The organism is Streptomyces sp. NPDC060198 (genome assembly GCF_042728415.1).
In the GTDB taxonomy this organism is placed as follows: Bacteria; Actinomycetota; Actinomycetes; order Streptomycetales; family Streptomycetaceae; genus Streptomyces.
On record NZ_JBHWZJ010000002.1, the window covers coordinates 1 to 57671 of the forward strand.

The 57671-nt window shown below is 69.5% G+C and carries 31 protein-coding genes and 1 pseudogene (1 of these 32 running past the window's edge); 8 read left to right on the top strand and 24 right to left on the bottom strand.

Features of this window, described 5'->3' with window-relative positions; translation table 11 throughout:
• Positions 1–143 precede the first annotated feature (143 nt).
• The gene (locus ACFWEP_RS00450) at positions 144–965 is read right to left on the bottom strand and encodes a phytanoyl-CoA dioxygenase family protein (protein ID WP_387363403.1); all 822 of its coding nucleotides are present in this window, start codon (positions 963–965) and stop codon (positions 144–146) included.
• Positions 966–1095: 130 nt separating this feature from the next.
• Between ACFWEP_RS00450 and ACFWEP_RS00455 the strand changes: the two genes are divergently transcribed.
• Positions 1096–2199: a LacI family DNA-binding transcriptional regulator gene (locus tag ACFWEP_RS00455; RefSeq protein WP_387363185.1), complete on the top strand. Its 1104-nt coding sequence runs from the start codon at positions 1096–1098 to the stop codon at positions 2197–2199.
• A gap of 158 nt (positions 2200–2357) precedes the next feature.
• Here ACFWEP_RS00455 and ACFWEP_RS00460 read toward each other — a convergent pair whose 3' ends face one another.
• The gene (locus tag ACFWEP_RS00460) at positions 2358–3038 is read right to left on the bottom strand and encodes a potassium channel family protein (protein ID WP_387363188.1); all 681 of its coding nucleotides are present in this window, start codon (positions 3036–3038) and stop codon (positions 2358–2360) included.
• Complete coding sequence (locus ACFWEP_RS00465) at positions 3038–3706, bottom strand: potassium channel family protein (RefSeq protein ID WP_387363191.1); 669 nt, start codon at positions 3704–3706, stop codon at positions 3038–3040. The genes ACFWEP_RS00460 and ACFWEP_RS00465 overlap by 1 nt, the downstream gene beginning before the upstream one ends.
• 491 nt (positions 3707–4197) lie before the next feature.
• On the opposite strand from ACFWEP_RS00465, the gene ACFWEP_RS00470 reads away from it, so the two are divergent.
• Together ACFWEP_RS00470 and ACFWEP_RS00475 are read left to right on the top strand one after the other, a co-directional pair.
• The gene (locus tag ACFWEP_RS00470; RefSeq protein WP_387363194.1) at positions 4198–6246 is read left to right on the top strand and encodes an APC family permease; all 2049 of its coding nucleotides are present in this window, start codon (positions 4198–4200) and stop codon (positions 6244–6246) included.
• Positions 6247–6515: 269 nt separating this feature from the next.
• Positions 6516–7844: a class I SAM-dependent RNA methyltransferase gene (locus ACFWEP_RS00475; protein ID WP_387363197.1), complete on the top strand. Its 1329-nt coding sequence runs from the start codon at positions 6516–6518 to the stop codon at positions 7842–7844.
• Between the two features lie 514 nt (positions 7845–8358).
• Here the strand turns inward: ACFWEP_RS00475 and ACFWEP_RS00480 are convergent.
• On the bottom strand, positions 8359–10029 hold the full coding sequence (locus tag ACFWEP_RS00480) for a TIGR04141 family sporadically distributed protein (protein ID WP_387363200.1): 1671 nt from the start codon (positions 10027–10029) through the stop codon (positions 8359–8361).
• A 148-nt stretch (positions 10030–10177) separates the two neighbouring features.
• On the opposite strand from ACFWEP_RS00480, the gene ACFWEP_RS00485 reads away from it, so the two are divergent.
• A complete protein-coding gene (locus ACFWEP_RS00485) occupies positions 10178–11842 on the top strand; it encodes an N-6 DNA methylase (RefSeq protein ID WP_387363203.1) in 1665 nt (554 codons plus the stop codon).
• Between the two features lie 74 nt (positions 11843–11916).
• On the opposite strand, the gene ACFWEP_RS00490 is transcribed toward ACFWEP_RS00485, so the two are convergent.
• The 11 genes from ACFWEP_RS00490 to ACFWEP_RS00540 all read right to left on the bottom strand — a co-directional run bounded on the left by ACFWEP_RS00490 (position 11917) and on the right by ACFWEP_RS00540 (position 37983).
• Positions 11917–14052 carry a UvrD-helicase domain-containing protein gene (locus tag ACFWEP_RS00490; RefSeq protein ID WP_387363206.1) on the bottom strand — a complete coding sequence of 712 codons (2136 nt, stop codon included), beginning with the start codon at positions 14050–14052 and terminating at the stop codon, positions 11917–11919.
• Between the two features lie 27 nt (positions 14053–14079).
• A complete protein-coding gene (locus ACFWEP_RS00495) occupies positions 14080–15399 on the bottom strand; it encodes an McrC family protein (protein ID WP_387363209.1) in 1320 nt (439 codons plus the stop codon).
• On the bottom strand, positions 15396–17195 hold the full coding sequence (locus tag ACFWEP_RS00500) for a DUF4357 domain-containing protein (protein ID WP_387363213.1): 1800 nt from the start codon (positions 17193–17195) through the stop codon (positions 15396–15398). Before ACFWEP_RS00500 ends, ACFWEP_RS00495 begins: the two co-directional genes overlap by 4 nt.
• Before the next feature lie 112 nt (positions 17196–17307).
• Complete coding sequence (locus tag ACFWEP_RS00505) at positions 17308–19818, bottom strand: Hsp70 family protein (RefSeq protein ID WP_387363215.1); 2511 nt, start codon at positions 19816–19818, stop codon at positions 17308–17310.
• Positions 19819–19866: 48 nt separating this feature from the next.
• Positions 19867–20454 (bottom strand): nucleotide exchange factor GrpE, encoded by a 588-nt coding sequence (grpE, locus tag ACFWEP_RS00510; protein ID WP_387363218.1) that lies wholly within the window; start codon positions 20452–20454, stop codon positions 19867–19869.
• The gene (locus ACFWEP_RS00515; protein ID WP_387363221.1) at positions 20451–20723 is read right to left on the bottom strand and encodes a hypothetical protein; all 273 of its coding nucleotides are present in this window, start codon (positions 20721–20723) and stop codon (positions 20451–20453) included. The genes grpE and ACFWEP_RS00515 overlap by 4 nt, the downstream gene beginning before the upstream one ends.
• Positions 20720–22951, bottom strand: a complete 2232-nt coding sequence (locus tag ACFWEP_RS00520; RefSeq protein ID WP_387363224.1) for a hypothetical protein — start codon at positions 22949–22951, stop codon at positions 20720–20722. The genes ACFWEP_RS00515 and ACFWEP_RS00520 overlap by 4 nt, the downstream gene beginning before the upstream one ends.
• A gap of 446 nt (positions 22952–23397) precedes the next feature.
• Positions 23398–27468: an Eco57I restriction-modification methylase domain-containing protein gene (locus tag ACFWEP_RS00525; protein WP_387363227.1), complete on the bottom strand. Its 4071-nt coding sequence runs from the start codon at positions 27466–27468 to the stop codon at positions 23398–23400.
• Positions 27468–30428: a DEAD/DEAH box helicase gene (locus ACFWEP_RS00530; RefSeq protein WP_387363230.1), complete on the bottom strand. Its 2961-nt coding sequence runs from the start codon at positions 30426–30428 to the stop codon at positions 27468–27470. The genes ACFWEP_RS00525 and ACFWEP_RS00530 overlap by 1 nt, the downstream gene beginning before the upstream one ends.
• A 92-nt stretch (positions 30429–30520) precedes the next feature.
• Positions 30521–36901, bottom strand: coding sequence for a protein kinase (locus ACFWEP_RS00535; protein WP_387363233.1), 6381 nt, complete (start codon positions 36899–36901; stop codon positions 30521–30523).
• A 308-nt stretch (positions 36902–37209) separates the two neighbouring features.
• The gene (locus ACFWEP_RS00540; RefSeq protein ID WP_387363236.1) at positions 37210–37983 is read right to left on the bottom strand and encodes an ATP-binding protein; all 774 of its coding nucleotides are present in this window, start codon (positions 37981–37983) and stop codon (positions 37210–37212) included.
• Positions 37984–38041: 58 nt separating this feature from the next.
• On the opposite strand from ACFWEP_RS00540, the gene ACFWEP_RS00545 reads away from it, so the two are divergent.
• On the top strand, positions 38042–38323 hold the full coding sequence (locus ACFWEP_RS00545) for a hypothetical protein (RefSeq protein ID WP_387363406.1): 282 nt from the start codon (positions 38042–38044) through the stop codon (positions 38321–38323).
• Here the strand turns inward: ACFWEP_RS00545 and ACFWEP_RS00550 are convergent.
• The 6 genes from ACFWEP_RS00550 to ACFWEP_RS00575 form a co-directional block, all read right to left on the bottom strand.
• Positions 38291–38839 carry a hypothetical protein gene (locus ACFWEP_RS00550; RefSeq protein WP_387363239.1) on the bottom strand — a complete coding sequence of 183 codons (549 nt, stop codon included), beginning with the start codon at positions 38837–38839 and terminating at the stop codon, positions 38291–38293. The two genes, ACFWEP_RS00545 and ACFWEP_RS00550, sit on opposite strands and share 33 nt — an antisense overlap.
• Positions 38840–38908: 69 nt before the next feature.
• Entirely contained in the window at positions 38909–43972 is a 5064-nt protein-coding gene (locus tag ACFWEP_RS00555; RefSeq protein WP_387363242.1) for a hypothetical protein, read from the bottom strand.
• A gap of 42 nt (positions 43973–44014) precedes the next feature.
• Complete coding sequence (locus ACFWEP_RS00560) at positions 44015–47107, bottom strand: caspase family protein (RefSeq protein WP_387363245.1); 3093 nt, start codon at positions 47105–47107, stop codon at positions 44015–44017.
• Positions 47088–47930: a hypothetical protein gene (locus ACFWEP_RS00565; RefSeq protein ID WP_387363248.1), complete on the bottom strand. Its 843-nt coding sequence runs from the start codon at positions 47928–47930 to the stop codon at positions 47088–47090. Before ACFWEP_RS00565 ends, ACFWEP_RS00560 begins: the two co-directional genes overlap by 20 nt.
• Positions 47931–48284: 354 nt before the next feature.
• Positions 48285–51119, bottom strand: a complete 2835-nt coding sequence (locus ACFWEP_RS00570) for an FtsX-like permease family protein (RefSeq protein WP_387363251.1) — start codon at positions 51117–51119, stop codon at positions 48285–48287.
• Complete coding sequence (locus tag ACFWEP_RS00575; RefSeq protein ID WP_387363254.1) at positions 51116–51820, bottom strand: ABC transporter ATP-binding protein; 705 nt, start codon at positions 51818–51820, stop codon at positions 51116–51118. The genes ACFWEP_RS00570 and ACFWEP_RS00575 overlap by 4 nt, the downstream gene beginning before the upstream one ends.
• A 110-nt stretch (positions 51821–51930) precedes the next feature.
• Between ACFWEP_RS00575 and ACFWEP_RS00580 the strand changes: the two genes are divergently transcribed.
• A complete protein-coding gene (locus ACFWEP_RS00580) occupies positions 51931–52560 on the top strand; it encodes a helix-turn-helix transcriptional regulator (RefSeq protein ID WP_387363257.1) in 630 nt (209 codons plus the stop codon).
• Between the two features lie 116 nt (positions 52561–52676).
• Here the strand turns inward: ACFWEP_RS00580 and ACFWEP_RS00585 are convergent, their stop codons facing one another.
• On the bottom strand, positions 52677–54560 hold the full coding sequence (locus tag ACFWEP_RS00585) for a serine/threonine-protein kinase (RefSeq protein WP_387363260.1): 1884 nt from the start codon (positions 54558–54560) through the stop codon (positions 52677–52679).
• 538 nt (positions 54561–55098) lie between these two features.
• On the bottom strand, positions 55099–55677 hold the full coding sequence (locus ACFWEP_RS00590; RefSeq protein WP_387363263.1) for a TetR/AcrR family transcriptional regulator: 579 nt from the start codon (positions 55675–55677) through the stop codon (positions 55099–55101).
• Positions 55678–55769: 92 nt separating this feature from the next.
• On the opposite strand from ACFWEP_RS00590, the gene ACFWEP_RS00595 reads away from it, so the two are divergent.
• Complete coding sequence (locus tag ACFWEP_RS00595; RefSeq protein WP_387363266.1) at positions 55770–56216, top strand: anthrone oxygenase family protein; 447 nt, start codon at positions 55770–55772, stop codon at positions 56214–56216.
• 26 nt (positions 56217–56242) lie between these two features.
• The gene (locus ACFWEP_RS00600) at positions 56243–56680 is read left to right on the top strand and encodes a DUF4267 domain-containing protein (protein ID WP_387363269.1); all 438 of its coding nucleotides are present in this window, start codon (positions 56243–56245) and stop codon (positions 56678–56680) included.
• A 7-nt stretch (positions 56681–56687) separates the two neighbouring features.
• Here the strand turns inward: ACFWEP_RS00600 and ACFWEP_RS00605 are convergent.
• Positions 56688–57671: pseudogene (locus ACFWEP_RS00605) on the bottom strand (IS5 family transposase); it runs 14 nt beyond the window's last position.

A 57671-nucleotide genomic window follows, 5' to 3' on the forward strand; every position in this document is an offset into this window, starting at 1 on the left:
GCCTGCGGCGGCCCGCTGGGGGGCGCGGGGGGGGGCCCCAAAATCCCCGGCGTCCGGCCCCCCGCCTCGCGCGCTCCCCCGGGGCGCCTCACTTTTTGTTGTGCCCCCCGCCGCTGCGTGCCGCCGCTGCGTTCCGGCACCCCTCAGGCGTCGCCCATGACGAGACCTTCGATGGTGTGCTTCTGCGTCACGGGCACCAGCGTGTCGACGACCGCGCAGTCGAGGTGGCGGCGGACCCGCTCGGGCAGGCCCTCCCAGTACGACCGGGTCGCGGCGGTGTCGTGCCGGTCGCCGTTCATGGCCTCCGGGCCGTCGACCCCCAGAACCAGCACGGGCCGTGGCTTCGCCGAGTGGTTCGTGGTGCCGCGGTGGACGGTCAGCGCGCTGCGGGCGGAGACGTCGCCCCGCCGCGGGTACTTGCGTACGGCCCTCTCCGCGTAACGCGGGTAGTGGGTGCGCGGCGGGAACATGCCGTGGCCGAACTCCGGGCCGTCGTCCCACTGGGTGCCCGGCGCTATCTCGAAGGGGCCCATGTCCTCCTCGGTGTCGACGGCCGTCACGTTGAAGGCGAGCGAAGTCAGGCGCCGCTCGGCGCGGGTCTCCTGCGGCATCGGGAAGTCCCGGTGCCACGGCTGGTCGACCGCGCCTTCGAGCGGGACGTCGAAGCCCAGCTCGACGATCCGGTAGTCCGGGCCGAGCACCGCCTCGCAGACGGACCGCACCCACGGGTGCTCGACCAGCTCGACGAAACCGCGCAGCTGCTCGGGGTGGATCTCGACGTAGTAGCGGTTCGGGCCGCGCCCGACCGCGCCGCCGGGCCGCGCGAGCGCCTCCTCGAAGGCCACCTCGATGTCCTCGCGGAGGCGGTCGGTCCACTGCGGGGTGAACGCGCCCTTCCGCGCGGTGATGCCGTCCGTGTACAGGGCGTCCACGTCGGGCGTCACGTCGACGTCGAGACCGGCCAGAGCGGTCCGGGGATGGGCGTACCGGCTCACAGGTGCCTCCTGAGGGTTGCGCGGGGTGGTCTGGCGGTAGTTTTACATCGTTGATTGCAACGTGGCAATGGGGTGGATGCGCGTGTGCCACGATGTGGGGGTGAGCAGCAGCCTGAAAGACGTGGCCCTCCGTGCGGGAGTCTCCCCACGCACGGTGTCGAACGTGGTCAACGGCTCCGCGGCGGTCGCGGAGCAGACCCGCCTGCGCGTGCAGGAGGCGATCGACGAGCTGGGCTACCGGCCCAACCTCGCCGCTCGCAGCCTGCGCGCCGGCCGTACCGGCATCATCGGACTCGCCATCCCCGAACTGCACTCGCCCTATTTCGCCGAACTCGCCGGGCTGCTGGTGGACGAGGCCCGGCGCCGGTCGTGGACCGTGATCATCGACCAGACCCTCGGGGACGCGGAGGCGGAACGCCGCCTGCTCACCGGAGACGGGGGCCGCGTGATGGACGGGCTCGTCATCAGCCCCTGGGCGCTGAGAGCCCAGGACCTCACGGCCACCCCCCGCGCGCTGCCGGTCGTCCTCCTCGGCGAGCGGAGCCCCGACGGGCTGGCGGACCGGGTGGCGGTGGACAACGTCGCCGCCGCCGACGAGGCCACCACCCACCTGCTGGAGTGCGGACGCCGCCGCATCGCCGCCATCGGCCTCCAGCCGCACCTGGGGAACGGTACGGCCGACCAGCGGGCGGAAGGCTACCGGCGGGCGTTGCGCCGGGCCGGCGTCGAACCCCGCCCCGCGTGGGAGCGCCCCGTGACCTCGCTGCACCGGAGCGACGGGGCCCGCGCCATGGCGGACCTGCTCGACGGCGACCGGACCGGAGGCGGTGGCGGCGACGGCGGCCCGGGGGAGGGAAACGGGACCGGAAGTGGTGGCGGCGGCCTGGGAGAAGGTGACCACGCCGTCCCCGACGCGGTGTTCGCGTTCAGCGACGAACTGGCTCTCGGCGCCCTGCACACGGCCCGTGCGCGGGGAGTACGGGTGCCCGAGGATCTGGCGATCGTCGGATTCGACGACATCGAGGACGGCCGTTTCAGCTTCCCCGGCCTCACCACGGTCTCGCCCGACAAGCACCAGATCGCCGCGCGGGCCCTGCAGTGCCTGGCCGACCGCATCTACAGCCCCCGCAACGAGCTGCCCGCCCACGACCTGACGATCCCGCACCGGCTGATCGTCCGGGGGAGCACCGTCCCCGGGGCGTGACCCCGGCGGGGAACGGGGCCCGTGGACTCGGGGCGTGACCCCGGCGGGGAACGGGGCCCGTGGACTCGGGAAACCCGGGCGTGGAAGAGGGCCGGGACCGAGTGCGTACCACCTGGTCCCGGCCCTCTTCGCCGTCCCGCCGCCGTGTTCCGGCCGACTCAGTCCTCGGCCGGCACGTCCCGGCGTACCGACAGGAGGTCCTCCAGCTGCTCCTCGCGGGCCTGCGCGGCCACGAACAGCAGCTCGTCACCGGCCTCCAGCGTCTCCTCGGGGCTCGGGGTCAGCACCCGCGTACCCCGGATGATGGTGACCAGGGAGGTGTCCTCGGGCCACTCCACCTCGCCCACCTGAGTACCGGCCACGGCCGACTCGGGGGGCAGGGTCAGCTCGACCAGGTTGGCGTCGCCGTGGCTGAAGCGCAGCAGCCGGACCAGGTCGCCGACGCTCACCGCCTCTTCCACCAGTGCCGACATCAGACGCGGCGTGGAGACCGCGACGTCGACGCCCCAGGACTCGTTGAAGAGCCACTCGTTCTTGGGGTTGTTGACGCGGGCCACGACCCTCGGCACCCCGTACTCGGTCTTCGCGAGCAGGGAGACGACCAGGTTGACCTTGTCGTCACCGGTCGCCGCGATCACGACGTTGCACCGCTGGAGCGCCGCCTCGTCGAGCGAGGTGATCTCGCAGGCGTCCGCGAGGAGCCACTCGGCCATCGGGACCCGCTCCACCGAGATGGCGGTGGGGGCCTTGTCGACGAGCAGGACCTCGTGCCCGTTCTCCAGCAGCTCGGCCGCGATGGAGCGGCCCACCGCGCCGGCTCCGGCAATCGCCACGCGCATCAGTGACCGCCTTCCTCGGGGCCCTCGGCGAAGGCCGCCTCGACCTTCGCGACCTCGTCGGTACGCATCATCACGTGGACCAGGTCACCCTCCTGCAGCACCGTCTGGGACGAGGGCAGGATCGCTTCGCCCAGGCGGGTGAGGAAAGCCACACGCACCCCGGTCTCCTCCTGGAGCGTGCTGATCTTGTGACCGATCCAGGCGGGGGTGGTGTGCACCTCGGCGAGCTGCACACCACCGCTCGGATCGCGCCACAGCGGCTCGGCGCCGGACGGCAGCAGCCGCCGCAGCATCTGGTCCGCCGTCCAGCGGACCGTGGCCACGGTGGGGATGCCGAGGCGCTGGTAGACCTCCGCGCGGCGGGGGTCGTAGATGCGGGCCGCGACGTTCTCGATGCCGAACATCTCGCGGGCCACCCGTGCGGCGATGATGTTCGAGTTGTCGCCGCTGCTGACGGCGGCGAAGGCACCGGCTTCCTCGATACCCGCCTCGCGGAGGGTGTCCTGGTCGAAGCCGACCCCGGTGACACGACGGCCACCGAACCCGGAACCGAGGCGTCGGAACGCCGTGGGGTCCTGATCGATCACGGCGACCGTGTGCCCCTGCTGTTCCAAGGTCTGCGCGAGAGCTGCTCCGACTCGCCCGCAGCCCATGATGACGATATGCACCCTGTGCCTACCTCGCAGTCCTGGTCGTCCGGCTGACCTGCGAAAACACTGTGCTCACAACTCTCTCTCGGCTTTCCGGGCAAAGAAACGGGGCAACCACGTCCGTCGTTGCCCGGGGATGAGCTTAAGCGGCATCCCCGTGCCCGCCTCACCCGAGTGTGCGTTCGGCCGTGCACCTCGGCAAAGGCGGAGCGCGCGCCGGTGCAAGACGAGCGAAAGCGGCGGCAAAGGCGGAGTAAAGAGGGAAGGCGCCAGGTGCCGCCGCAGGCCCCGGAGCGCCGCTCGGGGCCGCGAGGCCCACGGGAGCGGGCGGAACCGTCACTCGCGGGTGACCTCTGGTGCCTGAATGGACGCGCGGTGTCACACCTGGCCGCCCGGGCGCAAGGATTCCGTTAAGGTTTGCGACTCCTTTTCCGCTGATCGCAGGAGATTGGGGTGGAACGGGGTAGCGGAGGGCGCCGGGCCCCCGGGCAACGCTTACGATCCTCTGCGTGTCCAAACTGACCGACGTGCCCAAGCGGATCCTGATCGGACGGGCGCTGCGCAGCGACAAGCTGGGAGAAACCCTTCTCCCCAAGCGCATCGCCCTCCCCGTCTTCGCATCCGACCCGCTGTCCTCGGTGGCGTACGCCCCGGGAGAAGTTCTCCTGGTGCTCTCCATCGCGGGCGTGTCGGCGTACCACTTCAGCCCGTGGATCGCGGTCGCCGTCGTGGTCCTGATGTTCACGGTCGTCGCCTCGTACCGGCAGAACGTCCACGCCTACCCGAGCGGCGGCGGCGACTACGAGGTCGCCACCACCAACCTCGGACCCAAGGCCGGACTCACCGTCGCCAGTGCGCTGCTCGTCGACTACGTCCTCACCGTCGCCGTGTCGATCTCCTCCGGCGTGGAGAACCTCGGCTCCGCGATCCCCTTCGTCATCGAGCACAAGACGCTCGCCGCCATCGCGGCGATCGTGCTGCTGACGCTGATGAACCTGCGCGGAGTGAAGGAGTCGGGGAAGCTCTTCGCCATCCCCACCTACCTCTTCGTGGTGGGCGTCTTCATCATGATCGTCTGGGGTGCCTTCCGCGGGCTGATCCTCGGTGACGACATGCACGCCCCGACCGCGGACTTCACGATCAAGCCGGAGCACGGGGGGCTGGCCGGTTTCGCCCTGGTCTTCCTGCTGCTGCGCGCCTTCTCCTCCGGATGTGCCGCGCTCACCGGTGTCGAGGCGATCAGCAACGGCGTACCCGCCTTCCGCAAGCCGAAGAGCAAGAACGCCGCGAACACCCTCGCGATGATGGGCCTGCTGGCCGTCACCATGTTCTGCGGGATCATCGCGCTGGCCATGGTCACCGACGTGAAGATGGCCGAGAACCCGGCGAAGGACCTGTTCCACAACGGCGCCTCGGTCGGCTCCGGCTTCACCCAGGACCCGGTGATCTCACAGGTCGCCGCCGCGGTCTTCGGAGACGGTTCGTTCCTCTTCATCGTCCTCGCCGCGGCCACCGCCCTGGTGCTCTTCCTCGCGGCCAACACCGCGTACAACGGCTTCCCGCTGCTCGGCTCGATCCTCGCCCAGGACCGCTACCTGCCGCGCCAGCTGCACACCCGCGGCGACCGGCTCGCCTTCTCCAACGGCATCGTGCTGCTGGCCGGCGCGGCCATCCTGCTGGTCTGGGTCTACGGGGCGGACTCCACCCGCCTGATCCAGCTCTACATCGTCGGCGTCTTCGTCTCGTTCACCCTCAGCCAGACCGGGATGGTCCGGCACTGGAACCGCCACCTGCGCACCGAGACGGACCCCGCCAAGCGCCGCCACATGGTCCGCTCGCGCGCCATCAACACCTTCGGCGCGTTCTTCACCGGCCTGGTGCTGGTCGTCGTCCTCGCCACCAAGTTCACCCACGGCGCCTGGGTCGCGCTGCTCGGCATGGTGATCTTCTACGGAACGATGACCGCGATCCGCAAGCACTACGACCGGGTCGCCCGCGAGATCGCCGCCGACGAGACCCCCTCCGACGAGACCGTCCGGCCCTCGCGGGTCCACGCCATCGTCCTGGTCTCCAAGCTCCACCGCCCCACCCTGCGCGCCCTCGCCTACGCCAAGCTGATCCGCACGGACCACTTGGAGGCGCTCTCCATCAGCGTCGACCCGCAGGAGACCAAGGCGCTGCGCGAGGACTGGGAGCGGCGCGGCATCAACGTCCCGCTCAAGATCCTCGACTCCCCGTACCGCGAGGTGACCCGCCCGGTCATCGAGTACGTCAAGGGGCTGCGCCGGGAGAGCCCGCGCGACGTGGTGAGCGTGTACATCCCCGAGTACGTCGTCGGGCACTGGTACGAGCACCTGCTGCACAACCAGAGCGCGCTCCGGCTGAAGGGGCGGCTGCTCTTCACCCCGGGGGTCATGGTCACCTCGGTGCCGTACCAGCTGGAGTCCTCCGAGGTCGCGAAGAAGCGGGCCCGCAGGCGCGCGGAGTGGACCGCCCCGGGCTCCGTCCGGCGCGGACCGGTCGAGCGCCGGCCCAAGGAGCAGGTGAAGAAGCCCTGAGGCTGAGGTCGGGCCGGTGAGGTTGGGGCCGGTGAGGTCGGGCCGGTGAGGTTGGGCCGGCCCCACGTCCCCGGACGGGGTCGGGCCGGCCCCCGTCCCTCGGGCGCTCCGTGGTGAACGGCCGGGCGACTCCCACGTAGACTGGTGGGCTGTTGTCCGGCCGTGTGCGTCGGACCGCCGTCCGGCAGGGGCCGCGGGAGTCCGTCCGCGTCCGCCGGCCCGCTGCCCGCCTTCTGTTCGTCACCCCCCGATCTCTGGAGCCTCCCCTCATGCAGAACGAATCCACGTCGTCGCTGGTCGGGGAGGAGTACGAGGTCGAGGTCGGGCCCGTCGCGCACGGAGGCCACTGCATCGCCCGTACGGCCGAGGGCCGGGTGCTCTTCGTACGCCACACGCTCCCCGGCGAGAAGATCGTCGCCCGCGTCACGGACGGCGACACCGACTCCCGCTTCCTGCGCGCCGACGCCGTCACCGTCATCGAGGCGTCCAAGGACCGCGTGCCGGCCCCGTGCCCGTACGCCGGTCCCGGGATGTGCGGCGGCTGCGACTGGCAGCACGCCAAGCCGGGTGCCCAGCGCCGGCTGAAGGGCGAGGTCATCGCCGAGCAGCTCCAGCGCCTCGCGGGCCTGACCCCGGAAGAGGCCGGCTGGGACGGCACCGTCATGCCCGCCGAGGGCGACAAGCTCCCCGCCGGCGAGGTGCCCGCCTGGCGCACCCGTGTTCAGTACGCCATCGACGACGAGGGCCGCGCCGGACTGCGCAAGCACCGCTCCCATGACGTCCAGCCGATCGACCACTGCATGATCGCCGCCCCCGGCGTCACCGAGCTGGGCGTCGAGAAGCGCTCCTGGCCCACCCTGGCGGGCGTCGAGGCCATCTCCGCCACCGGCTCCCACGACCGCCAGGTCGTCCTCACCCCGAAGCCCGGCGGCCGACTGCCCCTGGTCGAGCTCGACAAGCCGGTCTCCGTCCTGCGCGTCGAGGAGCACGACGGCGGCGTCCACCGCGTCCACGGCCGCGCCTTCGTCCGCGAGGTCGCCGACGACCGCACCTACCGCGTCGGCTCCGGCGGCTTCTGGCAGGTCCACCCGCAGGCCGCCACCACCCTGGTCCGCGCCGTCATGCAGGGCCTGCTGCCCCGCAAGAACGACACCGCCCTCGACCTCTACTGCGGCGTCGGCCTCTTCGCCGGCGCCATCGGCCAGCGCATCGGCGAGAAGGGCGCGGTCCTCGGCATCGAGTCGGGCAAGCGCGCCGTCGAGGACGCCCGCCACAACCTGAAGGACCTCGACCGGGTCCGCATCGAGCACGGCAAGGTCGACCAGATCCTGCCCCGCACCGGCATCACCGAGTGCGACCTCATCGTCCTCGACCCGCCCCGCGCCGGCGCCGGCAAGCAGGTCGTCAAGCACCTCTCGGGGCTGGGCGCCCGCAAGATCGCCTACGTCGCCTGCGACCCGGCGGCGCTGGCGCGGGACATCGCGTACTTCCGGGAGGGCGGGTACAAGGTGCGCACGCTGCGGGCGTTCGACCTGTTCCCGATGACGCACCACGTGGAGTGCGTGGCGATCCTGGAGCCGGTGAAGAAGGACGACTGACCTGGGGTTTTGTGGGGTCGGGCGCAGTTTCGACCTCTCTCCATGCTGGAAAGAGGTCGAGGCGTTATGGCCTGCTCATTCGGTTTCTGACCTGGGATTTTTCGTCGCAGTGGCTGGTTGCCCGGTCTACGGACGGGGCTTTCCGGAAGTGCTGACGCTGGATGGCGCTTGTTCTGTCGGTTTGTCGGGCGAGTTCTACCGGGCGCGGGCAGCTGTCCGTGCAGCCCCGAGGCGAGTGTTTTCCGTCAGATCTTGATCACGGTGGCTCGTGTTCCAGCAGACTGACTTCGAGGACTCTGCCGTGGGCCCGGGAGTATAGCCGGGGGCTGTTCGACTTGGCGGCCGGTCAAGGCGCTCAGGGGGTAAGCGCCGTGCAGTCCTCACCGTCGACGATCCCTGTTCTCGGAGGGCTGCCGACGATTCGTACCACGGGTGAGCCCGGCGAGCAGATTTCGGCATGCAGCGCACGCCTGCCTCGGCGGGCAACCGATGGACGGTTGGTGCGGGGGTGCCGTTACGCCGCGGCGGTCCGAGCGATCTCGGCTGCCGTCGGCACGGGAACGACCTCGATACTCACCCCGCGTGTGGCGAGCTCCCTTGCCGTTTGGTGGAGCGTGATTTGAGAGAAGGCGAAAAGCGAGTCGGGGGTGAATGTGGCTCCGGACTTGTGCCGGATCACAAAGACCAGTCGGCGAGGTGTGAAGTCCTGGGCCAGTCTGATTCTCCTGTTGCTGTCCCGTGCGACCCGGCGGACGAACTGGCTGCGCGCCTCGGGTGAGTTGATGAGAAGTTCGACGGCGACCTGTGCTTGTCCGAGGAGGTGGCTGAAGGAGCCCGAGGAGCCGGACTGTTTGACCAGAACAAGGGTTCCATCCGGAGTCAGCAGGTCGCAAATTTCGACCCGGTCGGTGCGCTTGAGGGGGTTGTTGATGAATTCGCCGTCGAGAAAAAGCCATTCGGGCCGGGCTTTCGAGACCGTTCGGTTGTAGGTGCGTTCGTTGGCGCCCTCGGGCCAGTGCGGCAGGCCGTACACGGCGGCATTGGTGAACATCTGTCGCAGGTTGTCTCGGACGGATTCGATGTAGTGGGCGCCGAGCTCGAACCAGTCTCCGTCCAGAAGGCAGTACGTCCGTGGCCCGAGAGAGACATCGGCCTGAATCCATTCCAGGGCGTGGGTGGTTGCCAACGGGATGGAAGATCTGGGCGACGGGTCGCGGTGCAGGGTCACCGTGCCGTCACGCAGAGCGGCGATACGGGTGCCGGGGCGGTGGATCCTGGCCCGGGTGAGGACGTACTCCAGGTCGAAGCCGTCGCAGAGGTAGGCCTCGGTGCTGCCGATGCAGGTCCGGTAAGCGGTGGCCTCGGCGTACGTCTCGTGCAGATCGAGGGGTACGGAGAACGAGATCCGTCCGTCGACGGGGGCGCCGAGCAGACGGTCGAGGGCGGCCTCTAGCGCGGTGCGGGTGACCGTGTCGGTGACCGGGACGATGTGGTCGACGAATTCCAGCTCGGGGTGTGGGACGTCGTCCTGGCGGACCCGGGTGATCGTGCGCAGGTCTTCGACCAGGTCGGCCGGCTCGATGCCGAGCGGGAGCCGCAGGCCGACGCCGCCATGGGCGGTGAAGGCCCGGCCGTTTGCATGGCGACTTCGGGTGAGCGGGACGTCGTCGAGGTGGCCGCCGAGGTGGCGGACCACCCGCGCTTGGTCGCGGATACCGAGTGCCGGGACCGAGGTGCCTGCGGCTACCAGGGAGATGTCGGTGCGCGGACGGCCGAGCGCTTTGGTGACGGCTCCGCTGATGTGCCTGGGGTCGATCACGCGGATGGCGAAGGAGAGGCCGAACCGCTTGTCCTTGAGGGCATCGGGAACCAGGCGATACCCGTTGCCGCAAGTCACGGCGTAGACCTGACCGTCGACGGCGAGGAGCAGCAGGGCTCCGGTGCGGCGGACGGGTTCGAAGACAGTGATCCCGGTGGTACGGGCGTTGGGGGCGCACCAGGTGTCGGCGGCCTCCTCCTTGCCGTACGTGAGGTAGATCGCGGGCACGCCGAGGACCACGGGGTCGTGCAGTTCGGCTCCCAGCCGGTCGAGCTGTTCATGGTCGAGGGCCTCGAACATCGCCTCGGGTGTCGGAGAGACGGTGGGAAGTCGATAGACGGTGCGGACTGCGGTGTTGGTGGCCATGCGAAGTTCTCCGAGCGTCTGCGGGGGCGATGCGGGAAGGCTGGTCGAAGCCTCACCCGTATGCACAGAACGATGACAGTAGGTTGTGTACGTTGTCAACGCAATGTTGGTGTTCTCGTGGTCGTGCTGCTGCGTGTACGGTGGCCGCATGTCGGACCAAGCTGCCCCCGCCACCGGCCCCCTCGTCACCGGATCAGAGATCGCGAGGCTGGCCGGCGTCACCCGCGCCGCCGTGTCCAACTGGCGACGCCGCTACGAGGACTTCCCCCCGCCCTCGGGAGGTGGGGCGAGCAGCCCTCTTTTCGCGCTTGCCGAAGTCCAGGCGTGGCTGGAGAAGCAGCGGAAAGGGCAGGAGGTCTCGGTCGAGGTCCAGCTCTGGCAGGAGCTGCGAGCCGCCTACGGAGAGGACATGATCGCTGGACTCGCCGATGTGGCCGAGCTGCTCTCCGAAGCGCACGGTCGACGGCTGCCGGAGCTGCGCCTGCCGCGAGAAGCTGTGGCCCGTGTCCGCTCACTCGCCGAAACCGAGCGGCCCGTTGACGTCGTGAACGCACTGACCGAACGTTTCGCCGACGCAGTACGACGCGCCGGGTCGGATCAGGTGACGTCCCCCCGCCTGGCCCTTGCCGTACGACACTTCGCTCCGCCGCTGCCGCCCGGGGCGACGGTCTTCGATCCTGCCTGCGGTATCGGTCTGTTGCTCTTCTCCGTCGCTGGGCAGACCGGGGTGCTCTGCCGCGGGCAGGAGGCCGATAGCGACTCCGCGCGGCTCGCCAGGCTCCGTGCCGCCCTGTCCTCGATGCCCGACACCCAGGTCGAGGGGGGCGACTCGCTCCGCGACGACCGATGGTCCGACCTCCGGGCCGAACTCGTGGTCTGTGATCCTCCGGTAGGTGTCACCGGATGGGGCCGCGAGGAACTCCTTCTCGATCCACGCTGGGAACTCGGCACCCCGTCCAAGGCGGAGGGCGAACTTGCCTGGCTGCAGCACGCCTACGCACACACTGCGCCGGGCGGGCATGTTGTGATCGTGCTGCCCGCCTCGGTCGCGTACCGCAAAGCCGGGCGAAGGATCAGGGCCGAGCTGGTCCGCAGGGGCATCCTCACCCAGGTTGTCGCCCTGCCGCCGGGCACGGCCTCCTCGCACGCCCTCCCCGTTCACCTCTGGACTCTGCGTCGTCCTGGGCCGGCCGACGTCTCTCCGGCCACGGTGCGAATGGTGGACCTCACCGCCAACGACCCCGACGGTAGCCTCGCCCCCCGCCCCGAGCAGATCGTGGACGTCCCTTCGATCAGTCTCCTCGACGACATGGTCGATCTCACCCCGGGCAGCCACCTCCAGGCCGTGCACCGCGACTACTCCGGCGAGTTCACGGCCCTCCGTGGCGATCTGGAGGAGCAGCTGCACCGGCTGGCCGCGCTGCTGCCTCAGCTGCGGCCCGGTACGGGGGCAGGCTCGCTCGACGGTGCCACGGCGGGCGTCGCCGAACTCCTCCGGGCCGGCCTCGTGACCTACGAAGGCCCGGAGCCGGTCTCCGCCAGCGACCAGCTCGACACCGATTACCTCCAGGGCTTCCTGCGCAGCCCGGCCAACACCCGCCGTGCCACCAGTGCCTCCGGCACCTACCGGCTGGAGGCCAAGGGCGCAAGGATTCCGCAGCTGGCCATCGAGGAACAGCGCCGCTACGGTGCGGCCTTCCGGGAGCTCACCGAATTCGAGGTGACGATGCGGGCCGTGTCCGAGCTCAGCCGCCGGCTTGCCGAGCTGGCTCGCGACGGACTTTCCAACGGCGCTCTGGCCCCGGAGGACTGAGGACATCCGGCGGGGCGGCTCCGGGAGGCGGAGCTGCCGCAATGCCGGGGCCCCGCAGCCCCGGAGCCACCCGTTCACACCTGGGTCGGCAAGAACTCGCTCGGTCTTCCGGTCCAGCTCACGTTCAGTGCCTCGCGCGCCCTGGTGCAGGCGACGAAGAGCAGGCAACGTTCGCGCAGAAGGTCGGCTTCGTGCTGCGGTGCGTCCGCCTCCAGCGGGGTGATCTCGCGGGCGAAGGGCACCGTTCCCTTCGTGACCCCGAGCACGGAGACCGCCCTGAACTCCAGCCCCTTCATGGCATGCATCGTGGCCAGCCGTACCCCTGGCGTCTCCGCGGCGACCTGCCCCTTCACCCGCACCACCGGGATCCCGGCGTCGTTCAGCCGAGACTCCGCCGCGTCCAGTGCCAGGTTGAACCGGGCGCACACTCCGATCTCGTGAGGTGCGAGCCCTTCACCGATCCAGGCCTGAACCCGATTCACGAGGGCGGCGTACTCCTCCTGCTGGGAGGCGTACCCGCCGGCCTCGGGCTGGCGGCCGCGCAGCAGCGAGCGGTATCCGGCCAAGGAGTCGGTTCCTTCGCCTTCCAGTGCGTCGACGCTGACCGGTGCGAGCAGCCGCGCCGACCAGACCAGGATTTCCTCGGTGGAGCGGTAGTTGAGACGCAGCCGGAAGCTGCGGCCGGCGGTGGCGATCCCCAGCGAGCCGAGCGACACCCGTGAGTCGTAGATCCGCTGGTGGGGGTCGCCGGTGAGGAACAGATCGTCGGGGCCGGGGGAGACGGCGGCCCGGAGCACCCGCCACTGTGCGGGGTGCAGGTCCTGTGCCTCGTCCACCACGACATGGTCGTACGGGGCCGGGCCGACGGCGAGCAGGTCAGCCGCCCGGGCACAGACCCGCAGGTGGGTGGTGGCACCGCGCTCGAGCAGCAGCTTCTCGAACCACTCGACGCCGTTCCATACGAGCCCGCGCCTGGCCGCTCCGAGGCCGGTGCCGCGTCCGCGCCGGCTCGCCGCGAGATAGCCGTCCAGATCACGGATGTCCTGGCCGAGCACCACGTGACGGTACTCCTGCGCCAGGAAACGGGCCTGGAACGGCAGGTCCAGCTGCTTGGCCGTCTTCTCCCAGAGCTGCCGCTGGTCGCGGTCGCCCACCGGCTTCGGGATGACGCCGGTGTGCTGCCGCACCACGCCGTTGGCATAAGCGTCGACGGTCGTGACATCGACCCGTGAGAGGAGGAGTTCGTCGCCTTGGAGGAGAAGACCGAGCATGTCGCGCAGTCCGGCGGCCAGCGCGTTGGTGTACGTCGTCAGCAGGATCCGGCTGTCCGGCGACCGTTCCAGCAGGTGCCGGACCCGGTGGAGCGCGGCCACGGTCTTCCCCGTCCCCGGGCCGCCGGTAACCTGCACCGGACCGCCGTACGAGGTGCGGTGGGCGACCCGCCGCTGGGAAGGGTGCAGGAAGACCCGCCAGGCCGCGAACGGTTTCGCCAGGATCTCCTCCAGCTCTTGCGGACCGGTGACGAGGCGAATCCGTGCGGTGGTGTTGCTGATGACGGTGGCCAGGTCCTCGTCCGGCTCGGGCGGCGCGTTCGCCGGGCGGCGCACAGCCACCACGTCCCGGTAGACCTCCTCCGGCGAGAATCCTTCCGTGAGGTACTGGAGGACCTCCAGCTGGTCCTCGGGCAGCAGCGTAGCGAACGCCTCCAGCTGCGCCTTGTCCGCCATCGAGCGCGCCGCGCGCAACACCTGCGCGTCGATGCCCAGTTCGCGCAAGACTCCGTCGGAGACCCCGGAGAACAGCAGCTTCGGCGCCTTGCGGGAGGCCGTCTCGTACAGCGGTGTCAGCTCGTCCAGTGCGACCGCGTCGCGTACCTCCAGGCCGCGGGTGGCGCTGTTCGTGCTGTACAGGCGCTTCGCCGCCCAGGTGTACGCGTCGTCGTGCGGCAGCACATGGACGAGGAGGAAGAGATCGCTGCCGTCGTCCGGCGCGAGGACCACGCCGCGCCAGAAGTCGGTGATCCGTATGGTGCGCATCCGCCGGTCACGGGTGTTCTCCACGGACTCCAGATGCAGACCTTTGTCAGCGTTGAGCTCGGCCACGGTCAGAGCCTGAAACTTCGTCATGGCCTTGCGGACACCGGCTCTGACCGGCTTCTCCAGGGTGTCGAATCCGTCCCAGAAGCTCTGGGCGAAGGCGAGTCGGGGCATGGGCCGTTGGCCCCCTCTCCGTGAGTGTCAGGCGATGGGCCCGGCCAGGCGGGCGGCGAGGTCCCGGAAGGTTTGCAGCAGTCCCGCGGGTTCCGAGGTGAGGTCGAGACTGTGCTGGTGGAGTCGGAGACCGCCGGTGCCGCGCACCTCGGTCGTCCGCTTGGGCAAGCGGCCCGCCGCGTACACGAGATGCGCCTCGCGCAGGCCGAGCACGGTGGCGTAGGCGAGCGCTTGGTACAGGTCGGAGTTCGGGTAGCCGTGGGCCCGGCGAGACTTCTCGGTCTTGTACTTGGCGTCGACGACGGCGACAGGTGTACGGCTGTCCACGCCGTACACCACCAGATCTGGCTTCATCCGAATCTGGCCGTCCGGGTCGAGAGCGTGTACGTCCTGCAGCCGCGCCGTCAGGCCGTACTCCCGGAGGGCTTCGCGCAGAGCGACCGTCACGAAGTCCTCGAAGAGCTGGTTCATGTCGAGCAGGAAGCCGTCCAGGGCAAGCGGGCCGGCCCGGTGCTCCGGCGAAGTGGAGCGCAGTACGGCCTCGGCGAGCCGCAGGGCGGGCTGATAGCGGGAGTTGAGACGGGACGGCCGCCAGCGTGGCAGGCCCTGGCCGCTGACCAGCGAACCGGCGTCCGCGAGGCGGATTCGCTGGTGGGCGAGACGGCGCCGAACCGGCCCAGGCACGGAGGGCAGCCGCAGCAGCCGTTCCACCGCGGCGCGCAGTATGCGGTTCTCGGCGATGTCGGCGGTGTACGCGTCGTAGGCGATCTCGGCGGGCGGCATGCGGCCGAAGTGGAGCCGGATCTGCTCGGCCTCCCGCAGTCGGCCCCGTACCACCATCGCGGACTCCGCCACCTCCCGGTAGCCCTGGAGGACCCCCTGCCGCAGCGCGACGTTGATCTGCCGTTCCACCGCGTACGCGAGCGCGGGTACCACCTCGTCGTGCGCGCCGGTGCTGACTGTGCCCTCACGGCTGTCGCGCCAGGCGCTGCCCGGGTCGAGGCTGAAACCGAGCAGGAAGAACAGCCGCCCCACTGGTGTCTTGGGCGCGATCCGCAGGACCGTCCCGCCCGGCAGCCGGACCGCGCCGATGTGGTGGCCCGCACGCAGTCTCCAGTGTCCGGGTCGCTCGGGGTCCGGCGCGGCGGTGTCGAGGAACCGCGCCGCGACCAGGGCCCGCCCGGTGGCCGCTTCCAGCGGTACGGACAAGGCGGCGCCGTACTCCCGCAGTGTGATCTCGCCCGGGATGTAACTGCATGCTGGGCCCGCGCCGTCAGGCGCATTGCCGTCAGCGGTCGGGACGTCGCCGTGCGTCAGGGCGGTGGGGCCCGCCGCGCTCCCGCTCATGACCGCCGGTTCCGCTCGCGTAGCGCGTTCAGGCCGTAGCGGGCATCGACGTCGATGCCCTCGCCGTAGTGGTGCTCCTCAAGCAGGGGGAGGATCTTGGTACGCCAGGTCCGGTCGAGGCCGCCCTCACGGTATACGCCGGGCTTCATCAGGTAGGACGGGCCGATGGCGAACTCGGGATCGTCGATCGCCGTGTTGAGGGCATCGAGCAGGCGGGCCGGCTCGGGGTCCTTGCCCTCGCGCTTCAGCCAGCGGCTGAGGAGACCGGCAGTGGGCTCCACGCGGGGGGAGAGCTCCACGAAGGCGAAACGACGCCGCATCGCCGCGTCCACCAGCGCGATCGATCGGTCCGCGGTGTTCATGGTGCCGATCACGTACAGGTTCGGCGGCAGCCCGAAATCGTCCCCGGAGTAGGTGAGTCGCACCGAGCGCTTGCGGTACTCCAGGAGGAAGTACAGCTCGCCGAAGACCTTCGCCAGATTGGCACGGTTTATCTCGTCGATGATCAGGAAGTGCGGTACGTGCCGGTTGCCCTCCCGCGAGGCGGTGTCGGCGAGCTCCCGTAGTGGTCCCGCCGTCAGCCGGAAGGCGACCTCCCGTGTCTCGGGGTCCTCGACCGGACGGAAACCCTCGAAAAAGTCCTCGTACGCGTAAGACGGGTGAAATTGGACAATCTTGACCTGCTCAGGGCCGCCGCCGAAGTACTCGGCCAGCTTCAGCGCCAGATACGTCTTTCCTGTGCCGGGCGGACCGTAGAGAACCATCTGTCGGTCGTCGATCAGGAGTTCGCGCAGCTCGTCGAGAAAGGAACGGTCGTGGACCAGGAGCTTGCGGGCGAACTCGTCGGTGACCTCGGGGAAGGCCAGGAGGCGCTGTTCGGAGGATTCGAGGACCTGCCCAGCCTGCTCCGGCGCCGTCTCCGGGTCGCCGGTGAGCGCGGTGAGCTGTTCCAGAACGGGGGTCAGGTCGACCACGTCGTGCTGGGCGGAGAGCTTCTGCTGCACCCCCTCCGGCAGTTCCTCGTACGGATGGGCGGTCTCTTGCCAGGCCACCGGGCGCCGGAGGTTGGAGAGACCGCCGGGGGAGCCCGACTGCACCAGGTCGCCGGTGATCCGCCCGAGGTGGAGCAGGCCGTCGCTGAGGGTGGCGACGGTGTCGCCGATCCGCATCTGGGTGAAGAAGGCGTGCAGTTCGTCGACGAGACCGCGCTTCTGGTGGTAGGTCGCCGAGCCCTCGTAGCCGTCCTCGACGAAGCGGCGCAGCACGCTCTTGGTCGGGTCGGGCTCGTCCACCTGCGGCAGGTGGGGTGCGTCGAGCGAGACGAAGCCTTCCTTCAGCCAGACCCGGCGGACCAGGTTGTGGCCGGAGACGTTGTTCCCCCGCACCAGCCATGCCTTCTGCGGGGCCCGCCAGCTCTGCGGCAGGAAGTCGCCCAGACGGTGTCCGTCCTCGGTGCTGCGCCAGGTGCCGGGGCCTGTGGCCGCGTAGCCGAGAACCAAGGAGGCCGCGGCGGACGGCGAGTTGCACACTATGTCGTGGGACGTCGTCCAGGCGCTGGGGCGGGGCCCGTCGGCGAGCGTTCCCTTCTCCCGCAGTCCGGAACGGTGTCGGCGCGCGGAGTCGCTCAGCCCCGGCCAGTCCCGTGCAGACACCGCTGAACCTGCGGTCACCAGGAACTTGTGCGACCCGTTGTCGCCGGGCTCGGCGAGCAGGAAGCCGCAAGCCTCCCCGGCGTCCTCGGGCAGAGCGATCCGGAAGTCCGGGAAGCCGGGAAGACGTTCGGGGAGCTGCGGCATGGGGACCTTCCGGGGCGCGGGTGCTTCAAGTGGCACGGAGTAGTCCCAGCCTACGTGTTGACGGTGTCAATCGGTATGTTCGTTGTGCTGGATGCTCACCACGCGCGGTCGGCTACCGGCGCTCGGGGAACACCTGGGCGCTGTCCCGCTGCTTGCGCGCCTCCGGGGCAGGTGCCTGCGAGTGCCCGGCGAGCTCGTTCAGTTTCATGTGCAGCGCGTCCTGGGCGGCGTAGTCCCCGCGGGAGGCTGCAGCGCGCAGGTCGTCCCAGGCGGTCAGGACGGGACGGCGTACGGACTCCGGGAAGCGACCGAGCTCGGCGTCGTGGGCGGCGAGCATGGACCGCCAGGTGGTCGTGTCGAGCAGCCGCCACAGGCTGCGGGCGTGCTCCGTCGCTGCCCGCATCGCCGGCAGATCCAGCCGCTCGCGTGCCGCGTCCAGAGCGCGCCGGGCATCGGCCAGTTCTTCGGCCGGCGTGCCGAGGCGCAGCTCCCGGCCCCGGCGTGCGGCGATGGACGCATTGGCCGACCAGCCGCGGGCGTCCCGGCACGTCTCCACCGTGTCGCGAGCCTCGTCGAGGAGTCCGTCGAGGGACCGGCCGAGGGGCTCGCCGCGCACGATCGCGGTGAGCTGCTCTGTCAGTTCGGTGAAGACGCCGTGCTCTGCTGCCGTCAGCCCGTCGCCAAAATGGGCGTCATGGGTACGGATCACGTCGAGGAGCCGAGAGGCGTCGCGGCCGATGCCATCGGCGACTGCGCTGCGACGCAGCCGCGCGCCCAGCTCCTCGCCGTCGCCGATGCGGTAGGCGAGGTTCACGGTGCGGTTCTCGTCCAGTTGTACCCGGAGTGTGAGCCGCTCGACGCTGTCGGTGCTCCTGCCGAAGACATGCGTGTGCTCCCCGCAGAACTCGTTGCGGGCGTGGGACTTCTCGTGCGGTCCTTCGACGATCCGGAAGGTCAGCGCCGTGGTGCCGTCCGGCCTGATCTGAAGGTTCTCGATGTTCTGCCAGTCGGTCGGATACTGCGTTCCGGCGGTGAAGAGGACCGCGACGGTGCCGTCGTCGAGTGCCAGACCCAGGTTCTGGGCGGTGACCTGCTCCGGCTGGTCGGTCTGGAACAGTGCGTCACAAGCCGAACACGCTGTCAGACCGGCGGCGTTGACCATGTGGCACCGGGGACACTTCAGGCCACCGGCGTCCAGCGGCTCGTCGCAGTCCTGGCACACGGTGGCCGAGGCCGAGTTTTCCGGGCAGCCGCAGTGCGGGCATGATGCTCGGGACGCGACGGGGGCAGCCGCCCGCAGTCCGGAAAGGTCGGTGGCGCAGACCGGACAGCTCGTGGTCCCTTCGGCGGCGGGCACGTGGCAGCCGGGGCAGTCGACCGTCGCCGTGCCGAGCAGGGAGGTGCCGCAGTCGGGGCAGGCGCCCTCGGTGAGCGGGATTCCGGTGGTCAGGCACGGCTCGGAGGGGCAGGCGAGAGCGGACGCGAGCCCGGCCTCGATCCCGGCGCCCAGCGCGACGGCGGACATGGGGTCGATTCCGCTGTGCACCTTCCCCTCGCCGAACAGTTCGGCCAGACGGCGGCGGACCAGGGGGATGCGGGTCGAGCCGCCGACGAGCAGGACCTTGTCGATGTCCGCGGTCGTCCTGGACGCGTCGCGCAACACGCCACGGGTGAGCTCCAGCGTGCGGTCGATCTGGGCGCCGATCAGCTCCTCGAAGTCGTCGCGGGTGACCTTTCCCGTCCACGAGCCGCCGTTCTTTCCGAGCGGCGCGAGGATGATCTCCGCTGTGGTGACATCCGAGAGTTCGATCTTGGTGCGTTCGGCGGCGGCGCGGATGCGTGCCGCGTCGCCGGTCCCGGAGAGGTCCCGGTCGACGAGCCGCTTGTCGATGAGCATCCGGCACAGCGCGGAGTCGAAGTCGGCCCCGCCGAGCGACTTGTCCCCGCCGAGCTGGTACACCTGGAAGTATCCCGACCCGATGACCAACAGGGATACGTCGAAGGTACCGCCGCCGAGGTCGTACACGAGCACCGAGCACATGTCGTCTTCATCCTCGACGAGGCGCTCCACCCCGAAGGCGTGGGCTGCCGCGGTGGGTTCGGGCAGGATCCGTGCGACGGTGAAGCCCGCAAGCTCCCCGGCTTCCCGCACCGCTGCGTACTGCGGTTCCGTGAAGTACGCCGGGACGGTGATCACGGCGCGTGGGAAGGGCTCGCCGGCGATGTTCTCGGCGTCCGTGCGCAGCCGTCGCAGCAGGATCGCCGAGATCTGCACGGGCGTCAGCCAGTGGGCGCCGAGCTGGATCTCGATCCCGCCGTCCATGGACTTCCGTACCGGCGGTGCGTCCGCAGGACGCTCGTCGAGCAGTCGCTGAACGTCGGCATCGGCATGTCGGCGACCGATAAGCCGCTTCACCTCGGTGATCACGGAGCCGGGGAGATGGTCGCGCACGCCGAGTGCCTCGCTGCCCACCAGGAGGGATCCGTCGGCGCCGGTACCGACGGCGGACACCGTGGCCTGCTCGCCGTGGCGGTTGGGGAGGACCACCGGCGAGCCGCCGTCCATCCAGACGGTGACCGAGTTGGTGGTGCCGAGATCGATTCCGAGTGTGCGGTACGGCATGACGTGACCTTCGGGTGGCAGGGACGGGAAGGGGGGTGCGGAGCGGGTTCAACGGCGATGCTTGGAAGCCTTGCGAGGCAGCGGATGCCGGCGCCGGGCGCGGCTGGTGCGGCGTGGCTGGTTCCGGCGCTCCCGCGTGGCTTCGTCGTCGGAGGTCCTGACGGGTGCCTCCTGCTCGGCGGGCCCGGGCCCGGCCACGGCCAGGACGACATCGGCACGGCGCAGGAGGTCGGTGCCGTGCCGGAAGCCGGTGACGGTCTCCCGCAGGACGGTTCCCTCGGGGGCGGTCGGATGCGGTTCGACGCCCGTCGCCCGTGTCTCCACCGGGTCGGGGATCTTCCCGACGAGGTCCATCGGATGGACCCCGTGGCGGGCGAGTTCGGCCCGGAGCATCCGGTGGGCGGCGTCCGTCTGCTGTTGCACGGCGGCTGCGATCTGTCCGGTCCGGCCTGCTCCGGGGCGGCCGAGCTGCTCGGACCGGTGCGCCGTGTCGGCCAGGAGATCGTCGAGCGGCAGCAACGCGGCGAGAAGGTCGGTCAAACGGGCCGCGGTCTCCTCGCGTTTGCGGGAGAGAGCTGCGACGCGGACACGCAGCTTGCGCAGCTCGTCATCGGGGCCGGGCGGAGGGGTGGTCACTTGGGTGCGGGACCTTTCGGAGCGGCGGACGCCGGGAGCGGAGGAGTGAGCAGTTCGCTGACGAGGGCATCGCCCGGGGTGCGGGCCGCGTCGTGAGCGGCCTTCAGGGCGCGCTCGCGGTCCTTGTCCCGTGCGCGGCGGGCCCGGGAGACCGCCACGCCCGCCGCCTTCGCGAGGTCTCCCTGGCTAATGCCCGGCGGGGCGTACGGGAGGAGCTCGAACACGGTGGGGCCGAACGAGGGCATCGGTGTGCGGGGGCGCGCGGTCACAGGGTCTCCTGGATGTACGGCGGGTCGTCCGAATCCGATGCTCCAGGTGAGTCGAAGAGCCCGGGAAACATCATCGGGCCGAGCGGGAGGGAGGTCTGCCTGCCGGTCTCCAACCCAAGTGCGGAAGCTGCGCGTTCGTCGCGTACGGCACCGGCGTGCTCGCCGTCGGCGCGGCGGGCGCGGGCGCGCCGGTGGTATGCGACGGCGAGGAGCTGGTCGTACGTTGAGCAGCGGCCCGGGGTGATCAGCAGCCCGACCTGGAGGGCGATCAGTTCGGACCAGCGTCCGGTATCGACCAGGTCCCCGGCGAATGGCACGACGATCTCCAGTGCCTGCCGCTCCGCTTCGGCCCCGGTGAGCTGCGCGAAGGACGCTGAGGCGGAGAGCAGTAGGGGCACCTGCCGCGTGTAGTCGCCGGACAGTGCTCCGAGCTGCCTGACGGCCGTGTCGCGCAGGAGGAGCGCGACGTCACCGTCGTCGGCCTGATCTCCCCGCTGGTTCTCGAAGGGGCGGACCTCCCGCAGTTGCCGCAAGATTCGACGAGCCTCGCTCCTTTTCCCGTCGAGCGCTCTCCGCACGGTCCGTTCGATCATCCGGTCGTGGTACCAGGAGTACACCTCGTGCAGATTCTCGGCCGGGCTCCCCGCACGGAACCCGCGGTGCAGAAGTTTCCCGACACGTTGCAGGCCGGGCTGTTTGCCCGGCCTGTCTCCTGTGACGACGGAAGCGATGTCGTCGAGATCCAGCGCGTCCAACGCGTCCTGTGCCACCGGATCGTCGGGGCGTACGCACAGCGCCCGCTGGAAGCGGGCACGGCCCTGATTCCTGTCCTTCTTCCTCAGTGCTTCGGTGCCGCGCCGGACCAGGGCGGCTGCCAGCTCCTTGGCGAGGTCGGTGTCATCGGGAGCGAGCGCGTGCGCGGACTCCAGCCAGACGATGCGCTGGACGAGCGTGGCCCGCTGATAGCCGTTGCCGTTCCGGCCGGCGCTCAGTCCGGCTTTCCGGGCCATCTCGTGGTGGCTTCGGTCGAGCACGAGGCCGAGGCGGGCGGCCGAGGTGAGGTCGGCGAGGGTGTTCTGCCAGTCGTCCTTCGTGAACCGGTCGTGGGCTCTGGCGGCCAATGCTCCGGCGAGGTGGGGCGCGCAGGCCCGGTGGGTGTCGGAGTCGGCCTGCCAGGTGGCGGGTTCGCCGTGACGGCGGGTGTACGCGGTCAGCAGGGCGCGGTGTTCACCGAACTCGTCCAAGTACTCAGCGGCCATATGTACGGTGACGGGTGAACCGTGTACGGGCCGGCCGCCGAACAGCAAGCCCAGGCACGGGGGAGCGGTGGCGGAGGTGGGTGGTTGCCAGGTGTCGACGTCGCACCGGCAGCCCAGACCGCCGAACCAGTCCTCGTCCCAGAGGCCGTACTGTTCGTTGTCGCACTGGCCGAAGCGTTCTTCGGTCCGGAGATAGGCGAGCTTGCCGCGCACGAGCTCGCCGCCGTATTCGTTCACCTCGACGTTCCATGCGGTGTCCCAGCCGACTAGGACGTCATGGCCGTGTTGTTCGTCGGCAGAGCGGAGCGCCGTACGGATCCTGGCTGTCAGGGTGGCGCACGCGGAACGCCACTCTTCTGCACTGAGGGACGATCCTCGCCGGGCGGTCACCATGTCTTCGAAGCAGAGCGGATCCCCGTCGTCGAGCAGCAGGTGCCAGACGGCGATGACGAAGACCGCATGAGCCGGGTCAACCTTCTCGCTCCGGGCGAGCGACCTCAGCGCGCCGACTGCCAGAGCGTGTACCACCGCCGTGCGGCGGTTCCCGGACGGGTCGGGGATGGCGTCGAGCACCTCGCCGAGCGCGCCTTGGCGGGCCGCTTGCCACACCAGGCGCCACAACGCGTGTGCCGGGCAGCAGAGGCAGGGCGTTTCGCCGGACGTGGCGTCCGGAGCGTCCAGTACGGTGCGGACGTCGCAGTCGCAGCCTTGGTCGCAGGGCTGGTCCTCGCCGCTCGTGGGTGGAGTGGTGCCGAACACCGCAAGCCAGCGCTGGACCGCCTCGGGCCAGTTGCCGGCGCGTTCGGCCAGGAGGGCGCGCAGTGCGTCGTAGGAGGCCCGGTCCTCCACGGTGAGGTCGGGAAGGTCTGTGGAGATCCGGTCCATCAGGTTGAGCGTGCGCGCGAAATCACCCGTGCCGTAGGCGTCTTCGGCCTGACGAAGTATGCGGGTGGTGTCGGTGGTGTTCAAGCAGGTCCCCCATGTGCACGTGGTGCGCGGTTGACCTTATGTGTTGTCTGTTGGCTCGGTCAACGGATCGTCAGATACCGGACAGTGTGGCCAGTTCCGCCCGTTCTGGCGTGCCGCCCGGTGGGTGTGGGGCGATCTCCCAGTGGTCGGCGAGGAGGGTGACGAGGGCCAGGTCGGGCCACGGCCGCCGGTGGCGAGGTCGGGGTCCTCGGCGGCGGTTCAGGGGGAGGTGGTCGCCACGTGCGTCGGAGACCTCGATCGGGAGGCTGCAGGGTTGGGGCAACAGGGTGTAGATCCACGTAAGGGCTCCAAGGGCGTTATGTGTCCTGCGTTCTCTGTCGGTAGCGACGGGTGGGGCAAACTCGTGGGGTGGGCGTCGGAGCGCTGAGACGCCGATGGGTGCCGTTCGCCTTCACAGCAACGGCACTCCTCGCGTTGTCCGGACGTCAGTCGCCCTGGCGGGCCGGGTGGCGCGGACCCTGCCCCGGGGGCGGGGTGAGCGTGGACCGGTAGGCGCCGGAGCCGCTCTCGTCGAGCGGGGTCTCCAGGGTGAGGCCGGCGGCGGCCATGCGGTCGTACTCGGCAAGGATCAGGTCCTTGGTGCGGTAGGTGCCATAAGCCGCTTCGTCCTTGCGCTTCACGATGGGGAAGGTGTCGAGGATGTACGACACATCGTCGCGAGTGATGTCGTAGAGGTGGAAGAAGAGGGCATCGAGTTCGGCACGGATGAGAGTGCGGCGGGCATCATCCCAGCGGAAGGGGGTGCCGGTGTCTCCAAGGTCACGGGCGAAGTGGGTCATATCGTGGGCGGTGTAGGTGAGTTCGAGAACACGGGGAGCAACGAAGGCGACCAATGGGGTAATTCTGGACGGCGCGGGGACGGGGATCTGCTGGGACGTTCCCTGGGGGATGCTTGGTTGGGTAAGGCTGTTGCGCAGCGCAAAGTCGTACGCGAAAGAGTTGTACGCAGCTGACAGGAGCGTCAGCGATTCAGCATCGGGGCCAGCTGAGATGATCCATCCGTAGGAAGCCGGGCCCCAGGGAATCAGTGCTGCGATCTGGGTGCGGTCGTCGGTGCTCCGGGCCACACGGCGGTGCCCCAGTAGGGCAGAGGTGCACGTGAAATGCCTGCGGCCCAGGCGGACGTTAGCATCCGCGGGAGTGACCCAATACTGAGGCTGTACCACGAAGTCCGGGTCGCCCAGTTCGGTGTTGGACACTTCCTCCTTGCCGATCGAGTCAGCGAAGCGGTGACTGAACTGATGCCCCATGCGCCCTTCGTACAGCGGCAGGAGTCGGTCTTCCCCACGCACCAGCACGTTCCCGTCCAGGTGCCAGCCATCCGAGAGCATCGACTCGAGCGTCTCGCCATTGGCGGCCGAGGGCCGGAAGAGGTGGGAGTCGTGGGACATGTTGAACAGGCCCTGCATGAATGACACGCCCCAGGGGTTTCCGTTCGTCCTGTCCGACTCCTTGAGGAGGACCGGAACCCGGCGGTAGATGCCGAGGGTGATCTCGGCGTCGCGGCGGGAGCGGAAGACGGGGCAGGTGCCCGTGTTGGGGTTGAGGAGGGTGATTTCCTCGGGGCTGAGGGTGAAGACTTTGTCGGGGGCCTCCAGCTCCGCCGGGTCATGGACGAAGAAGGCGAATCGGGCGGATGGTTCACGCAGGGAGCGGCCTGCGAGGGACAGCAGGCAGAATTTCATGCGAGAGTCCACCGCCGGGAAGAGACCGCTTCGGTTCTCGAAGTCGAACAGCGCCGCCAGTGACCCCGCCGACACCAGGTCCTTGAAGAAGTACTGCGTCCGCGCGTCCGTCGCGATACCCGTCGGCACGATGACACCGGTGCGCCCTCGATCACCGGTCAGGATGCGGTCGGCCTCAGCGAACAGTGCGTACAGGTTCAGGTTGCCCTGCCCTGCGAGGGGATAGCGGCGAGAGTTGCGCAGGAAGTGGCTCGCACCCAGCACTGTGCGCTTTGCCGCCTCATGCTCGTTGTATAGATCCACCGTGTCCGGATCGTCCTTGAGCTCCTCGATCTTCTTCTTCCGCGCGGCCGTATTGTTCGTGGCTGCGATCTCCGGCGCCCGCACCGCGAAGAACTCGACCTCCGGAAGATTCACGCTGTCCCACGGCGGATTCCCCACCACCGCGTCGAACCCGCCGGCCCACCCCGTCGCCGGATCGACGCCCGCCCCCGACTCCGGGACGGCGAACACCTCCGGGAACTCCAGGTGCCAGTGGAAGAACCGGTACCGCTCGCTCAGTGCGAGCACCTCCGTCAGCGTCGCGTCGTTCACCGCCGCCGTGTCGCCGGCGAGCAGGCCCCGAACGACGTCGTGCGTCGGCGCCTCCGGCGCTCCCGGCCACTTCGGCCAGACGAAGGCGGCACACCACGCGTCTGCCGTTTCACGGTCGCGCGTGTACGCGGCGGAGGTCACGTAATCCTCGTACGCCGCCTGCTGGGCGTGGACCTCGACGAGGTCCTCGGACGGAGCGTTGGTGATGCGGCTGAGCTGAGCCGCGAGACGTGCGTTGCTGGGGACCGTGACCTCGGACTCGGCGAACAGGTCGCCTTGGCCGCCGCGTTGCGCCTTGTTGCGCTTCTTGAGCGCGGCCGCGTACTTCTTGTCGTCGCCTTCGATCGCGTCGAACGCTTCGTCGGGTACTCCGCCCGCGAGGAGTGACGGCGTCGTGCCGAGCAGTGCGTTGCCGTACCGGACATGCGCGTCCAGGAACCCGAGTGCCTTTCCCGGCTCCATCGCCTCCAGCCACAGCGACACCTTCGCCAGTTCCACCGCCATGGGATTAAGGTCGACGCCGTAGATGCACCGCGCCACGACCTCCCGCAGCGCGTGCCGTACCGCGTCCACGGTCGGCTCCGGATTGCGCTCGCGCACCGCCGCGACCCGCTTCGCGATCCGTCGTGCCGAGGCGACCAGGAAGTGCCCGGAACCGCACGCCGGGTCGCACACCGTCAGGCCGAGCAGCTCCGCGACGATGTCGTCCGTCGGATCGTGATGCCCGCCCGCCGAGGCGCGCTGCTCGCCGCGCTTGACCGCGTCGTCTATGACCGGATCGAGGGTGGTGTCGAGGAGGCACTCGATCAGCGACGAGGGGGTGTAGTAGCTGCCTGTCGTCTTCCGGCTGTTGCCCGCCACTTCGACCAGCTCGAACGACCGGTCCGTCGCCGAGTGCTTCGGCTCCAGTTCGAGCAGCGACTCGTACACCGAGCCGAGCTCCTCCGCGTCCAGGTGCCGGTAGTCGACGGCGCGCCAGCGCCGCGCCCCCGGGTCATGGACCTGAGCCAGGTACCCGACGGCCTTGAGCAGCGACTCGTTGGAGAGCTTCAGCCCGTCCAGCGGCTTGTCCGCCTCCGTGCGCGAGAACAGTCCGCCGAGACCGGGCAGGCCCAGCTCGGGCCGGCCGCCTTCCGCGCCGAGCGAGTCGAGGACCAGGCGCAGCGCCTCGTACTGGTCACCGTGCGCGGTGCCCTGGCGCCGCCGGGCCCGCCGACGCAGCCGGTCCGAGGAGAAGTACCGGGTGTACGCGGCCCGCGCCCCCTTGTCCGCTGCCGGGTCGAGGAGCGCGTCCCGGTCCTCGGCGACGAAGACGAAGAGGAGCCGGTAGACGAGCCGGAGGAGCGCCGCCTGCAGCGCCTTCGGGTCGGTGTCCTCGCGCAACTGACCGTTGTCCGGATGCCGCAGGAACCCCGTTCCGAGCACGGTCAGCGCCTGCTGAACGCCGAGCCGCAGCTGGTCCAGGGCGCGGGCGCCGGAGGTGACGGCTTCGGTCCGCCACTTCTCCAGCCAACAGCCGGACGGCGCCGCCCCCTCCGCCACCTCGAAACGCGACGCGTGCAGCACGCAGTACAGCAGCACGAACTCGCTGAACAGTTCACCGCCGAAGATCGCCTCCAGGTCGAACTCGACGTACGCGGCCGTCGCGAACGACGACGAGTCGCGAAGCAGCCGCAGCGTTCGACCGTTGGTGAGGACCGCCCACACATGGGCCTCGGTCCGGTTGAGGCAGTCCTGGACGAGGGACTGCGGCGGCACCTGCCCGGCCGCCGGCCGCTTGTCCGGTTCCTGGTTCCAGGGGATCAGGTGGAGCAGCGCGGGCCCGTGCCGGTGCGAGACACGGAACCGTGTCTCCGTGTCGGCGTCGGCGGGGATGCCCTCCGGGCCGATCTCCGTCAGCGCCCCGAAGTCCAGCTTGCGGAAGAGCTGGGAGAGCCAGTCGGAGGAGGCCCGGCCGGTCGGGTCGGCGGCGGGCGCGCCGGTCTTCGGATCGGTGGGCAGCGCGGCACGCAGCTCGCGCCAGAGCGGCTTGAGGTACTCCCAGGCGCGCTCCGCCTCGTCGCGGACGGCGACCGAGCCCGGCAGCCCGTAGTCCGCGGACTTGGTGCCCGGCAGGTTCCGTGCCTCGGCGATGCGCACGAGCATGTCGCCGGGGAGCAGCCCGCCGATGGTGGTGACGGCGGTGAAGACCGGTGCGGTGCGGGTGGCGGCGGACATCAGGCTTCGGCTCCGGTCACGAGAGGGGCGGATACGGCGGCGGGCTGCTGCGGCAGATACACGTACACACCGAGGATGTCGGCGGGCTCCTGCGGGACGACCTTCAGGCCGCGGACGATCTCTGCGCGGTCGCTGGTGTCAGCCTTCCGTACCCGGCGGTGCGAAGCGTCGAGGTCGGCGGCGAGGGCGGCACCGTACTCGGTGATGTGGCCGGTCAGCTCGGGCAGCCCGTCCAGGGTGCGGGTGATCTGGTTGCGGGCCAGCTGCTCGTGGGTGTTCGTGGCGGCCCGTGCCCCGAGGAGCGCCGCTGCCGCGTCGTCGTCGAGCCAGCGGGCCCGGGACGGCAGGCCCTCGAAGGCGAGCAGCCGGGCGTCCTCGGCGACGATCTGCCGCTCCCCGGTGCGGGACGGCAACGTCAGGTGGAAGCGGTAGCGGACCAGGAGCAGGGTGGTGCGGATGGTGACCGCGTCCGTGGTGACGACGCCGCAGCGGCGGGCCGGGCGCGGGCCCGGAGTGTTCGCGTCGAGGGCCGAGTCGAGGACGTACGAGGCGAGGGCGCCCACCGCCGGGTCGGTGCGGACCAGGGCCGCCTCGCCGCGCCCGATCGCCGGGGAGGTGCGGAACGGGATCTCCCGGTCCTCCTCCACGATCCGTCCGCCGAGGACCGCCGCGAGACCGTCGCGCACACCGGCCGGCGTACCGCCGACCTGCGCGGCGAAGTCGCCGGAGCCGTCGCGGGGGACACGGACCTGGGCGTCGAGGTCGCGCAGCGCCTCCAGAACGAAGGCGCGGACCTCCTCGGAGCCGCCGAGCGCGGCCCGTACGGCGGTGACCTCGCGGGCCACCTCCTCCGGGTGGATGGCGCGCTGCGCGTACTTCGAGCGGGAGGTCCGCTCGCGTTCGGCGGCCGAGTTCCACTCCCGTTCCATCCGGTCCAGGGACTCCTGGTGGCCGTCGAGGTCGAAGAGCCCTTCCTGGGTACCCTGCCTGCCGTGCAGGAGCAGCCATTCGACCACCGCGTCGGTAACGCCCGAGGCCGTCTCGTCCGGGACGGATACCGAGATGCCGAGGTCCTTCTTGATCTGGCGGTGCTTGGCGAAGAGGACTTCGAGGACCTTGCCGTCGATGCCGTTGTCCTCGCCGAACATGGTGATCACACGGACCTGGTCGCGCTTCTGTCCGTACCGGTCGACGCGGCCCTCCCGCTGGTCGTGCCGGGTCGGGTTCCACGCCAGGTCGTAGTGGATCACCGCGTCGAAAGCGTGCTGGAGGTTGACGCCCTCGGAGAGGCAGTCGGTGGCGATCAGGACCCGGCGGACGGCCGGGTCGTCGGCGTCCTCGGCGGCCAGCTGCTCGATGCGCTCCAGGCGCTGCTGCGGGGAGAGCGTGCCGGTGACGGCGGCGATCCGCGTCTTCGCCCCCAGCTTCTTCTCCAGGTTCGTCGCCAGATACTCGGCGGTGGGGATGTAGCGGCAGAAGACGATCGGGCTGTAGCCGTCCGCGATCAACGACTTGAGATGCGCGGTCAGTGCCTTGAGTTTGGCGTCGGACGCCGGACCGTACAACTCGGCAGCACGTGCGGCGAGTTCACGCAGGCGCGGATCGCCCTGCTCGCTCTCCGCCGCGCCCGGCGCGACGTCCATGCCCTCGAGCCGGTCACTGTCCGAGGAATCACGGGTCAGCGGGGCGCCGAGTGCGTCCGCCTCGACGGCGGTCCGGGCGGCGGCGGACTCCGAGCGGGTCTCCAGGGTGCGGGCCGCGGCAGCGGGCGAGGACACCATCGACCGGAGCAGCGCGATCACCGACCACCAGGCGATCCGGGCCTCCCGCTTTCCCTGGCGACCAGCGGTCTCCACCCGGTCCGCGGCGTAGGCGATCGCGTCGTCGAGCAGAGCCCGGTAGGCGGGGGCCAGCTTGTACGGCTCGTCCTTGGTCCACCGGTCGGAAGGGAACGCGGTCCGCTCGACCAGGGAGTCGTCGGTGAGACCGTCCTCCTTGGTGAGATACTCGCGCACATCGGCGCGCTTACGGGCGACGAAGTGCTCGGCGAGACGGGCCCGGCCCGCCGGACTCTCCAGATCGACCGTGGCCAGCTCCGGCCGGACGAGACCGAGCAGATTGCGGAACGCGGACTCCTTGCCGGAGTGCGGGGTGGCCGTGAGCAGCAGCAGATGCCGGTCCTCGTCCGCGGCGACGCGGCGCAGTAGTTCGTAGCGGAGCTGGTTGGTGGACGAGGAGGCCGGGCCCTGCGCGTCGTCGGCCGCGACGCACGTGTGCGCCTCGTCCACCACCACCAGGTCCGGACAGTGTCGTACGAAGTCCTCGCGGTGCCGGGTCGACTTGATGAAGTCCGTCGAGATGATCGTGAACGGGTGCCGGTCGAAGAGCGACTGCCCCAGCTCCAGGCCGCGTTCCAGACGCGACACGGTGGAGGCGAGGACCAGTTCGGCGTCGATACCGAACTTTTCCCGCAGCTCCCCCTGCCACTGCTCGGCGAGCGAGGGGGAGCAGAGCACCGCGAGGCGGCTCGCCTCGCCCTGCGCGAGGAGCTCCTTGACGATCAGGCCGGCCTCGACGGTCTTGCCGATGCCGACGTCGTCCGAGATCAGCAACCGTACGGTGCGCTGCCGCAGCGCCATGAGCAGCGGCACCAGCTGGTAGGCGCGCGGCTCCACGGCGATCGACGCCAGCGCGCGGAAGGGCCCGGCCCCGGAACGGAAACCGATCCGCAGCGCGGTCCGCAGCAGGCCGGCTGCCCGCTGGTCACCCAGGTCGGACGGGCTCGGCGCCGTGAACTGGGCGGGCCGCACCTCCTCGAAGGCGGGAAAGACCGCCGCGACGTCGTCCTCGCCACCGCCCAGCGGGCGCAGCACCAGCATGCCGGAGGCGCTCTCGGGGAGCACCACCCATTCCCGGCCGCGGGCATTCACCAGCGAACCGGCCGTATACGTCGGGCTCATGGGTCTCTCGGTTCCTTCGGGGGCTGCGGGGTGGAGTGGTCGGGAGGGGACCTGGGGGGTGAGCGTAAGGATCGACGGAGAGATGGAAACGGTCAACGGGTGTGGAAATAGGTCGCGTTGCCATCCGCGACGGCGTCCCAGTCGGATCCGGCCCGGAAACGCAGCACGTCCCAGCCGGCCTCCTCCAGGCGGTAGCCGGCCTCGCGGTCCCGGGTGGAATCGGCGCCGTGGTCGGGAAGGTCGACGAAGACCGCGAGATGGGCTCCGTCCATACGGAACACCAGATCCGGCTTGGCGGCGGCTTCCGGAACCAGGACGTCGACCTCGTCCGGCAGCCGGTAGCCCTTGACCTTCAGCCATCCGAGGAGATCACCCGAGGCGATCAAGGCTTGGAGGTCGGCCTCCAGTGGAGTGGGCGCGGCGGGGCCATCGCCGCCGCCGTTATGAGCGGGGCCGCCGGACCCGGTCGCGGCGGGTGCCGCCAGCCGGTGGAACTGCTCGCTCCGGGATTCGCCCCGATCCTCGCGTTCGGTCTGCGAGTTCGCGAGGCGCAGCAGCAGCGGGCGGGCCGCGTGACGGCTCAGCAGGCGGTGGTGGGTCTGGTTGCCGTACGTCAGGAGACAGGCGTAGCAGCCGCGGGCGCACTCCTCACCGCCTTCGGGACCGCCCAGGTCCGCGCCGGTGTCCGGGTCGAAGTGGCAGATCTGCAGGGCGGCGCGGGCCGCCTTCGCCAGAGCCCCTCGCTCCTGCCGCAGCCGGCGCAGCACACCGGCTCCGCCCTCCGCCGCCTCGGTGAAGAGCAGTCGGCGGCGCGGTCCCTCGGGCGGCGGCAGGAGTTCGGCCGTCAGCTCGGAGTCCTCCAGCTCGAAGGCCGCCTCGATGCCCCGCTCCAGGGCGTACAGGACGGAGAACGCGATCTCCTCCGGCAGCGGCTCGTCGAGCGTCGCCACCAGGATGTTGCGCCGGTCCTCCACGTAAGGCAGGACACGCCTCTTGCGGCGCTTCTCGTTGCCGTCCTCGTCGACCACCGGCATCCCGGTGCCCTCCACGGCGTCCGCCGCGGCCCGGTCGTTGAGCCAACGACCGTCGCCCAGGTCCAGCCAGTAGCCGTCCTGCACGTCCTCCTTGTCGCGGACCCTGCCCAGGTTGGTGATCCGGACCGTGGCCGAGTCGCCGTAATCCAGAGACAGGACAGCCGCGCCCTCACCATCCGTCACCTGTGACGTGAGGCGGCCCTTGCGGACCCCGTGGTCCTGGAAGGCGTACGAGGTCTCAAGGCGGAATCCGGCCCGGCGCCGCTCCTCCTCGTCCGAGGAGATCCGCTCGCGGGGGGTGGTGTACACGGTGTGGAGGTGGATCAGGCCGGTGCGCTTCCCGGTCAGCTCCGTCTTGCACATCGCGCAGCGGTCGAGGCCGGGACGGACCGGGTGGTGGTAACCGCAGGAATCGCAGCGGCGTGCCTCGGCCGTCGCCAGATCGCCGGTGGCGTCGGGCGGCAACTGGATCCGGGTGACCTGGTAGCGGGCGCCCTCGTGGTAGATCAGTGCACCCGGACCGAACTCGCGGATCGCCAGGAACCGCGGTCGCTGCAGATAGTCGCCGTCGGCGTTGCGCCGGTTGCCCGAACGCGGGATGTACGCGGCCAGCGGCAGGCGCGGAAAGCTGTAGCCGGGGAGGAAGCCCTCGGAGGCCAGATAGCGGTAGGGGTTGAAGTCGCTCATCACCGACTTGCTGTCGGTGGAGCGGTTGAGCAGCAGGTTGGTCTGCGTCTCGGCCTCCCGGCGGCGGGTGCGGGCACGGCCCTGCTCGCCCTGGCTGAGTGTGTGGTCCACCACCCGCTTGTTCTGCTCGTACTGGTCAAGGACGGCGGCCCGGAACAGGTCACGCCACCGGTCGAAGGACGCGTCGAACTTGTCCGGAGCCCGCTCGATACGGTCTTCGATCCACTCGTCGTACCACCAGGTCGTGTCCTGGAAGTCCGAGATCAGCGGTGCGAGCACGGTGTGCGCGGCCGCGACCGCGCGTCGCCGGGCCTCCTCGTCGAGCGACCGGTCACGGATGTGCGTGTGCAGCGGCAGCACCATCCGAGGATCGGGCCGGTCCCCGCTCTTCGGGTCGTAGGCCACATCGACGACGTCCGGGACGGCTGTGCCGAGCTTCATGCCGGTCTCCGCCAGCCAGATGCCCTGTACGTGCGAGCGGACCAGGTCCTCGTTGGCGAGATCGAGGCGGGGTGGGGCGACCTGGCCGGAGACCATCGCCTCCGAGCGACGGAAGTAGTACTGGTCGTGGCTGTTGCCCGTCGCGCAGTAGGTGGTCACCAGGGCGGGCTGTCCCGAACGGCCCGCACGGCCGGAACGCTGGGCGTAGTTGGCCGGGGTCGGCGGCACGTTACGCATCATCACCGCGTTGAGCGAGGAGATATCGACGCCGAGCTCCATGGTCGGCGAGCAGTAGAGCAGTGGCAGTTCGGCCGTGCGGAATTGCTCCTCGCGCTGCAGTCGGTCCTCCGGCGGCACCTGCGCGGTGTGCTCGCGGGCGTAGAGACCCGCCAGCTCGGCCGCGGCATCGCGGTACAGATCGCGGAAGAAGGGGTTGACACGCGGCCCCTCGCCGTGACTGTAGGTGCGGGTCAGCGGGTCGATCGCGCCTGTTTCCCCGGAGCCGGCCCGCCACACGATCGCGGCGGCCGACACTCGGTACCCGGTGCGCTTCTCCGTCGCACGGCGGCGGAACGCCGGTCCCGAACGCTCCGGGGCCGCCTCCACCTCCCGTACCAGATCGGCTTTGTGGAGCACGGTGAGCAGGGTCTCGATCACCCTCTGCACGTCGTCCTGGGGGGCCTCGCGCAGTGCGGGCACATTCCGGCGCAGATACTTGCCGAACTTCCCGCGCGGCGAGAGGAACAGGGCGGTGCGCTCCATACCGGGCTTCGAACCGTACGGGTAGGCCGTGCCGACGTTCGGCTTGTCGCTGTCGCTCAGCACCCAGGGGCCGGTCAGCCGCTCCTCGCTGGCGCCCTTCAAAGTGTCGAAGTCGTCCCGGAAGTACTGCACATCGACGGCCAGGCCCCGGCGCAGGAAATCCAGGAGGGTGCGGGCGATCTCGGCACGCAGCTCCGCGTCGATCTCGCGGAGCACCGGGTGCGCCGATTCCCAGCGCTCGGCGCGGGCGGCCACCCACTCCAGGTCCTCGTAGTCGATGCGAAGCAGGCCCGTCTGCTCCAGGTTGGGCATGGTGATCCTCCAGCCGCGCTCCAGGTCGCGGTAGAGGCGGTAGCCGACGACGTCCCGGAAGGTCTTCGTCGCCCGGCGCTCCATGGACGGCGGCTGGTCGGCGACACCGGTGTACTCGCGCGGTGCAAGGCCCATCACCTCCGTCACCGCCGCCGTCAAGTCGTCGTGGCGCACACCCTCCTCACCGGAGCGCACGACCGCCGCGTACAGCGCCCCGCGCAACTGGGTGACCTGCGCGAAGTCGTTGAAGTGGCCGGCCTGCAGCGAGGCGTCCTGGCGATTGTCGACGAAGGTGAGGAGCTTGCGGGCCTCCTTGTCCAGGCTCTTCTCCGGCACCGCGCGCAGCGACTTGAGGATGGAGGCCGAGATCAGAGAGGTGGCCGAGGAGCGGCCCTCCTGGTCGAGAGTCGCCAGCTTGGCGAAGTCACGACCACGGGTCTGTTCGTACGACACCTGGCAGTGCAAACAGAACAGGAACGGCGCCGGGACGAACGCCGCCTCAAGTCCCTCGCCGCTCTCCGTGCTTTCCACGCCGAGTGGGTCGACGACGACACGCCTGGGCACCCGCTCCCGGTAGGACTTCTTCACCACCGTCAAGCCGTTCGCGTCCTGCTCCAGCCAGGACTCCGGGATGCGCCGGTCGTCCACGGCTCGCTGCGGATCGGCAGGCCAGACGTAGTCCTCGTCCGGCACCCCGACGTAGAGGCAGCCCTCGCCCTCGCGGCCGCCGGAGGCCGAGGTGCCACGCCGGGGCTCGTAACGGAAGACACCGTCACGGCCCTCGGTGCGCCACACCGTGAGGTACTCCTGGCCGCACTCTCGGCAGAACGACAATGGGTACAGCGGCATGCCGCCGCTGCGCGGCTGCTCCAGCTGGAAGGTGCGGGTCAGCGGGCGGGTGAGCGGGTTCTCCAGGGTCGTGTACACGGTGTCGCCCTTGGAGAGGAACTGGTGCAGGCGGAAGGCGAAGAGGGGCCGCTCGGTCACCGGGTGCTTGGCCTGGGAACCGGCCTCCAGGGTGGCGCGGATCGCCTCCCGGACCCGGTCGGCGGCGACCCCGGAGTCGGTGGACAGTTCCTCGGCGGCCGACTCGATGGTGCGCGGCGCACAGCGGCGCAGCCGCCCGGTATCAGGCTCCTCCTCGAGGCCGAACCGGGACTCCACCCAGCGGGCGAGGGGGTCCCGGGTGAGCGCCTCGTACGCGCGGGGTGCCGCGGGCATCCGCAGCCGCTCGGGGGGAACGGCCGCCGGGGGCTGATCGGTGGCCCGGACCAGCGTCTCGCCGATCACCCGGGTGGGCAGCACCGTGGTGCCGAAGAGCCGGCCCGCGACCCTGGCGACCTCCCGCCGCTGGTCCTCCCAGGTGCCCTCGGTGGACATGGTCGCCGAGGTGCCGATGCACTGCAGCCGCTGCCCCGCACGGCATGCCTCGCGGACCCGGCGGATCAGCAGCGCGACGTCCGCGCCCTGCCGGCCCCGGTAGGTGTGCAGCTCGTCGAAGACGAGGAACTGCAGGCCTTCGGCGTTCCGGATCAGCCCGTCGCGGTCGTCCGGCCGGGTAAGCATCAGCTCCAGCATCACGTAGTTGGTGAGCAGGATGTCCGGCGGATTCCGGCGCAGCTCCTTGCGCCGCTCCTCGTCCTCCTGGCCCGTGTACCGGGCGAATGTGACCGGCTCGTGGCCCTCCCCGAAGCCGTGCCGCAGGTACTTCTCCAACTCCTTGAGCTGGGAATTGGCCAGCGCGTTCATCGGGTAGACGACGATTGCCCGTACCCGTCGCGGAGCCCCCGGAGCGGCCGCGTCCCGCTCCTTCAATACCTGGTTCACGATCGGCACGATGTAGGAGAGCGACTTGCCGGAACCCGTGCCGGTGGTGAGCACGTACGAGTCGCCTTCCTGGGCCGCCTCGATCGCCTCGCGCTGATGGCGGTGGAAGGTGAGCGGCCGCCCGTCCGGACGGCGGGCGTCCTCCTTCTTGCCGGCCTGGAAGATCTCGGCACAGCGCGGATGCAGCAGCCCGTCCCTGACCAGATCGGTGACCTGGCCGCCGTCGGCGAAGAACGGATTCAGCGAGAGCCAGGGGTCGGGCCACTGCGATTTCGAAGCCAGGTCGTCCTCGACGAAGTTCTCGATCCGGGCGTCACGGATGACGGTGGCGCTCCGTGTGAAGCTCTCGTACTCCTTGATCAGATTCTTGTGGATGCCGAAAACGTCCATGGTCTCCGGCAGGCGGGGCGAACGGCGCGGTACCGGGGCCGGCTTCACGGCAGCGAGCTGCGGCAGCTCAGCGCGGAGCCGGGCCACCGGGTCCATCGCCGTCCACTCCGGGGCGAGCAAGTCGACCGTCGGGTCGGGAGCGAGGGCATGCGGGATCAGGGCCTCACGGACCAGGGTGGCGTTCTCCGGCCGGTTCTCCGCCTCCTTCTCCAGGAGACGGGAGACGAGGCGCACCAAAGCCTGTGGCAGATCGGGCCGGACGATGGTCAGTCGCGGCGGCGGGTCGTATTGGTGCTGCACGGACAGCTCGTAGGCGGTCCGCGCGGAGAACGGGGGGCGGCCGATCAACATCTCGTAGAGGACGCAGCCGAGCGCGTACAGATCGGCCGCGGCGGAGACCGGCTCCGCGCGGAACTGCTCGGGCGCCATGTACCGTGCGGTGCCGACGCTCACTCCGGTGCTGGTCAGCCGTGTCTGGTCGGGGTCGTCGACGATCGAGCCCATGCCGAAGTCGAGGATCTTCACGGTGCCGTCGCGGAGCAGCATCGCGTTGGCCGGCTTCAGATCGCGGTGGACGACACCAGCCGTGTGCGCGGCGGCGAGGCCGGATGCGATCTGCGAGCCGATCGCCGCGACCCAGGAGACCGGGAGCTGAGGCTCTTCATCCATGAGCAGGCCCAGAGTGTGGCCGTCGAGCAACTCCATTGCCAGATAGGGGAGACCGCTGGCACCCGGTGCGTCGTCGACTCCGCCTGCGATCAGATGGGTGAGGTTGGGGTGACCTTGGGACAGCATCCGCATGATCTTCACCTCGCGGTGGAAGCGCTGTGTCTCCTTGTTCCCCTCCGCAGTCTCGACCAGCAGGCCGGTGCGGTTGCGCAGCACCGTCTTGAGCGCCACCTCGTACCGGGGCGAAGCGGGGTCTGCTTCCAGGTCCACGGCCCGGTGCACCTCGCCCATGTTCCCTCGGCCCAGGTCACCGGTGATCCGGAAACGTCCACCGACCTGCTCCAGTGCCACTGCTGCTCCCCGTCACTCGCGTCATGGTGGAAGGTATCTACCCGGGGAGCGTACACCAGAAGCGAAGGTAGGGTATGTGAATCTCTGTTGACCTTGTCAACGCGTCCTGTTGTGTGCGGCGATGAATGGAGGAGTGCTTGTAGTTTCGGCCCATGATCGGCGACGGTGTGCCGGATGGTCTGTGGTCATGGCTACGTTTCGTGCTGTCAACGGCCATTGAGCTGCCCAGGTGGGTGGCCGTTGGAGGGCCCAGGCTGGTGGCCATCAGAAAGCCAGGCGTGTGGCCAGCGGTGTTCCCGGGGGTGGGTTCAGTTCAAGGGGACCACTCCCTTCCCGGCGAGGGCCTCGGCGAGGCGGTGCGAGTCGCCGGAGGTGCTCACGAGGTGAGCGTGGTGCATGAGGCGGTCGGTGCTCGCGCCCGCGAGGGTTTTCGGCATGATCGTGTCGAAGCCCGAGGGGTATATGTTGCTGGTCACCGCGATGGAGCGACGCTCGTAGGCGGCATCGATGATCCGGTAGAACGCCTCGGCGGCGTCCTCGCCGACCGGCAGGAGGCCGATGTCGTCGATGACGATCAAATCGGCCCGGCAGATCCGGGCGACGGTGCGGGCGGTGGACCCGTCGACCTTCGATTTGCCGATCGCGGCGCTCAGCGTCTCCAGAGTGAACCAGGAGACCCGCAGGTCCTTCTCGATCGCGGCCTGGGCGAGCCCCTCGGTGAAGTGGCTCTTGCCCGTCCCGGAGGGGTCGGCGATCACCAGGTTCTCGGCGCGTCCGATCCATTCCAGGGTGATCAGAGAGTTCTGGGTGGGTTCGGGGATGGTGGAGTCCTCGGCCCGCCAGGAGCCCAGGGTTTTGCCGGTGGGGAAGTTCGCCGAGTGGCGGCGAAGCCGCCGGGTGGGCGCGTCCCGGCCGGTGACCTCCGCGGCTATCAGCAGCCGCAGAACCTCCGCGGGGTCCCAGCGCTGGGCGCGGGCGGTGGCCAGGACATCCGGGGCCGCCGTGCGCATATAGGGCAGGCGCATGCGGCGCATGAGCTTGTCGAGCTCCTCGGGCAGGGCTGGGGCCTGGGGAAAGGTCATGGATGCAAATTCCTTCGTCGTTCGGGGACGGCGTCGATAGGCTCGACGAGTGATCGATATGCAGGTGCGTGGTGACAGTGGTGATGTCCTGGCCCGGGCCAAGGGCGGGCTGCAGTGGACTTCGGCTTTCGGCGATCTGAACCCGGGGCTGTTCCCGATGCTCTGGGGCCTGATCCCCTACGGGGATGCGGTCTTCAACCATCGGCAGGTGTCGCTGCTGCGGGTGGAACTCGACCGGCTCCCGGCCGCATGCGGTGGTGAATGGGTCGGGCAGGCCCGCGAGTTGTGCCAGGTAGTCGAGCAGGGGTCACACCGTTATCTGTGGTTCGTCGGCGACTGACCGCGGGGTCGTGCGCCAACATTCTGGGAGTTGTCGCCTACTGCCCCAGGGCCTGCCAGCCGATGGTTCCGTTCTGGACGGAGTGGGCTTCGTCCGCGCGGACGACCCCTCTCCGGCAGGCTTGCTGTCCGCGATGTGCCCCAGGATCGAGAGCAGGTCGTCGTCGGCGAAGCGTCCAACCGTGGCCGCGAGCCCCAGAGTCTGGTCGACTCTGTCGTTGCCCAGGACGGTGGCCAGCTCGACCGCGCGGGCCATCTTGGCGCGGATACGGACCGCGCCGGCGGGCCCGGCCTCCTTGAGCCACCGGCTGGCTCCCGGGCCGATGCCCATGAATGCGATTTCTGCTTCCGAGCGCGGTTGCAGCCTCGGCTGGTGGATGCCGCGGCCGTCGGGGTGGTCGGGGTAATGCGCGTCGATGATCTGCGGAACACCCGGGGTCGAAAGCTTGTGGCGCCAGATTTCCGACAGGTCACCAGAGTTGGTGCGGGCGGTGATGGAGAGTTCTTCGCCGACCACCCGGCACCACACCCTCACTCCGGTATAACCGGGCGTGCGCGCCGAACTCGACGGCACCCGCCTGGTCGGTCAGCGGCGATCGAGGAGACCGCCCGGGCCGAACAGGCTGGGACGGCCTTGCTCCGCGGGGTCTCGCATCCGGTTCAGGAGGGACCGCAGTGTCGGAAGCCAGGGGTCCACCGAGTGAACGCGCGACTGCAGACGTCGCTCGACGGCCGGCTTCAGCGCCAGCAGGAGCCGACTCATCTCCTCGTGGTCCGATGCACTGCGGTAGGCCAGCGCCAGGACTCCGAGAGACGCCTCAGCGCTAAGACTCAGGTACGTCTCGTTGCCCGACGGATTCTCCAGACGGCCCGTGCGGGCACACGTGATCAGTGCCATGGTCGAGAGCTCGGCCTCGCACCAGGTGCGAGGCGACCGTTGGAACGCGGGAAGCGCCTCGTCCAGGGCAGCCTCCCTCCAGGAGGACTCTGGAAGCCAAGCGGCCGCCCAGCTCACCTCTGCACCAAAGGCGCCATTGACAGGGAGGCTCGGTGCGACCTGCGGGAGCAGTTGCTCCTGACCCACCTCGTGAAGGGCCTGCGAAGCCCAACCGATGGCTTTCCAGTGGGTGTCGGGGGAGACGACGAGGTGCCGCCGCATGAACGACTCCAGCAGGCGGCTCGTCGCCGCACCGAACTGCTCGACTTCCCCACGATTCAGGGAATGCAGCCGCCGCAGCAGTTGGGAGGCGCCCCTCAGGCCCAGCCTGCGAGCCAGCACGTCGGGGCCCTCGGTGGTGATCCTGTCGACAAGGGTGTGGGCCAGATCCCGCTGACCCGCCAGCGTAAGGATGTGCAGGAGGTCGGGTACTTCCCTCACATCGGCCGCGCTCCCCACGCCGATCCGGCTCAGGAGCTTGCCATGGTCGACGCTGGCCGCGATCTCGTGACCCCACTGTTCGTCCCAGATGTAGGTCAGCTTCAGCAGCTCTCGGATCGCACGGGGGCTGGCAAGATGAGAGACGATCTTCAGCCACTTCTCGTACACCAGCGCCTTCATCCAGGTGAGATTCCCTTGCCCTGGGAGCACGCCGAGTCCCGCCAGCTGTCTGCCGATTCTGCCTTGGTTGCTGGGGTCCTGCTCGTACTGGAACTCCTCTGTGAAAGTCACCCACGCGTAATGGGCGTTGCGCAGGACGTCGAGCAGCCGGCGCCCCTGCCCCGGCTGGATCAGATCGACCGCGCGCAGGAGGTTGGCCAACTGGTCTGGTGTCGACACGGACCGCATCACGGAATCCTGCAGATAGCTGGACTGCTCGTCCTCCGCCGTCCGGTCGAGCTCGTGAACGACGCTGGTCGCCAGTGCGGGATCGAGCTTCCGCAGGTGGTCGAGCGCCTGAACGAGAGCCGCCGTGGTCGGGGTCTTGCGTATCTCGCCGGCCCAGTCCCAGGACGGCACAGAATCCTTGAACCGCGACACCAACAGGGTCTGTGCGTTCTCCTCTCCGCTCATGCGCAGAGTCGTCGCGGTCGTCCGGAGGCGCTGTGCCACCGCATCCGGGCGGGCCGGGACGAGGGAAGCGAGCAGCCGATCCATGTCGAACCTCGCTCGGTACTGCTGGGGAATGTCCGGGTGGATCGCCCGGGCCAGTTGGTGCAGCGAGGCGAAGGTGTCCGCCTTGAGCCCTGGCTCGGTCATCCGCTTCGCCAGCGAAACGGGATCGATCGCTTCGGAGAGTTTGGTGAGCAGCTCTTCGCCGAAGTAGTCGTCTCCGACGAGCAGGAGCCCCAGCGGGGCTGCCCACGGCCGGTGCAACCGGTACGAGGAGTCGATCGACTCGACGATCAGCTGGAACGCACGGTGCTCGACCTGGCGCCGGTAGTCGGCCTCCGCCTCCCAGAGACCGCGGAGGAAGTAGTACAGGACGGATGGCCGCTGTTCGTGGCGCAAAAGCGCGAGCGCGAACTGCTCACCCAGATGTGCCGCCAGTGCGCCGGCGAAAGTGTTGGCAGTGTGGCAATACAGCTCATCGATCCGGTGAGTGGTGGACAGGAGCCGTCCAGCACCCTTGCCGTCCTGCAGTTTCAGGACCCGGTTCGCGAGCGCCCGCGCCAGGAGGGTATCGGCCTCGATGACCCCGTCGGTTTCCCGATACAGCAGGTATCGGACGGTCACGCTGTGGATGTTCGAGAGTACGGAGATGAGTTGAGCGGCCTCTGACGGCGCCGCCTCACGCAGCAGAGCGCGGAACTGGTCAGTGGCGCGGACCATGTTGAGCAGTTTGGTGCAGAAGCCCCGATGGTTCCGAGCCAGGTCACCCAGGGCCCGGCTCACCTCGGAAGCGGTCGCCCGCCCGAGTGCCGCCCGCACCTGGAGTTCATGCGAGCCGATGAGCTGATTCCAGTCGATTTCCTTACCGTTGAAGTGAAGCTGCAAGGAGAGCCAGCCGAGCACCACACCGAACCTGGCGTTGCTCGGCGGCCGGTAGTCCAGAACGTCCTGGACCTCCTGGCATCCCTCCAGCGGATGCCGATGCAGCTGCGTATTCCGGTTCGGGGACCTTCGATGGCAGCGGCTGAGCAGGACGTCGAGTTTCCGCACGTGGATGAGATCCTCTGCCACCAGGGGACGGATGTCCCTCACAAGGGCATCGGTCGACCTGATGAGCAGCGCCGGAGAGTTCTCGTGGTACAGCCGGAACACTTTACGGGCCAGGTGGTACCGGTCCTCGACCGAGGCCGGCCTGTTCAGCGCGGCTTCGAGACCTTCCCCCGGCGTCGCCAGCCAGTTCATCAAGGCATCGAACTCGTCGGTTTCCTGTACATGGCGCTGATACCGGGAGATGAGCCTCAGGACGGATGACATGGTGCGGGCGGCCAGCCCCTCGGCGCTGGGCACCCGTGCCATGACGCCAGGGAGCCTGGCCGGTACCCAGTTCGGCTCCAGGTAACGGTCACAGATCGTCAGGACTACACACACCGCCGCCACTTCACCGGTGCTCGCCCACTCCGCGACAGCGTCACGCACGCCGGACCTGGACAGAAGGTCCGCCAGGAGCGTCGAGTCGTATGCCTGGCAGACCCGCAGCAGGCTGATCAGCCGGCTGGGTCGGTCGTCACCGAACAGCTGCAGCAGGTAGGCCTCCAAAGGACCCGACAATTCCCGCAGGTTGACACCCGCGGCGGTGCCCTCGCCGTTGACCGGGCCCGGCGTCAGCTCCCTGAGTACCTTTCGAGCGTGGAGACGGCTGGGAATCCTGACCGTGCCCATGGTGCGGCGGGCGCCGAGGCGCTCGAGCACGACGAGGGCCGGCGCCGACAAGTATTCCTCGGGTACCCCGTCGCCCAGCTGAGAGACTGCGGCGACCAGTCGTAGCTCGTCCGCTTCCTCCGGGCCGACCGTGGAGGGGGCGTCGCTCGGCTCTGCCCGGGTTGTGCCCGCCCGAGTCCCACGTGGTCCGTTCGCCGGCTTGGCCGACTCGTTCCGCAGGGAGCGGCTGAGTACCCACAGGTCTCCCTTGGCCGCCTCCAGCAGCAGCGGAAGGGCGCCCACCGCCCCGCCGTAGACGTGGGGGTGCTCCTCAACCATCCGTGCTGCGAGCGCTGCCACCTCGTGCTGGCCGACCACCGCCGTCATCGGTGACACGTTGCTGGAGTCCCACTCCACTCCGGAGCCTCCGGAGAAGCGTGTGAGGGCGAGCACACCGACGCCCACGTCTCCCACCAGTGAGGAGACCACGTAACCGACGTCGCCCCGTTCCAGGGGGTGCAGGTCCTCGATCACCAGAAGGGTCTTGACTCCGGGGGTGATACCGGTGAGATGCATCGCGGAGCGGGCGATCGCAGGCAGGTCCCCGGACAGGGGCAGTTGTTTGTCGGCCGGCGCCAGGGCGAGGATCCGCCACCGTTGTTCTTCGAGCCTGGCGACCACCTGGCGGGCGATCACACTCTTGCCGCTGTTCATCGGCCCGCCGAGAACCATTCCCAGCTTCGGCTGGAGAATGAGCTGCCCGTGTAGTGAGGCTACCTGGGGGGCCTCCACGAGTGGTGGCTCATCAGAGTCTTCCTGCCATGCCCACGTGCCCTGAGGCGCGCGAGAGCCGGGTGTCGCGTAGACGATGCTCCAGCGCTGTGCCTGGAGGTTCTCGGCATGCCACCGGTCCTGGGCGTCGTCCCACTCGGAGCCCCACAGAAGCTCGGCCGCCCCGTTCAGGGACCGGTCCGCGGACGTCCGCAGCGCACCGCGGCCTTCCAGGGTCCACCCTCCGGCACCCCAGCTGAGGATCGCCAGCCCCGAGGCACGGACCGTCTCCCGGAGCAGCAGGTCGTCCGGGGCCGTCCACTGGCCTTCGGGCGTGATGCCGGCCATGACGAACACATTCTTGCGTGCGGGAGAAGGGAGCTCCGATTCCTGTGCGAGGTAGGTGAGGGCGACGGCGGCGGCGCTGACGCCGTCCTGTACCGCGGAGGGAGAGTGGACCCCGGGTGACGTGAAAGAGACGGCGACACGCGGTGGCTGGGCTCGTCCCCGAGTTCTGGCGAGTCGGCAGGCATGGACCAGCGCCAGCTTCGCTTCGGCCTCGAATACGTCACCGATCGGCGACCAGGGTGGGCTCACAACCGGGGCCTGTTTGTCATCCGGCACGGGTTCAGCCGTCGCGGGGGAGTGCGCGGAGAACTCCGCGGTCAGGGTGGCGACCGTGGACCAACCCCCCGCCGGCCGCAGCAACGTGTGCACGGCCTCGGGGCCGTCGGGGTGCGGCGCCGGTGGCACCGGCCGCGTCGAGCCGCCGGAGGAGTGGATTTTCTCGGCCCGTCCGACGAAGTCGTACAACTTGTCGACGAGTCCGGCCTCCCGCAGGATCAGCAACTGGGCCTGCAGCCCTGTGGAACGGGGCTCCATGTCCTCGGCCAGCAGCGCCCCCACTCCGCTCAGTTGCTCCCTGGGCCCTTCGTAACGGAGCAAGTCCAAGGGAAGCGGCACGTCCGCGGTGAGCAGGGTCGTACGGCCGACGAGGGTCCGCACGAGCTGGAGCGTTTCGACGGGTGAGCTCCCGGGGTGCTGGGTGAGCGCTGCCAGTGCGTGCAGCACGAGGATGGTGCCGTACGCGTCGCCGCCGGCCGTCGGCTCTGTCGTGTTGTTGCCCGGCAAACTCTTTCCCCCTTGAGCCTATGCGGCTTCGACGAGCAGTCGTCAGAACGTGATGCGGGCTGTACCGCGGTTGGTGCACACGATGAGCCGACCCGTGTCCTCAAGGTCAGCAGCCTTGATCTGGATGCCCACGTTCGCCGAGGCCACAGGGCGAGCCGCACCGGTCCGGTCGAGTGGAGTCAGGCGCACGACGCCGTCGAGACTGGTGGTCAACAACATCGCGCCTCCGGCTGTGTGGCGCACCTTCATGGAGGTCACGGGCTGGTCGTGAAGCGTGACGCAGCGCTGCTCAGTCCCGGACGGACTACTGCGGTACACGGTACCGTCGTTGCTCGCCGTGAAGACGTCGCCGTCGTGCGATGCAATGTGGGTGAGCGCCTTGCGCTGCGGTGTGGTGAAGGTGCGGAGGAGTGTACCGTCCGGAGCCCACAGCGCTACCTCGCCCGAGGAACAGCCCACGGTCCAGCACTGCTCCGCGAGGGCCACGGTGGCCACCGAGGCCAGGACCAGCCCGTCCGTGTCGACGGGCCGGTCGCTGACACCCGCCAGCCCGTAACGCCGCCACGCATGTGTCGTAGCCACCAGTAGCCCGTGGGCGCCCACCTCACAGGCGACGATGCGCCCGGCGAAGGGACGCGGGTCATCCATGGGATACCGCTGACCCGTCTCCAGGTCATGGAGGATCATTCCGCCGTTCCAGGTGCCAAGAGCGGCAAAGGGTTTGCCGTTGAGCAGACCGGCGCTCAGCACGGAGACGGGGTCGTGCACCGTAGAGGCCGAGTCCCCCGCCGCCTCCAGCTCGCGCAGTCCGGGCCGGTCCCGCTCGCCGATCAGGGCGCCGCCGTCCTGCGTGCCCACGACGAGGAACCTGCCGCTGTGGACGACCGCCACCCCTGTTACCGCGTCGGTCGGTACGCGGTGCACCCAGGTGCTGTTCCAGGGACGCTGCCTGCTCGCGGTGTTTCGGGCGAGCTCGGTCTGTTGGTGGGCCTGGGCGAGGAACTCCAGCCGCGATACGTCGGCCTCGTCCTCCCGGTTGCTGCCGCGCAGAAGATCCATCACCTCTCGAACAGCACAGGCCCGTGGCGTGCCGGACAGTGTCAGGGCCCGCCGGAGGCGCATCGGGTTGACGGCGAGTAGAAAGTCCGGATCAGTGAGGAAGTCGTCCAGAATTCCAGCACGCTGGGCATGCTCGGCGAAGTGGTGCCGCGTGTAGTAATCGGCTGCGGACCACGAGGGCTTGAGATCCGGGCCTGTGCCCAGCGCGTCGAGCAAGGCGGCGGTGAATGCCGCATGGCCCTGCTCGGTGTCGTACTGTCGAGCCAGATAGGCGGCGAACTCCTCCCGCCGTAGCCGCCATCCGGCGGTCTTCGCGCTGCTTTGCGCGTCGGCAATGAACTCCTCGGCCACTTGCAGGAGGCGGTCGAGCGCGTCGTGGTCGACGTGCCGGGCGGTGAGCCGGTGCACGACGTCGATCCACAACGAGAAGTTCGGCATCCCAGCGCCCAGAGCCAGCGACAACGGCGTCAGAAGATCCTTCGCCCATGCCGGGTCATCAGGCTCCACCCGGGCCAACTGCTGCTCGATGACGTCCACTACAGAGGTCTGCACTGCGGCCTCGTCTTGTGTCGGCTCTCGTCCTGCCAGATCGACGGAGAAGAGATACGCCCAGAGGAAGGAGGTGTGGGACCGTTCGCGAATCCCCGCGGCAAGGCGCTCGAGAGACTGCTGAGACATGTCTTTGTGCAGTGACCCCTGGCGTCCCGCGAGGACGGTACGCGCGAGCAGTTCGAGGTCCTCGGGTTCGAAGTACTCTGGTCCGGCGAGCGGTATCTCCCGCATGCCGAGCCTGCTGAGGGGCGCCTCGGCGGCGACCACCAGACGGATCGTGTCAATGCCGCTCAGGGGCAGGAGCACCTTCTCGATGAACTCCTGGACGGCTGCTGCGGAGTCGCCCACGTCGACAGCGTCCGTGGGGCCCACCCGGTTCGCCGAGTCGATGAGGAGGCCCCTGGGGGCGGGCAGGGCCTCCAGCGCACGGAAGAACGCGTCGGGATCGTCCTGGTAGGGCACTCCGAGTTCGACTCCGATCTCGTACAGGACGAGGTCCCAGGCAAGCCCGTACGCCTGGACCAACGCCACGCACCCCGGAGGCACTCCGAGCACGTCGGAGCCTTCAGCAGTCGGCAGGGGCTGTCCGTCCGAAGCCGCGGCCAGCCAGGCCAACAAGGTGGACTTCCCCGAGCCGGCGGGGCCCGTCACCACGATGGGCTGTCGGTCGGGGTCTGTTCCGGTCACGTACGGGACCAGTTCGTGAAGGGCGCGCTTCCGGCCGCAGAATGCCCAGCCCGAGCCTTCCGTGGCCTCAGGCAGGTGTTGCGGCCGGTGCTTGCGGAAGCGTGGATTGGGGAACGCGCGCAGTGGACGCTTCGCCACGCTGGTTGGGGCGTGCCAGAGGACCGACTGACCGACTCTCCCCAAGCGGTGATTCATGTCCCGACACAGGTCGGCGGCTTCGATGTACTGCAGGCTTTTCGGTACGCCCGGACTCTTCAGGGACGCGGAGAAGGCGTCCGCGAAGGCCATTTGGTGGGCTTCCTCGTTTCGGCCCGCGGAAGTGATGAGGTAGACGTCCGGGCCGATGCTCCCCAGTTTGGCGATGCTCTCCTGCAAATGGAGGAAGGCGTCCCCGGCCGACCCGGAATCGCAGGCGTCGACCATGACGACTACCTGGGCCGGTCCGGGCTGGTTGACCAGGCTCGCAAGCTCGTGCGCCGAGATGCTGGTGGCGAAGTCCTCGCTGGTTCCCCAGGTGCCCTTGAAAGTGGCCAACCGGTAGTCGGCGTTGGAGGTGTATCCGTGCGCGGAGTAGTAGAGAACCACGGCCTGCGGATGCGTTTCCGTGTCCGCGTTGCGCATGGCCCGCCCCACCGCCCGCTGGAGGTCGCCGGGAGTGGGGTCGAGCGAGACGTCGTCGAGCACCTCCAGGCCGATGTCCTTGAAGACGCTGCGGACGAGCGCGACTTCCTGCGGCACGTACGGCAGCGGGTCCAGGCCTTGCCCGTACTCCTGGGTGCCGGCGACGACGCAAACTCGGCGGAGCCCGTCCCCGGCCTCAGGCCGAGCCGAGACCATCAGCGATTCCCTTCGCTGCCTCGGCGGTGGTGAGGTAGCGCAGGACCGAGTGCATCGCGAATCGGCCGTTGCGCACGGGCATGTCGTCGACCTCCTTGCCGAAGAGCGGGGCCAGTTCCTTGACAAGGGCCACCGGGTCCTCCACGGCGGCGATGTTGATCCAGCGCCGAACGCCTGGCCACTTCGCCTCCTGACCGGGCACGAGCGGGGGCCGTAGCCGCGAGGAGACGGCGCGGAGCCCGAGTGGCGACCCCAGCGTGATCAGGGTGTCGATCTCCCACTCCGGGTGGGCGGACAGTGCGTCGTACGCGACCACGCTGCCGAGCGAATGCGCCACGACGATGCGCGTGTCGGGAGTGACGACACCGTCCCAGCGTGCGAGCACGGCGTCGCGGAGCGCATCCTCCGTCAGATACCGGTGCACCTGTTTGATCATCCAAATGATGGCCTTTGCGGGGACGTCGCCCAGCAACTTGCTGCGCTCCAACCGCCTGAGCAAGCCCTGCACAGCGCCCTTCGTGCCTGCCTGCCCGGAATCCGTGTTCTCCGCGAAGGCGCGCAACAGTTCGAGCTCAAGGTCGGTGCTGAGATCGACCGGTCCGTAATTCGGAATCGCGGCGAGCTCGTCGAGGCCGACCGCGCCCTTGGACCCGGCGGAGCGGAAGCAGTTCCCGTAGTACACGGCTGCCACGTCCGTCTCCTCCACCGGCTCGAAGCCGGTGTCGATCATGCCGGTGCGGAGTGCCTTGTACCAGGCGGAATGCATGTCGTCGCGGTGTTTGTAGGTGTAGCCGATCCCGTGGCACATCACGACCTTCGCCATACCGGCCCCTCTCGCCGACGATCGCCGGGCACACCGCAGGAACTCCCGACGGCACCACGGTACCGGCGCTACAGCCGCGATGTCAGCCAAGTCAGTAGGGCGTACGCAGGTTTCGGCCGACCCACTCTCGGCGGATGCTTCACCGGTTGCCCCCTTCAGGTCTGAGGGCCGCTCGAGCGACTACCGGCTCGCGCCACAGCCGCCGATGCCGGATGACTCTTCTCGGATCGGCTGCGCGGGGCTGTCAAAGGCCGTAACCCGGGATGAGCCCACTGAGCAGTGGTCGGTGATCGTTCTTGCCGCGTCGCATCGACCGATGTACCGCGTATGAAGCGGCTGATGGCTCCGGCCGGCTCAGTCCGCCGCGACCAGGTGGGCGGTGCCGATCCGGGACAGCCCTCGGATCGGGACCGCCAGAGCCGCCACCACCAGGGCGGTCGCCGCGAGTGTGGCCAGTAGCGCGGCGCCGGCGACCGTGAACAGGTGTCCGTGCAGCACGCCCTGGCCGAGGGTCAGCACCCCGGCCAGACCGGCCACCGCACCCGACAGGCCTCCCAGCAGCGCCAGTCCGACTCCCTCGTAGAGAGTCAGCTTCGCCAGCTCCCGGTTGGTCCAGCCGGTCGCCCGCAACACCGCGAGATCGGCCGCGCGTTCGCGCTGCGAAAGGACCAGGACGTCCACGGCTCCGGCGGCGCCCAGCAGCAGCGACAGGGCGACGCTGAGATAGTCGGCCCCGCGTGCCTGCGCCACCACGGCACTGCCGAGCAGCGATCCGGCGACCTCGCCCCGGAAGGCCAGCGTCAGGGCGAGCAGCACCGTGAAGGCGGCCACTCCCAGCGCCAGCCCTGCCGCACCCAGCAGCGTGCGGCCGCGCACCCGCAGCAGGTTGAGCACGGCCAGTCCGGCCACCGAACGCACCGGGCGCGCGCGGCGGACCGCCGTCACCGGGGGCCGGACGGCTTCCATCGGGCCCAGCCGGGTGGCGAGCCAGGCGGGGATCAGGCCCGCCGTCGTGGCCAGGAGAAGCGCCACCGGGAGGACGAGGAGCGACTTGGCGCCGGCTTCGGGCTGTCCCAGCGCCTGGCCCAGCACGTACGCGAGCACCGCGCCCGCGGCTCCGGCGGCCAGCCCGATCACCACCAGTTCGCCCAGGATCAGGCGGAGCACCTCGCCGCCGCTCCAGCCGAGGCAGCGCAACGTGCCGATCTCGGTGCGGCGCGAGCGCACCGAGGCCAGCGCCGCCTGGCCGAGGAAGAGCGCGCACACGACGAGGACCAGCACGAAGAGCACCGCGCTCTTGGTGTCCACGGCTCGGAGAATGCGCAGTGCCACGCCCTTGGCGACCCAACGCTCCGTCACCTGCGCCGAGTCGCTCAGCGCCACCGTCTGCGGTGCGGGTGAGCTGCCGACGGTGACGTCCACCTGGAGCTGGGGGTAGGCGGCCCGGATCTTCCCTGCCACCGCGTTCACCCGGGCCCGGGACGCGGTGTCGACGCCGGTCACTCCGGCCACCCGGATTCTGATCGCGCTGACCGGCGCCTTGTCCTGGAGGCTCGGGACCCGACGGCTCCCGGTGAGCGCGGTGATGGAGTCCATGGTCGTCAGCATGGTGGGCGGCGGGCTGACGTAGCCGCCCAGGTTGCGGTCGGGCAGCAGTGGCCTGCCGTGGAGCTTCGCCCGGGTCGCGCCGTCCGCGCCGGTGACCTGCGGTGTCTGGTAGGTCTCCAACGGGGCTTCGGAGAGGGGCGAGAAGCCGGGCAGCTTACCGGTGTCGTAGCGGCCGACCAGGCGGACGAAGGGATTGGGCAGACGCCCGGAGTCCTGTTGGTCGCAGGTACCCTGTCCGATGCAGTCCGTGGAGGCGTGGCTGGTCACTTTCCGGTACTGGGTGCCCTGGTGGTTCTCCTCGGGGACGTTGGGGAACGGCTGCTGGTTCGAGTTGGTGATCCACAGGCCGGGGTCCTGCGGCGGCTGCGGCTGCGCGGCGAGGCCGCCGCCGGAGGTCCGGCGGTAGACGACCGGGCCGACCGTCCAGTAGGCGTCGGTGTTGAACGAGTCCTCGCCCAGTGCCTTCCGGTAGCCCTTGCTCAGGTCGACCCGGGTCCTGCCCACCGTGGTGCCGCGCAGGCTCCGGACGAAGCTGTTCGCCGTCGGGTTGCCCAGTTTCGAGGGCAGCTCGGCCGGGTCGCCGACGTCGAGCCGCTCCACGGTGGCGTCGAGTGTGCCGGAGGTCAGCGGGTTGTCGCTGAGCAGCGCCGGGATGTAGGAGTCGCGCTGTCCGTGGATGCTCTTGGCGCCCGACACCCTCCACGGTCTGTCCCGCCCGGTGAGCATCCGGCCCGAGACGATGGTGTCGCCCAGGCTCACCAGCCGGTCCTCGGCCACCGGGTCGATGGCGGACAGCAGCACGGGGTAACTGACCGGGACGTCGACGGTGGCCTTGTCCTGGCCGGACTGGCAGTTCATCCGTGAACTCAGGTCCGGGTCGAACGGCGACCTGTCCGAGAGGTCCTCGGCGATGTTGTTCGGCTTCATCGGCAGGTCCATGTTGAACCTGGTCTTTTCGGTCTTGTCCCAGTTGAGGTAGAAGCAGACGTCGTACTTCCCCTTGATCTGGTAGCGCTCGGTGCTCTTGTCGACCGCGCCCGTCTCCAGGGTGTCGGACTCGAAGAGGTCGTCCGACTCGGATCCCGACGTCAGGGGGGAGCGGGTGAGGTAGACGTACTCGTCCGAGGTGCGGTAACTGCCCAGTCCGGAGGTGAGCGTGGGGCTGATGCGCAGGATCTGCCGGGACGCCTTGCCGTCCAGGAAGCGGGACACGTCCACCGTGACGGTGCTCGCCACCATGAGGTAGCCGATGTTGGCGACCGGCGCGCTCACCTCGACCCCGGCCATGCCGCGGATGTGTTGGTACTGGGCCATGGTGATGCCGCCGAACGTGCCGGACAGGAAGTTCGGCGCGACGCGTCCGCTCTGCCGCTCCACGTCCGTCTGCGAGTCGGGCGGGCGGACCAGGACGTCGTACGCGGACCGCGCGTTCTTCCGTACGGTGCCCACGGTGGTCGCCTGGCTCGTGCTCACCGTCGAGGTCAGCAGGGTGAAGCTGGTCGCGGCCACCAGGATTCCGGCGGCCAGGGCCAGGGCGCGCCCGCGCCGCCGCCGGAGCTGATCGAGGATCACCGTGATCACGGGCGCAGGCCCCCCAGCCGGTGCAGCACGTCGGCGGACGGTGTGACCCGCTGGTCGGAGACGATCCTGCCGTCCTGCAACCGCACCACCCGGTCGCCGTTGGCGGCGACCTCCGCGTCGTGCGTGGCGATCAGCATCGTCATCCCGTACCGCTCGCGCAGCGACATCAGCAGGTCGATGATCTCCCGCCCGGTGACGCTGTCCAGGTTGCCCGTGGGCTCGTCGGCCATGAGCAGTCCCGGCCGGTTGATCAACGCGCGTGCGACGGCGACGCGTTGCTGCTGACCGCCCGACAACTGCGAAGGCAGGGCGTCGGCGCGCTGGTTCAGGCCGACCGCCTCGAGCAGTTCCATGCCGCGCGCACGCCGGTCGAAGTCCACTCTGCGCGGCAGGACGGGGGCGAGTACGTTGTCCAGCGCGGTCAGCGCGGGCAGCAGGTGGAATCGCTGGAAGACGAAGCCGATACGCCGCCGGTGACGGTCCAGGTCCCGGGACACCAGCTCCGCGCCGTCGATCTCGACGCGCCCCTCGTCGGGCTGGTCCATGCCGCCCGCCACATGCAGAACGGTGGATTTGCCGGCGCCGGACGGTCCGGTCAGCATCACCACCTCGCCGGCCGCGACCTCCAGGTCCACCGCGTCCAGGGCGGTCAGCCCGGGATACCGGCGACTCACCCCGCGTAACGCCACGCTCACAGCCATGTGATGCAGCCTCGCCCTCGTACATCGCGGCATGTGCGACGCCGCCCCTGTATCCGCCCCTGCATTGCGCCAATTCAGGGGTATGTTGTCACAATGTAGAAGGGACGTATGTGCCGCTCCACCACGCCGTGCTCGCGCTGCTGACCCGGCGACCGAATCACGGGTACGAACTCAAGGCCCGTTTCGAGGAGGCCATCGGCCCGCAGTGGGGTGGCCTGAACATCGGTCACCTCTATCAGATCCTCGAACGGCTGGTCCGTGACGGCTATGTCTCACGCTCCCAGGTCGCGCAGACCGACCGGCCCGACAAGAACCTCTACACACTCACCGAGGCGGGCGAGGCGGAGCTGCACTCGTGGGCGACCACCGCCTGGGTACGCGTCGGCGGCTTCCGCGACGAACTGTTCCTGAAGCTCCTCGGCGCCTCCGCCTTGGGCCCGCGGGCCCTGACCACGCTGATCGAGTCGCAGCGGCAGACATACCTGTCCGAGCTCGCGGGCCTGGCGCAGCAGCGCCGCGCCCACGCCGACGAGCCGCTGGTTTCCGTCCTGATCGACGCCGCCATCGCGCACACCAAGGCCGACCTCGGCCTGCTGGACAGCGCCGCACAGCATCTGGCCCCGCCCGCCACGGCACGGAGCGCGCAGGAGCCGGAGCGCTCACCCGCACAGGTGCGGGGCGACACCGATGAGACCCGGGGTCGCGGCACGACGGGAGGGGAACGTACCGAGTCCGCTTGAGGCGATGCCGGGACTCTGCCGGTGACGAGGGCGGACCGGAGCACGATGTGTGGCGGCATGGGCCGTAGTCTGTGGGTGTGTACGGTCCCCGCCGGTGGCGGGCCGGCGCCGATTCCTTACGGGGCGGCGTCCCGGCTCACGCGGTGGAGCGTGGTGGCGCCTTCTTCGGCGGGCGAGGACCGCAGCAGTACGTCGGGGAGGTCGTCGCCCAGCCTGTAGACGTAAGTTCCCATCGGGGCGGGGCATTTCAAGGCATGGGCGACCGGTTGGGATCCAGTGGTCTCCAACGTCCCGTCCCGGTAGGCGAGAAGGGCGGCCTCGTAACGGCACGTGCTTCTGCCCGAGGTCAGTTGAGCGGTTACCGCGACCTCCCCGAGTCCGCCGGAGCCGAAGGTGATCCGCAGTCCGTTTCCGTCCTCCCAGACTCCGCGCATCGCTTCGGGTACGTGCACGGCTCCCGGATCGACGTGCTCCACATAGGTGGAACCGTACCTACCCTCCGCCCAGCTCATCGATTCGTCGGGGCCGCCTTCCAGGCGCATGCTGCTGGGTACCCCGCAGGAACGCGTCGGGCTCGAGCCGATCGCCCGCATCGCGAAGTCGGAGACCTCCAGCTGCATTTCGCTTCTGGACGTGGCGGAGGCGCTACCCCGGCAGATCACGTCGTCCGTGGCCGACACCACGGCGATCCTGCTCGTGGAGGTGATGTTCCGGGGAATGTCGAGTCGCACCACGAACAGGGGTTCGCCCTCGTCGTGCGTCGCCATCCAAGCCCCCGAGAAGTCGACGACTGGCTGGGGTGCCGCGACGGTGTACTCCTGGGGAGGCTCTTCGCCGTTCCACAGGCCGTACGCGCCCGCGGCCGCTGCCAGAGCTCCGACGGTCAGGGCGGCGACCACGATGCGTCCGCGCCGGTGTTTCGGCGCAGGTGCCTCGGTGGTGTCCGTCCGTGCCGTGTCATCGGCGCGCGGGGAGAGGGGGCGCGGTGTGGCCGGTCCCGGGTCGATGTCCCAGTTCGCGGACGGCTCGGACGTATGAACGGTGAGTACCGCCAGGCCGGCCCCCGGCCCGTTCTGCGCTCCGCCCTTCTCACGTGCGGGCTCGGAGGGGACCGGCTCCGCGGCGAACCGGTGCACCCGGGCCAGCAGGGACGGCGGCAGCCATGCACCCTCGGGGGCGGTCCGAGTCCGCTCGGCGATCTCCGCCGTGGTCGGCCGTTCCGCCGGATCCTTGGCCAGGCAGTCCCTCACCAGGTCGGCCACCGATTCCGGGATGCCGGTCAGGTCCGGCTCCTCGTACGCGATGCGGAAGAGCAGGGCGTGGATCCCGGACTCCCCGTCGCCGAACGGTGTCCGTCCGGTTGCCGCGAAGGCGAGGACGGAGCCCAGGGAGAACACGTCGCCGGCCATGGTGACGTCCTGGCCGCGCACCTGTTCGGGTGCCATGTACCGAGGGGAGCCGGGCCCGGTCCCGGTCGAGGAGAGCGTGTCCGCGTCGGTGCCCTCCAGGGCGCGGGCGATGCCGAAGTCGATGACTCTGGGACCCGCTGCGGTGAGCAGCACGTTGGACGGCTTGAGATCGCGGTGGACGATTCCCGCACGGTGGATGGCGTCGAGGGCCAGCGCCATCCGGTGGGCGAGTACGTGGGCGGACGCCGAGGGCAGCGGCCCGAAGCCGCTGTCCACGACGGACTGCAGGGTGGGCCCGGGTATGTAGGCGGTGGCGATCCACGGTGGCGTCCCGTCGGTGTTCGCGTCGAGGACCGTTGCCGTCCATACATTTCCGACGCGCCGGGCCGCGCGCACCTCGCGGGCGAACCTGGCGCGGAAGGTGGGGTGTTCGGCGATCTCCGCCCTGATCGTCTTGACCGCGACCAAGCGTGCACCGACTTCGTCCCGGTGCCTCGCCAGGTAGACCCTCCCCATCCCTCCCGCGCCTAACCTGCCCAGCAGCCAGTAGGGGCCCAGGTGCGGCGGGTCCTCGTCAGTCAGTGGTCGCATGGCCAGGAATCCTCGCATGCCTCGTCCGAGTTCTCTGCCGAACTCCGCTACGGCGCACGCGTTTTGGACGAGGGTGCACCCGCGGCCACCCAGTGCCTCTCCGGTGTCCGCGCTGCAACCGGCATCGGCCGAGTCCGTCAAGCCCATTGCCAGGCACGCTTACTGGCGATGAGCCGACGCACTGTCACGCGGCATGGGACGGCACAGGACGGGACGGGAGCGAGATGGCACGGCCCGGCGCGGAGAGGAGGCGACCTGGCAGGAGGTGTTCTGTCCAGGGAGGTTGCAGATGGGCGGTGCATCCGGCGGCGGCGAAGTAGGCATGGGCCCGTTGCCACTAGGGCGCGTATCGAGTCGTGATCAATGAGCATCGCAGCTTCTGGAGCGGGTGCCGGCCTGGGGCACGGGGTCCGGTGATCTGCGGCCGTGCCGTGTGGACGCGAGTGACCGGAAGCGTTGCTGCAGGCAGCGGCAGGCAGCGGCAGGCAGCGGTTGCCGCAGGCAGCGGCCCCGGCTGCATGCCCGCCGGGACGGTGTGTCAGACCACGACGAGCCGGTCCACCAGCAGCTCCACCCTCTGCATGGCGTCCTCCGGCAGCAGCCGTCCCGCCCGGGTCAGGGTCGCAAGGCCGTGCAGGGAGGCCCAGAACACCTCGGTGAACAGCGCGGGGTGGACACCGTTTCCGGCGACCTCGCCCAGGCTCTCCAGCAGTGCGGCGAAGGCGTCCTTCAGCGGCTCCGGGGTGTCCTCCTGCGCGTACGCCAGGCCGCCGTCGAGCTGGAACAAGGCGTCGTAGACCGCCGGGTTGCGTGCGGCGAAGTCGAGGTAGGCGCGGGCGAGCGCGGCGACCTGCTCGCGCAAGCCGTCCGCGGCGGAGGTTGCGGCACGCACCGCCGCGGCCAGCTCGGCAGCGCCCTCCAGGGCGACGGCGCCGATGATCTCGCGCTTGCCGCGGAAGTGGCTGTAGAGGACGGGCTGGCTGTACTCGATGCGTTCGGCGAGCCGGCGGGTTGTGACCGCATCCCAACCCTGCTGCTCGGCGAGGTCGCGGGCTGTCGCCACGATGAGGCGCTCGCGCTCCGCCCGTTCGCGCTGCTTGCGTTCTTGTACCGACATGACTCGAATCCTAGCACCGCTATACAATCGAGCGGCAGCAGCGCTAGCCTTGCCTTGTTATCTAGCAACGCTAGGTCTTAGGGGGGGTCATCGTGCTCAACGCACTCGGGGCGTTCACCACCGTAATCGTCGGCCTGATGGTGGGGGTGGAGTTCTCCGTCGCTTTCGTCATGAACCGGATCTTCAACGCTCTTCCCGAGGACAGTGGCCAGCTTGCCCGCGCCCACGGGGGCCGGATGCTCGGCGCCCTCATGCCGTTCTGGTACATCGGCTCGCTCGTCCTCAGCGCAGTCTGGGCCATCGCCGGATGGGACCGCCCAGGCGCCGGACTCGTCGCCATCGCCGCCGCGCTGCTGATCGTGAGCGTGATCATGTCGCTCCTGCTCCTCGTCCCGATCAACAACCGGAGCAAGACGTGGACCCCCGAGAACCGGCCCGCGGACTGGAAAGAGCAGATGAACCGCTGGGACCGCTACCACTACGTCCGCGTCGCCGTCATCGTCGCCGCCTTCGCCTTCCTGGTCACCGTCCTCGCCTGAGCTCGACATCCACAAGGAGAAGAACGATGTCACTGAAGAAGATCAACACCGTCCTGGCCGCCGCCTTCATCCTCTTCATCCTCTGGTTCGGGTCGGAGTTCATCCTGCGCCCGGAGACGGTGGCGCCGGGCTTCGGCCTGCCGGGTTGGCCGTCCGGCGACGGCGGCGGCTTCCTGATCGTCAAGGGGACCCGCGACATCGTCATGGCCCTGGTACTGGGAATCCTGCTGGTGGCAGGTCACCGCCGGTCGCTGGGCTGGGCGATGCTGGTGGAGGCCCTCGCCGCGTACGGGGACATGGCCAACGTGCTGGCCCACCACGGCTCCGTGGCAACCGCGCTCGGCGTCCACGGCCTGACCGCGACACTGATGGTGGCCAACGGCCTGCTGATACTGCGCGAAACCCGCAAGGTCGCGACTGCTCCGGCAACGCGCGCCCCGCAGCCCGCCCAAGGCGCGTACTGAGTCGTGATCACCGACTGGGTCGGGTGAGGTCCTCGATCCAGATCACGGAGGCCCGGAGGTGGAGTCCGGCGAGATAGCTCCCCGGGGTCTTGTCGTAGCGGGTCGCAATGCCTCTCCATGCCTTCATCCTGTTGATCGCCCGCTCGACGGTGTTCCGTTCCTTGTAGAGCTCGACGTCGTGACTGACGGGCCGGCCACCTCCACTGCCCTTCTTCTTTCGGTTGGCGGCCTGGTCCTTCTTCTCCGGGATGACCACCTTGATACGACGTTTGCGCAGGTGGGAACGGTTGCCGCGAGACGAGTAGGCCTTGTCTCCGGCGACCGCGTCCGGACGGGTGCGGGGCCGGCCGACGGGCCCGCGCACCCGCACCTTCTCCAGGACGGGGATGAACTGCGGGCTGTCCGCTGCCTGCCCCGCGGTCAGGATGAACGCCAGCGGGCGGCACTTGCGGTCGGCGGCAAGGTGGACCTTGCTGGTCTGGCCGCCCCTGGAGCGTCCGAGCAGGGCGGCCTTCAGCCGGAGTTTCCGCCGACGCCGGGTCGTCGTTCTTCCCGCGCGGGGTCGCTTTCGGACTCCTGCCCGCTTTGTTCTTCGGGGCCCCCCTTTGACCTGGCCTTCTCCTCCTCGGCGGTGGCTTTCTCCAGGGCGGTGATGACGTCATCGTCGAGGTGCATCCCGGCCGCGTCGTGGTGGGCGCGGGCGGTGGTGGAGTCGATGGTGACCAGGGAAAGGTCCACCTCACCGCGCTTCGCGGCTTCCGCGATCAGGCCCTCCGGCAGGGCCCCGAAGATCCCAGCGCCACGCCACTGCCGGAAGCGGTTGTGGACGGTCGACCATGCACCGAACTCTGCCGGCATCTCCCGCCACTGGCCGCCCGTCTTGAACCGCCAGATCACGCCCTCGAACTGCTGCCGCAGCCGCTCGGGGAACGGGCCGTACTCGCCGATCGGTAGGTACGGCTCGATGAACTCCCACTCCGGGTCGGCCAGT

What these genes read in the sequence shown, in the direction of transcription:
- ACFWEP_RS00460 (WP_387363188.1), bottom strand. Translation starts at nt 3,038, where the DNA reads ATGCGCGTGGCGATTGCCGGAGCCGGCGCGGTGGGCCGCTCCATCGCG.
- ACFWEP_RS00475 (WP_387363197.1), top strand. Translation starts at nt 6,516, where the DNA reads ATGCAGAACGAATCCACGTCGTCGCTGGTCGGGGAGGAGTACGAGGTC.
- ACFWEP_RS00480 (WP_387363200.1), bottom strand. Translation starts at nt 10,029, where the DNA reads ATGGCCACCAACACCGCAGTCCGCACCGTCTATCGACTTCCCACCGTC.
- ACFWEP_RS00485 (WP_387363203.1), top strand. Translation starts at nt 10,178, where the DNA reads ATGTCGGACCAAGCTGCCCCCGCCACCGGCCCCCTCGTCACCGGATCA.
- ACFWEP_RS00490 (WP_387363206.1), bottom strand. Translation starts at nt 14,052, where the DNA reads ATGCCCCGACTCGCCTTCGCCCAGAGCTTCTGGGACGGATTCGACACC.
- ACFWEP_RS00495 (WP_387363209.1), bottom strand. Translation starts at nt 15,399, where the DNA reads ATGAGCGGGAGCGCGGCGGGCCCCACCGCCCTGACGCACGGCGACGTC.
- ACFWEP_RS00500 (WP_387363213.1), bottom strand. Translation starts at nt 17,195, where the DNA reads ATGCCGCAGCTCCCCGAACGTCTTCCCGGCTTCCCGGACTTCCGGATC.
- ACFWEP_RS00505 (WP_387363215.1), bottom strand. Translation starts at nt 19,818, where the DNA reads ATGCCGTACCGCACACTCGGAATCGATCTCGGCACCACCAACTCGGTC.
- ACFWEP_RS00525 (WP_387363227.1), bottom strand. Translation starts at nt 27,468, where the DNA reads ATGTCCGCCGCCACCCGCACCGCACCGGTCTTCACCGCCGTCACCACC.
- ACFWEP_RS00530 (WP_387363230.1), bottom strand. Translation starts at nt 30,428, where the DNA reads ATGAGCCCGACGTATACGGCCGGTTCGCTGGTGAATGCCCGCGGCCGG.
- ACFWEP_RS00540 (WP_387363236.1), bottom strand. Translation starts at nt 37,983, where the DNA reads ATGACCTTTCCCCAGGCCCCAGCCCTGCCCGAGGAGCTCGACAAGCTC.
- ACFWEP_RS00545 (WP_387363406.1), top strand. Translation starts at nt 38,042, where the DNA reads ATGCAGGTGCGTGGTGACAGTGGTGATGTCCTGGCCCGGGCCAAGGGC.
- ACFWEP_RS00560 (WP_387363245.1), bottom strand. Translation starts at nt 47,107, where the DNA reads ATGGTCTCGGCTCGGCCTGAGGCCGGGGACGGGCTCCGCCGAGTTTGC.
- ACFWEP_RS00565 (WP_387363248.1), bottom strand. Translation starts at nt 47,930, where the DNA reads ATGGCGAAGGTCGTGATGTGCCACGGGATCGGCTACACCTACAAACAC.
- ACFWEP_RS00575 (WP_387363254.1), bottom strand. Translation starts at nt 51,820, where the DNA reads ATGGCTGTGAGCGTGGCGTTACGCGGGGTGAGTCGCCGGTATCCCGGG.
- ACFWEP_RS00585 (WP_387363260.1), bottom strand. Translation starts at nt 54,560, where the DNA reads ATGCGACCACTGACTGACGAGGACCCGCCGCACCTGGGCCCCTACTGG.
- ACFWEP_RS00590 (WP_387363263.1), bottom strand. Translation starts at nt 55,677, where the DNA reads ATGTCGGTACAAGAACGCAAGCAGCGCGAACGGGCGGAGCGCGAGCGC.
- ACFWEP_RS00600 (WP_387363269.1), top strand. Translation starts at nt 56,243, where the DNA reads ATGTCACTGAAGAAGATCAACACCGTCCTGGCCGCCGCCTTCATCCTC.